This is a genomic window from Mycolicibacterium canariasense, from assembly GCF_002101555.1.
GTDB classification, from domain to species: Bacteria; Actinomycetota; Actinomycetes; order Mycobacteriales; family Mycobacteriaceae; genus Mycobacterium; species Mycobacterium canariasense.
This window is the reverse complement of sequence record NZ_LQOL01000035.1, coordinates 1-47,842: the sequence shown is the minus strand read 5'-3', so window position 1 is coordinate 47,842 and position 47,842 is coordinate 1. Positions and strand designations below refer to the sequence as shown.

The following is a 47,842-nucleotide window of genomic DNA, read 5'->3' as shown; positions in this document are numbered from 1 at the left end:
TAGTCACCCCAAGCCCACCAGCTCAGATGAGGACATTTAGAACCCCGAACTGGTTAGTTATCTCAGAAACGGCGCGATCGACATCTATTGTCGCCGGGCCTGGCCCCGGCGGTTGCGGTTCTGTTGACCCCGTTGTTGTTCCGGGTATTCAAACGCGCGGGCAGGACCAGCCGACTGGCGGCGAGGCCCCGAAAGTCACCAACGCCAACGAGGCACGCCGGCAATGCGTGTGTTGAGCCGACGTGCTCGTTGCGGACCGTCAGCCAAGGCAGGAGAAGCCCGAAGAAATGAAAAGAGTGGTTCGGCTCGGGTCTTCTAGACATGACGTGCTCTGCTGGTAGCGACGGTTGTGGCTGTGGCGACCAGGGCGCCGATCATTGCGAAGATGATCTGGCTGGTCTGGGTGGTCGCGACGACGGCGAATACGAATGGCTGGATGAATCCGATGTAGGTGAAGGAGAAATAGGCGGCGTTCAGACGTGCACGGTCTTTTGAATGGCCGAGCGTTTCGATCTGACGTAGCCCTGCAACGAGGATGACGCCGTATGCCGATCCCAAGATCACCGCCACTGGAAGCAGCAGGGCGCTGATCTGAACGGCGAATGCGGTGGCGGCGAGAAGCATTCCAAACACTGCGAGGCTGAGCCCAGCCGGCATAGCGGCGCCTTGTTTCCATCGCTCGATTCGCTGCGCAAGCGGCTGCACCAGTGCACCGGAGCCCATGGTGATGCCGGTGATGACTCCAGCACTCGCGGTGCTGAAACCTGGCACGTGAATGACGGAGGGCGCGATGGCGAAGCTCATGGTTGCTGCGCCGAACACCCATGGCGCCGTGAATGGGATGGTCCGTATGAACGCTGCAGACCTGACCGTCTCCCAGAACGTTTCTTTCGGGGCGGTGTCTGGTCTGTCAGAAGGCCGCTCTGTCGTGCCCAGATGCTCCGCCACCTTCGTAGGCGCTCCGTGGTCGAAAGAAGGATCGGGCGTTCGCCACAGCAGTGCGGCCGCAACTATCGAGACAAGAAAATGAACCGAGTAAGGCGAGGCCTCAGGCCATGGAGCCCACTGTGCGACGACACCTGCAACGAGCGGCCCCCCTCCGAATCCGACGGAAAGCGCCACCGTGACGCGCTTCGGAGCGGCGGCCCTGTCATCGTCTGAAAGCTCAGTTACCCATGCAGATCCCGGCCCGAGGGCAGCGCCAGCGGCAGCACCAGACATGAGTCGACCGAGCAGCAGCAGCCAGTGTTCCTGCGGACTGAAGCAGAGCACTACCGACGCTGCAGCGGACAACACAACGGCGATTCGGACGAGCCAGCGTCGACCGATGCGGTCCGCGACCTCAGCAGCAATGAAGAGTGCGGGGATGAGACCCACGATGTAGATAGCGAACGCTAACGAGATCTGCGAGGCGGAGAGACCAGTCGTCTCCCGGTAAACCGGAAGTAGTGCAGCGAATTGATTTGCGCCCCAACCCACAACCGCAAGGCCCGCAGCAGCGCGAGACCATCCTGGCAGTCGAGCCGACATCGCACCCGTCCTAAATAACCGGATATGAGGTTACTATTGAAGCATGAACTCGGTGAACCGCACCAGCACCGCCCTGCGGGAACTCCGCTACGACGCCGGTTCCCTCGTGTTGAATCTCGCCGCGACGGTCGGACGGCGTGGTGCAGGCAAGACCCATCGGGTGGAGCGTCTAGCCGATATCGAGGCGCTCGTGCGGTGGTGTGCCGGCGTCGGCATCGACATTGCTGCCGATGTGGATTGGGATAGCTTGCTCACTGAGTTGCGCGATCTTCGCGAGGCCTCGTGGGAGGTGCTGACTGCGTACCTTCATCACAAACCTGTCGGCCTTTCGACAGTTCAGCGGATCGAGGCGTGGGCGCGTGCAGACGTTCCCTTGCCGCGTCTTGTCAGCGGCCGTCATGGGCCGCAAGCGCACATGGCGGCGCTCGACCAGGCTGCCGTTTGTGCCAGCGTTACCCGCGACCTTCTCGCCCTCCTCTCAGACTCTGAGAGAAGGAATCACCTTCGCGAATGCGCGAGTGACGACTGCCGGATGATCTACCTTCTCGCACCCGGCGCACGCCAGCGGCGTTGGTGTTCCATGAGTCGGTGCGGCAATCGCGCGAAGGCGGCAGCGCATCGCGCTCGCCGGTCCGAGACGACAGCGTCACCATAAGCCGATCGCCGAGGGTGCGTATACGTCGTCACACTCACATCGTGTCACGCGCATTTCTGACGGCAGTGAGGGCTCTCAGCCAGTCGTGGCCGGCAGGCAGCGGCGCACGTGTGTGGCAGTAGCGCTGCTGTAGTGCGGTGGCGGCTGCGTGGTCGTCGGGTATGAACCCGTGGTCGGTGAGGGCAGCGTTGATGTCGGTGGTGGTGTACCCGGTGCGGTACGGCTCGCCGTTGGAAGCGACTGTCTTGGCTACTCGCTGTGCGCTTGGTGAGGTGGTGCTGCCGGAGATGACGTCGGGATCGATGTAGTCGAGCACGATGGTGCTGCCCGGTGCGCACACGGTGGCCATGTCGGTCAGTGTGGCGGTGATCGCGTCTTTGCTGAGGAACATCGTGACTCCGATCCAGGCGACCACGCAGCGGCGGGCGGGATCGAACCTACCGGCTTTGAGGCGCTCGGGCAGTCGGTCCTTCTCGAAATCACATGGCACCCAGTTGATCGCGGACTGCTTTTCGCCGACTAGGAGTGTGTCTGTGGTGCAGCGTTTGTCGTGTTGGGTGGAGGGCACGTCAACTTCGAAGAAGGTCGCGCCGGCACGTTGGTGACGCAGACTCGTGGTGTCGAAACCGGCACCGAGCAGGACGATCTGGTCGATTCCGTCAGCGAAGGCCCGGTCGAGCACGTCATCGAGGTAGCGGACTCGGAGCACGACGAAGTCGTTGGGCAGTCCAGCTGGCGCGGTGATCCACACGCCGTCGACCATCAGTGGTCCGGGCGCTCGGCTGGCCGAGTAACCGCAGCGAGCGGGGCAACCTCATATCGCGAGGGTAACCGGACAGGAAATCAAAAGCCGGGATCGGTATACGGAACAGCTCCACAGGGCACCGGTCGACCCGACCCGAAGCGTTCAAACGCGTTGAAAGCAAACGATAGAGCGCGAGCGTGCGACTATCGCCCATCCATGATAGCGATCGCACCGGCCGCGGATGAGGGACGTCCCTCTACACCGATGCTGGGAAGCTCTCGGATGCGTTCTCTATACGGCGGTGCGCCCGCCGTCGACAGGTATGACCGCGCCGTGGACGAAGCTGGCTTGATCGCTGGCCAAATAAGCGACAGCTTCGGCGATCTCGGTTGGAGCTGCCACGCGGCGTGCCGGGGTGTGGCGCATCATCGCCGCCAGCCCGTCCTCCCCGAACTGCATAAGCGCGTTGTCCGTCGCGGTCGGGCCGGGGGCGACCGCATTCACGCGCACACCGCGCGGACCGTACTCGGCCGCCCAGGACTTCGTCAGCAGGTTCAGCGCGGCCTTGCTCGCCGCATACACCGCTGAACCGGCCGTTCCGAAGGAAGCGACCATGGTCGAGACGTTCACGATCACTCCGTGACCGCGTTCGGCCATCTGTGGCGCCAAGGCGCCAACCAAGTAGAACGGTGCCTTGACGTTGACCGCGAAGCACGCATCGAAATCGGCTTCGTCGATCGCAGCGGTGGTGCCGAACACACCGATCGCCGCGTTGTTGACCAGAATGTCGACCCGCCCGGCCACTTCGTTCGCCTCGGCTGCCAAGCGCTGAGCACTGGAGGCGTCGACGAGCGCCGCACCCACGAAATCCGCGGCCCCGCCCGCCGAACGCACCGCATTCACCACCGCCTGACCACTCTCTACGTCGCGGCCACTCACCAGCACGTGAGCACCCCGTGACGCGAGCATCAACGCCGTCGCTTCACCGATACCCCGGGTCGCCCCCGTCACCAACGCGATCCCACTCACTGCAGACATGAACTGAGCTTAGAGATGACCTGAGAATGTTGGTGACCTCGTTGTCGGTGAGGACTCGAACGACCCGTTCAACTCCGGCTCATGGTCCATGGAGCTGATATGAGAACTCCGCTCGACACTGCCCACCGCCCAATCCCCGAACGCGCAGCATGGGTACTCCATTCCTCACTGGCCGAACCCCACTCGGACTCTTCCCGCGGAACAGGTTGCGCGGCATCCGTACCGAGCGCTTGCTGGGTGTCGCTTCGCGGCTTGATGCGCCATCATTGATAAGGGTTTGGGGGTGATGAGATAGGGAAGGACACACCGGTGACTCGGTGGACAGCAACAGCCTCCTGTACGACAGCCCGTTTGACCGAACGCGCGGTTGCAGACCTTGATAGGTCTGTCACCTACGATGCCGAGGCCCAGGTTCTGAGCGCAGTGTTCGAAGTGAAGGCACCGACGCTGCGCCAGGCCACCACATTGGCGCTGCGGCTGGCCCGTCCGCTGCTACGCGAGAAGCCCTCTGCAATTGCGGTGCAACCCACTGAGCAACATCAAGCACTGCTCGCACACCCGCCAGAGATGGATCTTCTGAGTGTCGGTGATGCTGCCCAAGTACTGGGTGTTTCGGCTACCCGAGTCATCCAGTTGCTGCAGAAAACACCCGGTTTCCCTGCGCCCGTCGCCAAGCCGCGCAGCGGACCCATCTGGACAAGGGCCAGCATCGAGGCTTTCAGGACACGACGGGAGAACCATCCGCTTGCTGCTGGCCGCCCTCGCAAACACGCCTGAGAGTGAAGCGACTATCGACACAGACTCTGTCGTCGAGATGTCGATCAGCGGATCTGGCGGCTCAGTGCGTTGACCAGTGCCGTATTCAGGTAAGCGGTGGCCGCGTACCCGGGTACGCGTAGCGCGTCGATCGCCGCGGTGTCATCGACAATGATTGTGGCGCCGCGGAATTTGGTGAACGGGTCGGGCAGCCCGTTGTAGCTGCCGCCACCAGCTGCGGAGTCCGTGCGTGCCACGATCCGTACGTCGGTAGGGATCGTGTTGAGTTGCTCAGGGTCGGCGACGGCAGCGATATCTGATCCGTCCGCGGACGCGGTGATCGCCGGCTTGTCCAGGTATCGGAACCCCAGACCTTGCAGGTACTGCGCCGCAGCTGAATTCGGCGTGGCGACACTGATTCCGTCATCGGCGACGAACACGACCTCGACGCTCTTACCGTCGAACACCGGATGCTCGGTGCGCAGCTTGGCTTGGGATTCTGCAGCCTCGTCGATGAGCTGCTGAGCCTGTTCAGTGCGGTCCAGGATGCGGCCTACCCATTGCAGCTGTGTCTGCCAGCTCCATTCGTTGGCGTTGGGGGCGCGGGTGATGGTGGTCGCGACCTCGGCCAGGGAGCGGTAGGTTGCTGCGTCGATGTCGCCGGTGTCGATGATCAGATCAGGCTTGGCCGCCGCGATTTGGGCAGGGTCAGCACTGGTGAGCACTTGGGTGTCGCCGGTGATGAGGTCTTTCTCCCAGCTGGGCAGGCCGGCGGGGGGTGCGACGATGGCGGCGGGTTGCACGCCCAGCGACAGCACCGCGTCCCCGTCGCCGGGGCCGGCGGCCACAATGGATGTCGGTGGGGCGGTCAGGGTGGCTTCACCGTGGGCGTGGACAAGTGTCTGTGCCGCGTAGGCGGGGGTGTCCTCGCGGGTGAACATCCAGGTTCCGACCCCGCCGCTGACCACGACGGCGGCGGCGACGCCCGCGGCGGCCAGCGCGGTCCTGCGGCTGCGCGGTTTTCGCGTCGAAGAGAGGTGCATCGGGGCGGCGGGTCCGGGGCCGGTGGGCCACCCGGTCGCGGGGGTCGGCCCGGTGGACCATCCCGGCCCGGGCGGATACGGGCCTGTGCCGGTGTGTGGCCCGCTCCAGTGCGGCGGACTGTTCTCCGGACCCCACGGTGGGCGCTGTGCGGGTGAGGGCGCCGGGGTGATGCGTACCTCGGCGGTGGTCTCATCGAGTGCCGCGGCGGCAGCGCGGGCCAGATCCCCGGCGCTCTGGTAGCGGTGGATGGGCTCTTTGGCCATGGCGCGAGCGATCACAGTGTCCATCGTGGCCGGAAGGTTGGCCACCACGTCGGTGGGCCGCGGCGGGGGTGACATCAGGTGCGCGGCAGCCACGGCGGCCATGCCACCGGAGCTGCTGAACGGTGATGTGCCGGTGAGCATCCGGTACAGAGAGCAGCCCAGGGAGTAGACATCGGCGCGGTGGTCGGCGGGTTCGCCGGCCAGTGTCTCGGGTGCCGCGTAGGCGATGGTGGCCATCACGGTGCCGGTCTGGGTGAGGTTGACCGCGTCGTCGAGGGCGCGCGCGATACCGAAGTCGGCTAGAAAGATCCGCTCATCGTCGGTGGAGAGTAGGAAGTTGGCCGGTTTGATGTCGCGGTGCAGCAGGTTTCGGCGGTGCGCGTAGTCCAGGGCTTTGGCGACTTCACCGGTGATGTGCACGGCGCGTTGCGGGGTCATGCGTCCGGCGGCCAGTTCGCGTTCGGCGTCGCTGCCGGCGACGTACTGCATGGCGATCCACAGTTGGCCGTCGGTTTCACCGCGGTTGAGCACGGCGACGATGTTGGGGTGATCCAGGGTGGCGGCCAGTTCGGCTTCGCGTTCGAAACGTGCGCGGAAGTGCTCGTCGCGGGACAGTTCCGCGGAGAGCACTTTGAGGGCATCGCTGCGCGGCAGCACGGGGTGTCGTGCTCGGTAAACGGTGCCCATGCCCCCGGAACCGAGAACGTCCTCGACGATGTAGCCGCCGATGTTTGACCCTGCGGGGAGAACCACTAGTGCATCACCTACTGTCCAGCCAGAATTCGGTATTGAGCGGCCATCTGCTGACGTACATCGACTGCGGTGTCGGAGAACGCGGTGTAGGCGTAGCGATCGACGGTGGCGACGCATTTGTATTGCCAGACCACCCGCTGCCAGGTGCTCGGCGAGGTGCCGGGTAGGCCGCCTTCGGTGCGCTGGAAGCATGTCGCCCCTGGCAGGCCGGGCACCCCATCGACCTCGCGCACCGACGGCAGGTTCTCGATCTCGTCGACGAGGCCATCGACGATGCGTGTGGCACCGTCGGCGTTGGAGGCCTGATACACCGTGGTGAGTCGCTGGCCCACGATGTCCACCCCGGCGGTGTTGAACGTTGCGTTGGCCTGCAGCGGGTCGAGTTCGAAATGTAGCCACCCGCGGGCCTTCCAGACCCCGATGATGAACGGTGCGCGGCCGTCGGGTGCGATGAGGGTCCGGGCAAGCAGTTGCCCGCTGGGATCCAGCGGCAGATCCCGCATCGCGTCAGGTTCGGTGGGGACGAACTCGTCGGTCCGGCGCTTCTGGATGATCAGGGCGCCGTCGACCAGGCTGACCGCGTTGGCGCCCAGGAACTCGTCGGCGGTCTTCGCCTCCTGATACAGCAGGTATCGGCCATGCGCGGTGAAACTGACCACCTTCTGAACCCCACCATCGATTGTCGATGACACAGCGCGTGCCTCCGGTGTGTTGCCGAGGGTGACTGGCTGTGTCGGGGGTTCCCCGGGCCGAGACGCCTCCGCGGTGGCCATCTCCGCGGCGGCGGCCTCGGCGGCAGCAGCGTCGGGGAACATGAGCACGACGTTGTGCAGGCTGCGGGTTTGGCCCGCCTGCTCTGGCAACACGCGCACGGTGGTGAAGCCGGTCATGAAGCGGTGTTCCTCGGCCACTGCGATCAGATCGTCTTTGAAGACACCGTTGACGCGCATGACGTCGATCGAGGGGATCGGCCCGATCAGCCCCAAGCTCAGCGCCCCCGGCATGTTCTTGATCTCCGCGTCCACCTCCCACGGACCGATCACGAAGTCGGCCATGCGGTGGGCTTCGAGCACGTTGGCGGCGTCAACATCGTCGCCGGCGGTGCCGAACGGTTTGCTGGAGGAGGTGTCGTAGGTGCCGGTGTCCATCAGCGCGACATTGGCTCCCGAATCAGGTCCCGCTGTGGGCGTGGTCGGGGTTCCCGTTGTGGTGGGGGAGCATCCGGTGATCAGCGCGGCACATGCACCCGCTGCAGTCGCTACTTTCAGAACGGCGGTGGTAGGTGTCACGGGTGCTTCTCTAGCATTGCCTCGGTCTTTCCCTGATACGTGGGTGGTTCTTTCGGGTGGCTGAACGGCTGCGCATGTTGTCAATTGACGATTCACGGGGGAGTGGTGGTGATGTCCGCGACCACGATCAGCACCGCTGCCACCATCATCAGCAGCTGTCCGCGACGTCGGCCTGACGGAGCCGGGTTGGGCCTGGTCGGCTCCGGCGGCCAGGCGTGTGGGTGCCCGGCGTTCCAGCCGGCCGGCGGCGCGGTCCATGGGTGCGCTTCAGCCGGTGGGGGTGGTTGAGCACCAGTGGTATTGGCGGGTGACGGTTGTGGACGCGCGTACTGCGGCACGGCTTGTGTGGCGGCGTCGGGGTCCCCCAGCCGGGGTTGGGAGGCGGATTGACATGGTTACCAGGCCAGTTCGTCATAGCGGATACCTCCTTTGCTGAATCCTGGTGTGGGCATGGGCGCTTCGGTGGATGGGAGCATCGTGCGGTCGCCGGGCTGGGTCAGAAAGTCAGCTCCGGCGGTGTCTTGGCCACGTCAACGGTGCCGGTGAAAAACTTGTCGATGTTGCCGTCGACGGTATTTCCGTCGCGGAGTTGGATGTTGACCGTCATCACCACCGAGCCGCTCACTCGGACAGTGAGTGTCTGCGCGTCGAACATGCCGGCAGTGACATCGCTGATATCCGTGCGGCCCCAGGTGGCGGTTCCTTCGACGGCATCCTCGCGGGTGATCTCGTAGGGGCATCCCGGCGGGCTCAGTAGTTTCGAACGCTCACAGGCGGCGAATGTTTCTGCCACCGCCTCGTTGACTCCCGCGGCGCCTGACTTGGACAGTTCGAATCTCGTGAAGATGCTGGCGCGGCTGACCTCCAAGTGATTCAGCAGGAAGTTCTCGGTGGTGATGCTGAGGTTCTTATTGGAGCTGGCGAGGTCGTTGAAGCCGGGGAACAGGTAAACCGTCGACGTGTCTTCGAGGGGCTTGCCGAACAGGGTGAGCGTCTTGTCCGCGGCACTGTCGGTGCGAGACCTGCTGATCTCGGCTCTGATGAACGCCTCATCGAGTTTCCATTCGTCATCGACTTTGGACAGGTGCAGGCCGGCATCGGAGGTGGTCCCGCCGAAATCGGCGGCCACCCGCACCATGTTCTTCCCGATCGCCTCAAACTGCGCGCCCTCGCTGTCGTCAAGGATGCGGATATTGGTGATCGGCATCTTGGCGATCTGCTTGCCCAGCACCTCGTCGTTCAAGAAATCAGTGGTCGCGGGGGTGACCTTGGCGTAGGACAGCGCCTCCTCAGCGTTGCCGCTGGCCAGTGCTTCCAGATACGCGGTCACGGTCTCGGCGGCGGAGAGGCCTCCTGCGCCGATACCGCCACCGGTGACTCTCGGAACCACCACGAATGCGGCGATCAGCGCAACTATCGCGGCACCGGCGATGATGAACAGCTTTCGCCGGCCGCGCTTAGGTCCGCCCCGCGGACCACCTGCAGTGTTGGCCCAGCCAGACGGCTGCGGAGCGGAGGCCGGCCAGCCCGCGGCGGGTGCCTGGGGCGGCGGCCCTGCCCACGACTGCCTCTGGGGCTGGGGCGGCGCTGGTGTGGACCACGAGCTGTGCGGGGCAGGCTGCTGCCCCCAACCCGGGTCGGGCGGTGGTTGCGGTGAAGCCGGGCGCTGGAACTTCGGCGTAGCGACGGTGGGGCCCTCGGGATCCGGCCACCCTCCGTGGGGGTTCTGGTTGTTCACGGTGCTCTCCTTGTGCGCTGCCGGTCGGTGCAGCGTCGACGACTGCGCCGAAAGGCGGTATGGCTGCGCGGTGTGCGGGTGCGGGACCTGCGTCGCGTTGGTCAGCGGATCTTGTCGGCGATGGCGCGCGTGATGGAGTATCCGGCGCTGCCGACGGTCGGTGAGCAGACCCGGACATCAACGATGACGTTGCCGCGCAACGCCATACCGCGTTCGCACTGCTGTCCGGCGACCTGCGAGGTGGTGGGCACCAGCATCAGGGTGTCGATATCGCCGATCGGGCGTGGTGTCTTGATGTCGATCTCGGTGGATGCGCCCTGGTAGCTGAACACGGCGTGGGTGTTCTGGCATGCGCTCCAGTCACCGACGAGCTTGTCGTAGATGCGTTGGGCCGCTGCGGGGTCGGGGAATGCCAGCACCGCTTGGGCGATGCGGTGCTCCTGGCCCTGCGCGACACCCTGGATGGCCATCCCGGTGAAACCGGTGCCGTCGTAGGTCGCGGCGTAGGCCGGGCCCCACGCCCCGGTGCAGTGCGGTGGTGCGACGTTGCCGGCTAGCGGTCGGGTTTCCAGCGGCCCGAGTGCTGCCGCGCCGGTGACGTTGAGTTGCGTGCCGACTTCCGCGGCGGGCAACAGAAGCGGGGCCAGCGCGTCCGCGGCGAGCGTGGGTCCTGTCGGCGGAGCCGGTGGTGGCGGGGCCGGCGGCCCAGTGGGGGTCGGGGTCGCCTCGGCGCTGGGCTGCGACGGCACCGTGGTCGTCGGGCTCGCCGGCACCTGCGCGGCGGTGGTGGCCGCGGCGGTGGTGGCCGCGGCGGTGGCGGTGTCCTCGTCTCCGCCTCTGTCACCGGTGGCCGTCACGTAGGCCACCAGAGCGCCGGCGATGACGACGACCCCACCGGCGATCCACCATTGGCGCTGCTGCAGCTGTGCCATCCAACTGTTGCGTGGCGGTTCAGGCGAGGGCTGTGGCGCTGTTGAGGCCGGCGGTGCGCTCGGCGGTGGCGGCGGTGGCGCGTACTGCGGCGCCGGCGGGTAACCGTGCGGGGCCTGCGAATGATGCGGTGGTTGCGGTACCTGGGGTGGCCGTCCGAACACCTGCGCTTGCTGGGTTTCCTGCTGGTCAAACGGCGTGCGGTCCCCGTTCGGCTGACCGCCTGGCACTGGGCGGCGCGGACCGCCTCCGGGCTGCCTGGGATCCTGCGGATTCACGTATTCCCCCCGATGTCTCGCGGTGCGATGAGTTGTCCTGCACCATCCGTCGCATCGATCATCGCATGATCCGTTGCACGCCCATTGCACCAATTATTTGCCGCACGGGCCCCCTCTCACGGTGTGTAAGACTGAAATCGGTAACAGCACAGCTCGCGGGCAGCGATGCCCAGGCGCTCCGTTTTCCCCGGTTAGCCGGGGCGATGGGCTGCGACGATTTGGGCGGTGCCGCTCCGGAAGTTGTGCTAGCGCTATCGGTGCAGCACAGGGGATGTAGTGCAATCAGGAGGGGACGTGACAGTGCAGCAGTGCCAGGAGCCGACGGCGGAGGTCGACCTGCCAGCGCTGGCGATCGAGGTGGCAGGTCGAACGTTCATCGCCGAACCCGGGCAGGGAGCGGTGCTGATCGGCCGGGTACCCCCGGCGCACATCCGCATCACCGCCCCCGCCATCTCGCGAACCCATCTACGCATCGAGCCAATCGGGCGGCAGTGGGTCACCAGCGATGACGACACCCGCAACGGCACCTTCCTCGACGGTGACCGCATCGAGTCGCTGCCACTGCCCTCGCCGCTCACTGAAGCCGTCACCTTGCATATGGGTGCCGCTGACGGCATTGAGGTGCGCATCCGCAGAGCAGCCCCGGATGAGCGTGCCGGCACAGCTGACGGGCTGGCGGCCTGCGCCGATGACGACCTTGACGACATCGCTGATGCCGACGGTGTCCACACCCTGACCGGCGAGGTCGACCTGTCGATCGCGCGGGCAGGAGCAGCGGTGGCGGCTCGCCGCGAGCAGCTGGGACTGTCTCAGCGCAAGCTCGCTGATGAGCGGATCGTCAGCCAGAGCCAGCTGGTGAAGTTTGAACGCGGTGAGCACTGGCCGCGCCAGAGCACGTTGACCAGAATCGAGGGCTATCTGGACTGGTCGCCGGGCACTATTGCCCGGATCCGTGCGGGTGCGCCGGCGCCCGACGCTGAGTCCACCGAGGTGCTGTCGCCGACCGTGCAGGTCGGGGTCCTCATCGACGCCTCCGAGATCGCGTTGCGTCAGCTGCTGGCGCGCGCAGCGGGGCTGCCATCGGCGAGTTCCCCGCAGTTCGGGGCCGAGATTGCGCCGATGTTGGCCGAGTTGCGTCGGCTGGAGCGCGGCATCTCCGGTACGGCGGCCACCAGCCCCGGCCGCCCCGAGGTCGCCCGACTGCTGAGCCAGATCCGTCTGACTACGGAGGACCTGGCCGACATCGCTGCCCGCGCACCGGCGGCCACGCTGGGGCAGCGGCTGACCGCGGTGCGCACCCGCAGCCGCCTGAGCCTCGCCGAGGTGGCCGCCGCATCCGGCACCGATATCGACACTGTCACCGCTGCGGAGGCCGAACGCCCGCTCAGCGCGCAGGCCAGGGTCGCAATCGAGCAGTTCATCGCCGTGGTGGGTGCCCGATGATCATGTGGCAGGCGCGATCACGGATATTGGCGGCGGCGGTGGCCGCAGCTCTGGGGGCCACCCTGATCACCGGGTGCTCCAAGCCGCTTGAAGGCGGCGGACAAGCAAAGTCATCGCTGTACAACCCCAACTCCGTCGGTGGCTTGCCGGTCGTTGACGGTCCCAGCGGTATCCGGCCCGATGCCCCCGAACCCGAAGGCGAGGTCGTCAACGGCGACGGCTCCGAGGCCGATCTGCTCGGCATGCTGTCGGTCAACGATGTCGTGGAGTTCTGGGAGCAGCACTACAGCGACCCGCTGGTCGGCTCGTTCGAACCGGTCGAGAATATCGCCTCCTACGACTCCACCAACCCACTCGGGCCGCGCATCTGCGGCTCGGATTGGTTCCGCAAACCCAACGCGTTCTTCTGCCCGGCGGCCGATCTCATCGCCTGGGACCGAGGCAGTCTGGTACCCACCGGCATCAAATACTTCGGCGATGTCTCGATCGCGGGATTATTGGCCCACGAATACGGCCACGCGGTGCAGAACATGGGCGATCTGGTCGACCGCTCGACCCCGGTGATCGTGCGTGAACAGCAGGCAGACTGCTTCGCCGGCAACTACATCCGCTGGGTCGCCGAAGGCAACTCCAAGCGCTTCGAACTGAATACCAGCGACGGCCTCAACCGCGTACTGGCCGCGGTGATCACCATCCGCGACCCCGTCCTGACCCCCGAAGACCAGGAAATGGTCGAGGAGGGGCACGGCAATGCCCTCGATCGGATCAGTGCCTTTCAGACCGGCTTCATCGACGGTGTACAGGCCTGCGCCGACATCGATCTCGCACAGATCGAAGCCAGCCGCGGCGACATGCCGATGATCCTGGAGGACGAACAGGACCAGGGCGGCCAAGCCCCGATCAACGAGAAGTTGGTGCAGATGGTCACCGAGGTGGTCTCAGGGATCTACGCACTCAACCCGCCGCCCACGGTCACGTTGGACGCGAACGCACCGGCCTGCCCGGATGTGAAAGCCACACCGCCGGTCTCCTATTGCCCGTCGACCAACACCATCGCCGTCGACCTGCCCGGCCTACAGGCACTGGGTAGCGAGGCCGGTTCCCAGGAACGCGTCCTGGTACAGGGCGACAACACCGCCATCTCAGTGCTCATCTCACGGGTGGCGCTGGCGCTGCAGCAGGAACGTGGCGTCAACCTCACCGACCCTGCGGCATCGGTACGCACCGCCTGCCTCACCGGTGTCGCTCAACGCAAGATGGTCGAACCGATCGACGCCCCCAGTGGCGGGAACATCGTGATGACCGCAGGAGACTTCGACGAAGCGGTGGCCGGGCTGCTCAACAACGGGATGGCATCATCGGGAGTCGACGGCAACACTGTCGCAGCGGGTTTCACCAGGATCATGGCCTTCCGGTCCGGGGTGATCACCCCGAGCGTCGACGGCTGCTTCGCGCGGTTCCCGTGACGGCGGTGAAGCCGGCGCGGCGCAACGGCGGTGCCGATACCGCGATCGCGTCTCCGCTGCTCGCGCCACACGTCGCACTGCATTGGTGCGCCGCCGGTCATCGATGTAGGCGGCCTCATCGCCGCACGGAGCATGCGCAAGCCGGCATAGCTGGTGTCGCGGGCGATATGCGGCACTTACGCGACACACGGTCCTGCAAGCGATCCTGCTCACCCAGCAGACCGCCCATGACCACACCGGGTACGGGCATGTTGAGCACCTGGCTCGACCCCGGCACCCGAGGCGAGGAGGGCCCTTTCATGACGAACATGACTGCGACACCGCCGCGGCGCGGAACTGATGCCGCAGTGGCGATCCCGCTGCTGGCCGTTCACATCACGGTGGCGCTCGGCGCCACCATGGTCGTCGGGTTATCGGTGATGGGACTTGACCCGTGTGCCTACCGCGAGTGTGGCGACCCTCGCTGGGCCGACGTCGGTGTGAACACCGCATTGGTGTCGGCGGTGGGGTTGCCGGTGGTCGACCTTGCCTTCATTATCGTGCAGCTGGTCAGGGGCCGGCCCGCGTGGCCGGTCCCGGTGGTGTTCTGCGTCGTGCATGTCATCGTCGCCGTGGTGTGTATGTCTTTCATGGTCCAGGCGGGTCCCCGGTGATCGGGCCGGCACCCGGTGAGGACGCCTCCGCGGAGAGCGTTTTCTCCATCGATCCGCAGGAGATGATCTGGCGGGTGGCGCGCCTGCTGGTCGACGGTCAGCGCACCATCAGCCAGTTCAGCGAGGCCGCCCGGACGCTGAAAGAAGCCAAGACCAACGATCCGGCTGTGCTGCAGGTTCTTTCACAGTTCGAAGAGGCCTCGCGCGAATGGTTTCACGAGGCGCTGCCCAACCATCTGGCTGCCATGCAGGTTGCCATCGAGGCGTACGACACGTTCGGGTCCGGGTTCACTCGTGTGGAGGATCCGATCGACGCCGCGGTGTGGAGCAACAAGCTCTTCGTTTGGCGGGAACGGCTCGGCGGGTCGATCAGCGGCAACAACAACAGCAGCAGGGGCGGGACAACGGGGACGGGGGAGGTTGGATAGCGATGGAGTGGTACTGGTGGGTTCTTACCGCGGGCGGGTATATCGCGGCATTCATTCTGGTAGCCAAACTGACCTCCAAACGCGGCACGCGAATATTCCTGGTCGCCACGCTCTGCGCACTGATTCTGGGCATCCCGTTTTCTGATCCGCCGGCGAGCTACTTCATATCGGTCCTGGTTGTGTTCGATCTACTGGTCCTGGTCTGGCCTCTCCTCGCCCGCGACGCGCCGGCAGAGCGCGCTCAGCATTGAGTAGCAGGGAACAGATTTTCTGATGCCGTTCGGGAATTGAAAGCGAGTGTGCGCGTTGGCATTGACTGCGGCGGCGCTGTGCCCGCATCCGATCGCCCTGGTGCCGGGATTGTCTGCCGATCCTGATGGCCGGTGGGCATCGCTGCGCACCGCGTGTCTGGACGCGGCCGCCCTGTTGGGCATCCCGGTCATCGGTGGTCCGCAAGCACCGGGCCCTGACGCGGCACAGTTGGTGGTCATCGTCGGTGGTGACCACGTGACGCGCAGCTTCGACCCGTCCAGGGCATACAGCAGCCTGTTGGGGGCGGGGGTGTGGTGGACCTCAGGCTGGGGGCAAGCAGCTGAGGATCCGCAGCCGCTGCCACTGTCATTGAGCCTCGGCTATTGGCTGCTCACCGCGTCGCGACCGGGAAACGCCGGCATGATCACCTGCGATATAGCTATCGAAGCGGTCAACTTCGACGCCGCCCCGCAGGAGTGCATAACGCTGGGCGCAGACCTGGCCGCACGCGCAGAGCGGGTCGCGTTCATCGTGATGGGAGAAGGTATTGCGTGCGTGCCGCCGGCGCGCCGCACCGCCGACCTGATGCAGTCCGACAACGCTTTTCGTAGCGACCTCGAACGAGCCGACACCGATTCACTGCGGCAGCAGGGATACACCACGATGACCGGACGTGCGCCATGGCAGGTGCTGGCCGGAGCCGCAGGCGCCGCCGTGTTCGACACCCGCACCCACGAATCCAAGCCGCACAATGCTCCTGTGATCAGTTGGAGGAGGCGGTGATCATCGCCGACGAAACAGGGTTCGGCAACATGTATTCCGACTTGCCGCCACGTATCGACCTATCGCGGACCGTCGGATCGGTCGACGTGACCGGCGCTGATGTCGAACACGGCGGGCGCGGTGACGATAGCAACGGGGCGGACCCATACTTGCGCGTCACCGGTTGGAAACGCCCGTAACACAGTTCGCGTTGCCAGAGGTGGTGCCAGCACCGCGTGTGCCTCAGTGAGATGCGGTGGGCGCGAACACCTGCACTCCATCCAACATGCGGGCGGCATCTCGCTGGTAGTCGGCGTTGTTCGGGTCGGTGGTCTGCACTGTCACCGAAATCAGGTAGGCCTGGCCGCTGTCCCCTCTCGCGAGCACCTGAATAGCCTGCAAGTGGCGCTCCGCGGACTGCGGGCCCATGCCGGGCGACCGGAATGTGATCCTCTCGGCGGGTAGGCCGCACACCGTGACCGGGGCGACCGCCATATCGAGCGCGCCAGCCAAATTGATGAGATTGTGTTGTGCCTGGGTGTAGACGGTTGCGGCATCTTGTGACGGCGATGGCTCGACGGTGATCACGATGTTGGGCGCAAACTTGTTCGCGATCATTGACGGATTGGTCAGCGCGAGGCGGATTATCTCGCTGTCCATCTGGGTGAAGCGAGTCCACCCGGGCGGTTGCGGGACGCGCACTCCCGGCTCACCGGTGGCGAACGCCGGGACGTCCACCGTCGCGGTGTCCGCGGCGGCGCAGGCACTGCTGTCACCGGAAGGTGCAAACGTGCTGCGAGGCGCGGCGGGGCCGGTGATGCCGGGAATCGTTTTGTCCGCGAACAACTCTTCGAAGCTGACCGGTTGCGGTTCATCACTGCATCCGGCCGTCGTGATCGCAACCAGGCCGGCGGCCAGTGCAGCCGCGAAACGGATGCATAGAGGTTTCGTCGACGCCATGCGAGGCGACCTCCCGTATGTGCAGATGTGGACAACGAGTAGTTGGGTCAGAGCGGGTAGGCGACCCGGTGGCGTGATGTCACGTCGCGAGCACGCGCGCGGACGCATCAGCCGGGATCGGAAAGCATCCAGGCGATCCCGGAAATCGCGCCGAGGATCGCAGCGCACACCAGCACAGTGCCCAGGACCGAGCCGAGTGCCGAGAACACCCACCACGAGGTGTTGCCGCGGCGCACAAGCGAAATGAGAGCCAGGATCAGGAATATCGCGGTGGGGCATATCAAGGCGATGAACGCCAGCGTGCCGGTCCACAGCGCACCGGACAGCACCATCACCAGCAGCGCCGACACCGCCGCCAACGGGCCGAGGGTCAACCCGTTCCACAGCCCGGCGGCGTTGAACCACCTTGTGCTGCGGGTACTTGCGTTCATGTTCGGCCCCCGTGACTGGGCGGTAATTCCGCCGATTTCATGCTAAGTCCGCCCGGTCGCCCCTAGCCGCACCAGTTTCTGCGGCCGATCGTTGTCCAAAAATGGTGCGCTGACAGGATCCCCGGCAGCGTTACAGTCGAGCTGCGCACATCTGCGCGTCCGAACTCGAAATGGGGGAGTGCCATGTTCACGGGGAAACGACGACTCGGTCAGGTCGTGGCGACAGCAGCTGCAGCGGGGGCACTACTGGGCCTTGCCGCAACGCCGGCGGGCGCGTGGCCGATCCCGCTGACCGCCGACCAGACCAACTTTCTCAACGCCACCCGCGGCGGCTTCCCTGGCAACGACGACCAACTGCTGCTCGCCGGCAACCAGGCATGCCGAATGCTCTACACCGGTCAGGGGACACAGGCCACCATCGACACCACCGCCGCAACCTACGGAGCGAGCCCACAGCAGGCCGCCGCCCTGGTCGGTGCGGCACGCAGCACCATGTGCACCCAGGCTCCGGGCTGACCCGAACAACCATCGCCGCCCGCCGCACGCCCGACGCGGTCACCACCTCGCCCAACCAGCGATTCATGACCACCGAGCGCTGCGATGCAGCGAGGATGCCGCATACAGTTCATCGAACGCTGGAAGGAGCGGCACGTGAACTCACCTCCATGGGAGCCGCCACGCCCGCCGTCGGGGCCCCAACCGGGATGGCACCAACCGAACCCCTACGGTCCCGCCGGCGGGCAGGGAAACCCGCCGCCGTGGCCGGGACAGCAATGGCAGCCGGCACCACCGCCGCCTGGGTACGGCGTGCCGCCTCCACATCCTTACGGTGGATTCAGCGCACCCCCGCCCCGGAAACGCAGCACCGCCACACGTTGGCTGATCGGCCTCGCGGCCACCGCGGCGCTTGCCCTGGTCGGCTACGCCGTGCTCTCCGCCACCGGGGCGGGCCCACGCGACGACGAGTCCTATCAGGCGGGGCGCGCAGCGGCTGAGAACGGCTCGACGATGGTCAAGTTCGGGGGAGCGGCGCCCGAAGAGTATTGCGAGCAACAGTTCGTCCTGAGCACTCCTGTGGGCAAGCAGAGCGACTTCAACCGAGGCGACTTCATGGACGGGTGCGTCGACGCAATGACCGGAAGTTGAACCCTGTTGCCGCACCGCTGCGTCCGGGTCCCGCAGGGACCGCCGACCGATTGGGTTCCCGGCGGCGCCGAGCGCGGCGAGGCGTCGCGCTAGCGTGACAGGTGTGGCGGGCGTTACGCAGTCGGACTCGGGCTCGGTGCAGTTGATCGTGGATCGCGACTCGGTGGCCATGAGTGATGACACCAAGTCTCATCGCCAAGTGTGGGCACTTCCCGGTGCAACGTCGACGGCCGAACTCCTGTCGCACCTAGCGACGCACCTGCTGCCCTACGTCAGCGGATTCGCCGGCTGGCAGGTAAATCAGGACGTCGGTGACCGCGGGCCCGGATCGACACTTGGGATGATCTACACCCGCGATCACCTCCGCCAAGAGCGATACCTGTGCCTGGGCGTCGGCCATCGGCGCACGGTGGCCGACCTCGCGCGCCGCGCACCGATCCTCGCCGTGCACGCTGCATACCTCACGGGCGAGGCAGCCCAGCCGCGGACGTTCAGCCAGGCAACGCCGGCTTCTACCTGGACCGGGGTCGAGCCAGTTCGATTGAGTGGGGTCGCCCAAAACGATGCCGAGCACGACTGGCGGCTGATGCGCCGGCTCGACAGCCTGATCAACGCCGCCCAGACGCCACGTCGCGCCTGGGTGCGCCAACACATCCACACCGGCACCGCGGTGGTGTCAGCGGAGCTGTTCGCGGCCCGCAGTATGCGACTGGTGGCCGAGGACCTATGTCCGGCCAGCATGATCATCGCCGCGCGGGACCTGCTCGGCATCGAGGGCCGCTACGAGGAGGTCTTCGCCAGCACCACACCCGGTGATGCTGGGCGGGCAATCGCCGCGACGGTCTTCGGAGCCTTCGAGTGGGCCCTGTCGCAGCCGCTGCACCGTCCGGCGTCATCGGAGCGCCGCCGCACCTACCTGGAGTATCTCGGCGACCACGGCTACCGGCTCAGCCCCGTCGACCAGTTCTTGGCCGGCCACCTGGACTTGGCCGCGCTTCGAACCGTGCTTGGCGCTGAAAGCATCTGACGCCCAGGCTATTTGCGGCCCGCGGCGAAGTCGGTTCGTCGGGTCAGGCTGTGGCCGCGGCAACCGCCACGGTGAGGATGTTCAGCTCGACAAGTTCATCTACTCCGTGCGGGGCCATATCGGTGTGGCCTGCGTCTTCGCAAGCATCGCTGTCGACCATGGTGCCTCCCTGCCGGTGGTTCATTGGGTTGCCAGTGTAGGCGCGGGTCCCGCACGCGAGGTCAGCCGCCGTGGAGCCCTTCGGTGTCCGGGATGTGGCTCGTCGTGGCCAGGACGGTCTGGCCACGGGCTGGGTTGCATCATCGGCGGCACGCCGGGTCATGACCCGTTCGATGCGCTCTTCGGGGCGAAGCCCTGATGGCGGCCGGGGCGCTGCGCGCGTAGTCGTCGACGAAACGCCGGTTGCCGCAGCGGGTGTCGCGGTCTCTGGGTACACGATGGCGCGCGGGCGGGCGCCTGTCGTCCGCATCCACTGATGCATGCAGTGCATTAGCATCAGATGCATGCGCACCACGCTGTCACTTGACGACGATATTTTGCTGGCGGTGAAGGAACGCGCACGCCGCGAGAACAGGACTGCAGGTCAGGTCCTGTCCGACCTCGCGCGGCAAGCGCTGACGCAGCAACAGAACACGAATCCAGGTGCTAGCACCGAGGGCTTTTATGGTTTCGAACCGTTCGAGCGTCGGGGTCCCGCCGTATCCAATGCCTACGTCGATCGGCTGCGTGACGAGGAAGCGGTGTGACACGAGCGCTGCTGGACGTCACCGTCCTCATCGCGTTGCGCGATAGCGATCACGTCGACCAGCTGCGTGTTCGAAGCTGCGTGGAAGCCGTGGAAGACCATTAGCGCCGGAAGACGTGCACCTTGCCGGTTTTCATCGGTGCATCGGCCGGGCCCTTGGTGTAGTTGGTGATGTAGAGGGGTTTGCGCTGGGACCACCGCGGTCCGCACGCCTGTTGACGCCAGTGCCCCTCCACCGACCACCGCGAGTGAAACTTGCGCCCGCTGGCACCATTTGAGGGGTCTTTCTGTTCGGCCAGTTTGCGCCGCAACTCCACCATCGACACCGGGCTCGGCTCCGGCGCCGCGGAATCCTGCCCCGCTGCCGGCGGACGTGCTTCCAGCTGCCGAACCTCGGCCACGGTGCGTTGATCCATCAGCAGCCAGGTGGCGCCCAGGATGCTCACCATCTGCGACGCCTCGGGAACACCGTCGACTTCGGCGGTGCGCGGCACGTCGGGATTGAGCACCAGTGTGGCGCCCGCCCACAGCGGCGGGGTGATGCCATAGGGCTCCAGCAGCTCCTGGCGCTGCGTGAGCCGGGAGCCGACCTGGATCTGCAACACCCCGTCCGGGCGTCGCCACCACCACGCCGCGTCCCAGGGCACGTGACCGTGGCTGTGAAACGGCATTTCGCCGGCTGGTTTGGCCCAGCACAGCATCCCGGCCTCAGACGGCAACACCAGGTCTGGAGTCCACTCGGGCAGCGTCTGCGCCGCAGCCATCACCACCGGAACCATGTCGCGCGCCATGCGGTTTTCCGCCGCACTGACCGTGTCCGGTTTTGACAGTGTCCTGATTGCGCATGCTACGCGATCGGTCACGGGAGCTGGCGGGACGAAGGAGGAAATCGGTAGTGGCCCCTCCGCCGCGCGCGCCCATCGCCGACGAGAACGGCACCATCTGCACCGTGAAGGCTCTGCCGGATATCGCTGCCGTGGCGTCGGCATTAGCCGATGTCGCGGAGTTGATAGGTCACCCCGCTTAAGACGCTCGGTCTGCTGCATGCAGCACGTCTCTGTGCCGCGGTAAAAGGCAGAGGTCGATGGGCGAATCCGCTATGCTGGGGCTTCGTCGCACAGTGTCGTCTCAACGGGAGATGGCAGCGACTGTCTCCTAGGAGGACATGATGTTGAGTCGTCTTGCGCGTGAATTTGCCGCCGAGATTTCTTCCCATGACTGGTCGGATGCGCCCTACCGCCTCGATCGGGCCGGTCATCAACGGCAATGGGACTCTCGAGCGACCGACGACCAGCTCACACCGGACGAGACCGAGAATGTGCTCATCAACGTGATGTGGGTGACAGCGCAGGTGCTGCGGAATCTGGATCCGAACCTCGACGTGCACGAATTCGCCGAGGCGTGCGGTGTTCCCAGGTCGCGCCGGCTGAATAGCAACGGCAAACCCAGCGGTGTCATCACCCACGGCCTGCGGTGGAACGACGAACAGCCAGGACTGCCGCTGCCGCCAGGTGCGCCACTGCAACGCGTCGTAATGCACTGCACGGCACCAAATCTGGTCGTCTTCAAGCGGCTTCTCAAGGAAGTAGGGGCCATGAACCCCGGTCTGCCGCCGACGCAGGTCGAGAAGACCGAGGTCGATTCAGCCGGCGGCGCACTGCGCACCGTAACCGTCTACGTCCGTGAATGGGATTCCGATAGAGCCGCGTCCAAGGCGGTGGAGATGGTGCGTCGCGCCAGTGAATCCCTGCAGGGCGGGGGACCGGTGACGCTGATCAGCGCTACCGAAGTGGTCTGCGGGAGCTGAGTCCCCCGCCGCTAGACGTGAATGCGGTCGGTCTTCAGCGGAGCGTCGTCAGAGTCTTGCGAACGGGTCGATCCATCGACCGGTGGTCGGCGTGGTGGTGACCCCCTCGAGCGTGGCCGCGTGCTGCACCTCGGCGTCGGCGAGCGCTGCGAGATCGCATCCATGGCGTGCAAGGGAAGGCCTGCGTCGATGCGGCTCAGGTCCAGCATGTCGGTGACCAGCCGGCCCGCGCGGCGGGATTCTCCTTGTAGCAGGTCTGCGCGGCGCTGCTGGCGCCGCGACTCGGGGTCGTCCCGCTGCTGGGCCGAAGCGGCGACCTGTTCTGCGGCGGCCTGTATGCCCGCGATCGGAGTGCGCAGTTCGTGGGCGGCGTCGGCGAGGAACCGGCGGGTGGCCTTCGCGGGGGTGGTCGGCGGTTCTGGGAAGGCGCTGCCCTGGATACCGGTCAGGGCGAGGACCCAACCGATGAGCGCGACGAGGTTGGGGATCATGAGCGCAAGGCCGAGGAACGCGACTAGCCCCGTGGCGTCAGATCGCGTATCTGGCGGGGTGTGCTGCGAAGCGTTGGGCGCAGCGGTCGGAGCAGAACCAGAGGTCATCGTCGTTGTGGCGCAGATGGTGGGTGGCGGTGCGTGGGTCGATGCGGACACGGCAGACCGGATCGGTGGGGTATTGCGGCGGCGGTAGCTGCACCCTGTACACCGCCACTGGGGCGCTGATATTGCGTAGCTCGGTGGCGCCGAGCGGGTGGGCTGCGACGCCGAGCGCTTCACACGCGGGCAGGATCGGTTCGGTGATGACGGCGTGCCCGGCGCCTGCGAGTGCGGTGATGCGTGCGGCGGTGTTGACGGCATGGCCGAAGTAGTCGTGGTCCCGTTGGACTGCGCTGCCGTGGTGAATTCCGGCGCGTAGTCCAAGGAAGCCGTCCTCGTCGGCGGCGCGGTCGGCGAGGTCGAGGATGGTCGCCATCATGGTGTCGGGGCCGTGGGCGTGGATCATCACGGCATCACCCATGGTCTTCACCACCGTCACATCGAGGGCCAACGAGTCACGGGTCAGTTCGACGAGCCGTCCGGCGAGGTGAGCAGCTTGCTCGTCGCCGCACATTTCGGTCAGGGCGGTGAAACCGGACAAATCGACGAACGCGAAGGTCGCGTCGGTGGAGGCGGCCTCACCCATGCTGTCCAGCGTCTGCTTCGCGATCGTTGCGGTCGACCTCGGTGGTGTCGCGACGGTCGGTGCGGAGGCGCCCCAATCCGGGCAGGAAGCGCCCGACCCTGGCGGCGTAGCGGGCATAGGGCTCGCCGTGGACGCGTTTCAGGTGGGGCTCTTCGATCAGCCGTATCTGCGTCTGGATGCCGGTCAGGGCGAGGACCCAGCCGATGAGCGCGACGAGGTTGGGGACCATGAGCGCCAGGCCGAGGAACGCGATGAGCGCCGCGGTGAAGATGGGGTTGCGCACCCAGCCGAAGGGGCCGGTGGTGACCAGCGCGGTGCGTTCACGGTCGTTGACCCCGATCCGCCAAGATGCTCCCAGCGCCATCTGCGCTCCGAACGCGGCCAGGATGCCTACCACCGTCAGGACGACGCCGAGCACTTGAACGGGCGGGTGCTGCAGCCCGCTCACGGGAGGCAGGCCCAGCCAGTGCGCCAGCGGGCCACCGACACCCACCGTGAGATAGCCGATGTCGGTGGCGGTGAGCGCCGACCACCCCAGCGAGCCGCTTGGTGACAGCGTGCGCCGGTTGCCGCTGTCACCGGTGCGGCGACGCTGAATGAGGGTGCGCAGCGCCCCCAGGGTCAGCATCATGACCACGAACAGGGCCAGTGCCGCGGCGGCCATCACCGCCCACCGGCCGCAGGCAGTGGCTTGGCGGCGACGCCGAGCAGGTAGTCGCCCTGGATGCGGGTGACCGATCCGAGGATGAGCAGGTCGTGGCGGCGCAGTTCCTGAAGGAACTGTTGGGCGGTGAATCGGTCGTCGGTGGGATGGTCGAACAATCTCCGGTAGGTGGGACGGTTGAGGGCGTGGGCGGTGACTTCTTCGAAGTAGAAGCGTCCACCGGGGGTGAGCACCCGGGCGGCTTCGGCCACCGCGGCGCGCCAGTCCGGGATGTGATGGATGATGCCGAAGTCGAACACCGCGTCGTAGCTGCCGTCGTCGGCGTTCAGCGCGGCTCGAAGGTCAGTGGCGCTGCCCTGGACCAGCATTACTCGGTCGCCGTAGGAGGCGAGCCGCTCGCGGGCCCGGTGGATCATCGCCGGGTCCAGGTCGAGGGCGTCGATCCGCTCGGCGCCGAATCGCTGCAACACCAGCTGTGAGCCGTAGCCCGATCCGCAGCCGATTTCGAGGGCTCTGCTGCCCGGCAGGAGCCGGCCCCCGAAGCGCAGCAGTACCGGCACCTCGTAGAGGCGTTGCAGCCACCGCCGAGGCGGCGAGTTGATCAGGGCAGTCTCGGCCCGATTCATCAACACCGCAGACTCCTTTCCCTCAGCAGACCGAATCGCCACTGGTGCCTGACCCATCGGATTACATGGGTGGCATCGTCGTTAGACGATCAATGATGAACGCTATCATCGTTTCGTGGCGATGAATAGGTCTGGCGGTGATCTCACAGTTGGACCGCGCTGGGGTGGGGCGGCGCTGCTGCGTGCGGGGGTGTTGGCCTTCGCCGGGTCGATCGGCGTCACCGATGCCCACGCTCACCACGCCGTTCAGATCATCGCCGCAACAACGGCTTTCACGGTGCTCGATGAGCACGGCGCGCGACTCCGAGGCACGACGGTGGTCGTGCCCGCCGATGCACCACACCGGGTCGAGGTCGGAGCCGAGGAGGGCACGGTGGTGTTCCTCGACCCAGAGTCGGCGCCAGGACGGTCCGCGCACCTGCGTGCGGTCCGCTCCGGGTGGACCGTGACTCCAGTGCCTTCTTTCACCCGTAGACGGGCGCTGGCCATCGCAGTCGACGAGCTGATCGCGCACCTGGCACCCGCCACTGCCGGAGACGGCGTTGCGCCTCGCCACTCGGCGATCGATGACGCGTTGCGGCTGCTGCCCGACCTCGTGGCGGCGGGCCCGGTCAGCGGTACGGAACTGGCTGCGCGAGTGGGGATTTCGGCGAGCCGGTTGACGCATGTGTTCACCGAGCAGGTCGGCATCCCGCTGCGCCGCTACGTGCTGTGGTCACGGTTGCAGGTCGCGATCACCCGGGTGCAGGCCGGTGACGATCTGACCGGGGCTGCGCACGGTGCGGGGTTCGCCGACAGCGCCCACCTCACTCGCACGACCCGCGAGATGTTCGGTCTGCCGCCCTCGGTTCTGAGCCGGCACGTGTCCTGGGATCTCGACGGCACCGGTTAGCCGAATCATTCAAGCTTCGCCACGGGTAGGGCGCCGACCATAGAGGCATGAGCACGACTTTCTCGCCTTTGACCAGAACCCCCGTCCAGGCACTGGCCCGCTACGGCTACGTGCCCTTCATGCTGATCGGGCTCAACGGCGCCGCCATCGCCCTGAGCGCCGCGGGCGCCCCGAAGTACTGGCTGCTGGCCATTCTGGGCGTCGCGATCGCAACGTCGTTCCTGGTCGAGCGGATCATCCCCTATGACCGCGAGTGGAACCATGATCGCGCCGACACCACCCGTGACCGCGTCCACGTCGCGGTCAACGAAACCCTCATCCTGGCCAGCGTCGCCGCCATCCCGCTGCTGGCCGCGATCGTTCCCGCGCCGCAGCTGTGGCCGCACGGTTGGCCGTTCGTGCTGCAGGTGCTCGCCGCGATCCTGATCGCCGATCTCGGCATCACCGTGGTGCACCTGGCCAGCCACAAGATCGGCGTGTTGTGGCGGTTTCACGCCGTGCATCACAGCATCACCCGCTTCTACGGTCTCAACGGCCTGATGAAGCACCCCCTGCACCAGACGGTCGAGATGGCCGCCGGCGTCGCACCCCTGATCCTGATCGGACTACCGGTCAACGTAGCCTCCGTGCTGGCGCTGGCTGTGGCGATCCAGCTGCTGCTGCAGCACTCCAACGCCGACTACCGCATCGGCGTGGCCAAGTACGTCTTGGCCCTCAACGAAGGCCACCGCTTCCACCATCTGAAATGGGCCGGCGTCGGTGACGTCAACTTCGGGCTGTTCACCCTGGTGTGGGATCACCTGATGCGCACCTACTCCTATGACCGGGCCCGCCGCTTCGACTCCACCCAACTCGGCATGGCCGCCAAACCCGACTACCCCAACGGATACTTGCGCCAGATGATCTACCCGTTCACCCACAGCGGCGGCTGCACCCTCAAGTCCACGAGCGAGACAGTCGACGCGCAGGCGTCGGATTCCGACCCCGGCTCGAAATATCGTTGCTGACCGGCTATCATCGCCATATGGCGATGAATGAGTCGGATGCGTGCCTCACTGGCGGCACTTCGGGGACCTGTTCGAATCTGGATGCTGCGGTGGCGCTGTTTCACAGCCTCTCCGACAGCGCTCGGCTGGCGATCGTGCGCCGCCTGGCCGACGGGGAGGCCCGCGTCGTCGACCTGATCGGCGAGCTGGGCCTGGCGCAGTCCACCGTGTCGGCGCACGTGGCGTGCCTGCGGGACTGCGGCCTGGTCACCGGCCGCCCCGAAGGCCGGCAGGTGTTCTACTCGCTGACCCGCCCCGAACTGCTCGACCTGCTCGCCTCGGCCGAAACGCTGCTGGCCGCCACCGGCAACGCCGTCGCGCTGTGCCCCAACTACGGAACCCGCTCCGGCACCGACGCGACGACGGGTACGCAGGAGGCTCACCGATGAGCGATGCATGCGGCTGCGGCACCGACGAACCCCGCGGCGCTGACGAGCAGGAGCGTGAGCCCGAGCGGCTCTGGCAGATCAAGGAACTGCAGTTCGCCGCCCTCTCCGGGGTGTTCCTGCTCGCAGCGGTGATCGCCGGATTCCTCGACGCCACCGAGCCAGTCGTCCGCACACTGGAAGCGGTAGCGCTGCTGGCTGGTGCCTACACCTTCGTGCCGTCCACCCTCACGCGGCTGGCGAAGGGCAAGATCGGGGTCGGCACGCTGATGACCATCGCCGCCGTGGGCGCGGTGATCCTCGGCGAGGTGGGGGAGGCCGCAATGCTGGCCTTCCTGTTCTCCATCAGCGAGGGACTCGAAGAGTACTCGGTGGCGCGCACCCGCCGCGGACTGCGCGCACTGTTGTCGCTGGTGCCCGACGAGGCCACCGTGCTGCGCGATGGCGGCGAAAAGACTGTTGCGCCTGCGGATTTGCGGATCGGCGACCGGATGCTGGTCAAGCCCGGTGAACGGATCGCCACCGACGGCATCATCGAGCTGGGCCGCACCGCGCTCGACGTTTCGGCCATCACCGGCGAGTCGGTTCCCGTGGAAGCCGGGCCTGGTGATGAGGTGTTCGCTGGGTCGATCAATGGCACCGGGGTACTGGAGGTGGAGGTCACCACCACTGCCGAGGACAACTCGCTGGCCCGCATCGTACGCATCGTGGAGGCCGAGCAGTCCCGCAAAGGCGCCTCCCAACGCTTGGCCGACCGCATCGCCAAACCCCTGGTGCCCGGGGTGATGATCGTCTCGGCACTGATTGCGGTGATCGGCAGCCTGCTGGGGGACTCGGCCACCTGGATCGAACGTGCGCTGGTGGTGCTGGTCGCTGCATCGCCGTGCGCGCTGGCGATCTCGGTGCCGGTCACCGTGGTTGCCGCGATCGGCGCGGCCAGCAAGCTGGGTGCGCTGGTCAAGGGCGGCGCGGCGCTGGAAGGGCTGGGCAAGATACGCGGCGTTGCCTTGGACAAGACCGGCACGCTCACCGCGAACCGGCCCGCGGTCATCGACGTGGCCACCACCAACGGTGCGACGCGCGAGCAGGTGCTTCATCTGGCGGCGGCCCTGGAAGCGCGCAGCGAGCACCCGCTCGCCGCGGCAATCCTCGCCGCAACCGATGACGTCATCCCCGCCACCGACGTCGAGGCCGTCACCGGTGCCGGGCTCACCGGACGTCGCGACGGGCACACCCTCCGGCTGGGCCGCCCCGGCTGGCTAGACCCCGGGCCGCTCGCCGGTGAGGTCGCGCGGATGCAGCAGGCAGGGGCCACCGCGGTCCTCGTCGAAGACGACGGGCAGGTGATCGGTGCAATAGCGGTGCGCGACGAGTTGCGGCCCGAGGCCGCCGAAGTCGTCGCGCAGTTGCGCCGTGACGGCTACCACGTGGCGATGCTCACCGGCGACAACCAGGCCACCGCCGCCGCGTTGGCCCGCGACGTCGGAATCGAGGCCGTGCACGCCGAGCTGCGGCCCGAAGACAAGGCGCGGCTGATCGAACAGCTGCGGGCCCAACGCCCCACGGCGATGGTCGGCGACGGCGTCAACGACGCTCCTGCGCTGGCCACCGCCGACGTGGGGATCGCGATGGGCGCGATGGGCACCGACGTGGCCATCGAAACCGCCGACGTCGCCCTGATGGGCGAAGACCTGCGCCACCTGCCCCAAACGTTCCGCCATGCCCGCCGGGCACGGCGGATCATGCTGCAAAACGTCGGCCTGTCCCTGGGCCTGATCATCGCGTTGATGCCGCTGGCGCTGTTCGGCGTGCTCGGGCTGGCCGCCGTAGTGCTGGTCCACGAACTCGCCGAGATCGTGGTCATCGCCAACGGTGTGCGGGCCGGGCGCACCACACCACTGCCCACCGCGGCGATAGAACGGCCAACCAGTCACACCCGCGCGGCAACGGTGGGCACGCGGTCGTGACCGCCGGCCACACAGGCACCGAGGCCAGGACGATTCGGGCGCGGATCATCCTGGCCGTGACGGCGGTCATCGTCGCGGGGCTCGACCTGGGCGTGAAGACGTGGGCCGGCCGCGCGTTGAACGACGGCAGCTCAACAGATCTCGGGCTGCTAAACCTGCGGCTGGCGTTCAACCCCGGTGTGGCATTCAGTCTCGGCGACACCCTGCCCCCAGCGGTCCTGCTCGGCGTCACGGGCGTGATCGTGGTCGCACTGGCGGTGTTCGCCTTCCGTTTCACCCGCCACGCCGCGCTGCCCTTCGTACTGGCACTGGCCGCGATGCTGGGTGGCGCGCTGGCCAATGTGATCGACCGCGCCGCTGACGGGCTGGTCACCGACTACCTGCATACCGGTTGGTTCCCCACCTTCAACCTCGCGGACGTCTTCGTCGTCACCGGCGCAGCCGTCCTCGTTCTGGCCAGTTGGCGCGCGAGCGCCACCGCAGACACGGGGGCAAACGGATGATCCTGTCGTCAGTGCTGCCCGCGATCGGTCTGTTCATCGTCACCAACATCGACGACATCATCGTGCTCTCGCTGTTCTTCGCCCGCGGCGCGGGGCAACGCGGGACGACGGCCCGGATCACCGCAGGCCAGTACCTGGGATTTGCCGGGATTCTGGGCGCGGCTGTGCTCGTGACGTTGGGTGCCGGAGCGTTCCTTCCTCCGGAGATCATCCCGTACTTCGGACTCATACCCCTGACCCTGGGACTGTGGGCGGCATGGCACGCCTGGCGTGACGACGATGGCGATGACGACGATGCGAAGATCGCGGGCAAGAACGTCGGCGTCTTGACCGTCGCGGCAGTCACCTTCGCCAACGGCGGGGACAACATCGGCGTCTACGTCCCAGTCTTCCTCAGCGTCGGACCCGCGGCCGTGCTGGCCTACTGTGTCGTCTTCCTGGTGCTCGTCGCGGTCCTCGTCATCGCCGCCAAATTCGTCGCCACCCGCCAGCCGATCGCCGAAGTCCTCGAACGCTGGGAACACATCCTCTTCCCGATCGTCCTCATCGCCCTAGGCATTTTCATCCTGGTCAGCGGCCTCGCCTTCTAAAGGCTTGGCGGCCCCCGCCGTCCCGCCGATTCAGCGCCAGAAGGCCCTGGCGTCGATCCCTTCGTGTGCGGAGGTTTCTCGGTCGCCTCGCGTTCCCGGCCGGTATAGCAGGGAGAGGCGATCAACACCTTCAACACGTGGGGCGTCAAATCCCTTCGCAGTCTCCCGATCCGCCAACTAGAACCACACGAAGCCGAGTCATGCATCCCTGACGTCAATGCCGCGGCGTCGATTTCGGGAGTGTCAGATTAACGGTGGATCCGACCTTGGCATCTTGGTTAGTTGCCGGTCGGGGTGATCCGGCCTTCGAAGGTGATGGCGAACGCGTTGAGCGCTGGCTTCCACCTCATTGCCCATCGTGCCTTACCGCGGCCGGTGGGGTCTAGGGAGCGGGTGACGAGGTAGAGGCATTTCATCGCGGCCTGCTCGGTCGGGAAGTGCCCGCGGGCTCGGATCGCTCTGCGGTAGCGGGCATTCAGGGATTCGACGGCGTTCGTGGAGCAGATGACGCGTCGGATCTCCACGTCATAGTCCAGGAACGGTACGAACTCGCTCCAGGCGTTCTCCCACAATCGGATGATCGCCGGGTACTGGGCACCCCACGTCGCAGTGAACTCGACGAAGCGTTCCTTGGCCGCAGCCTCGGTCGGCGCGGTGTACACCGGGCGGATGTCCTTGGCGATCTGGTCCCAGTACTTCCGCGATGCGTATCGAAAGGTGTTGCGCAGCAGATGAATTACGCACGTCTGCACGATGGCGCGGTCCCACACCGTGGTGATGGCCTCGGGTAGTCCCTTGAGGCCGTCGCACACCACGATGCACACGTCACCGGTGCCGCGGTTCTTGATCTCGGTGAGCACCGACAGCCAGAATTTGGCGCCCTCGCCGCCGTCGCCGGCCCACAACCCGAGGATGTCGCGTTCCCCGCCGCAGGTGACGCCGATGGCCACGTAGACGGGCCGGTTGGTGACCTGTCCGTCGCGGATCTTGACGTAGATGGCGTCGATGAACACCACGGGATACACCGACTCCAGCGGCCGGTTGCACCACTCGCCCATCTCCTCGATCACCTTGTCGGTGATCCTGGAGATGGTGTCCTTGGAGACGGTGGCACCGTACACGTCTGCGAAGTGGGCGGCGACCTCGCCGGTCGTTAATCCCTTTGCCGTGAGCGATAATACGATCTCATCGATACCCGTCAACCTTCGTTGGCGCTTCTTGACGATCTGCGGCTCGAACGAGCTGTTCACATCGCGCGGCACGTCGATCTCCACCGGTCCGATCTCGGTGAGCACCGTCTTGGCCCGCGTCCCGTTTCGGGAGTTGCCGCTACCTCGGCCGGACGGGTCGTGCTTGTCGTAACCCAGGTGCTCGGTCATCTCGGCATCCAACGCCGTCTCGAGCACGTTCTTGGTCAACTGGTTGAGCAACCCGTTCGGGCCGACCAGTTCGACGCCCTGTTCCTTCGCCTGCGCCAGCAGCTGCTCGGCGAGCTGCCGTTGATCCAGTTCCATCGCCACGGGATCGAGTGTTTCTGACATCGTCAGTCCTTCCCGCCAAGCTCACGCTCGGCGTGTCAGACCAAGATCAGATCCACCGTTGTTCTGACAGCCCCTCGATTTCGACTGGGGTCGGTTATGCGATTATCCGGCGCTCGATTGGAGTTGCTGAGGTTGATCTGTGGGCCCGGCACCTCATCCAACCCAATCCTGCACCACCTATCGCGGCTTCTGCCCTCCTGCGATCAAGCTGAGTGTTGACGACGGTTGAAAACCACCCCGTCGTCATTGGCCTAGGTTTGGACCGTGGTCGACAGCTGAGTCGGCGGGTTGTCGTGTGGAGGTGAGGTGCAGGGTTTCCGCGGTGCTGTACTCATCATCGACGAGCACCACGGCGCCCCCTGCCCGGTCGATGATGGAGGCGGCGATCGACGCTCGGTACCCGGAGCCGCAGTGCACCCAGATCAGCGAGTCAGGCAGTTCGTGAAGGCGGTCGGCGAGTTCGTGCAGGGGGATGTTGACCGCGCCGGGGATGCGGCTGGTGTCGTGCTCTTGGCGTTGCCGCACGTCGAGGACGACGAAATCCTCGCCACTGCGTTGGTTTTCGGCGACATCGGCGAAACTGGCGGTCCGGTAGCAGCGCAGTGCTGATCCGGCGCGTAGATCGTCGATGTCCCCCGTCGCGGCGCCATCGAGGTGGTCGACGCCGATGCGGACCAGTTCGCGGCGGGCCTCAGCGATCTGATCGGGTGTTTCCCCGATAAGGGTCAGTGGTTCGCCCCACCGGTGAAGCCAGCCCAGGTAGGTGACGAAGCTGCCAGACAGTTCGAACCCGAGCGTGCCGCTGAGATGCCCTGCGGCAAAGGCGGTGCGGTTCCGCAGATCGACTACCCACTGGCCTGCGTCGATGCGTCGCCGCAGCTCCTCGGGATCGACCGGTTCGGGTGATGACAGGTCCACCGGGGCCGGTCCGGCCCGATTGATCACTCCCATGTGCGCGTAGTACGCGGGATAGGCCGATAGTCCCTCGAGCAGCTCGGCGACGTACGCCTGCTCGTCTTGGGTGAGCGCCGGATTGCTCAGGCGCTGCTCGGCGATGGTGGAGGAATCACCACTGCCTGGGGTGGCCGAGCAGAAACTGCCGAATCCGTGGGTGGGATACACCGAGGTGGCATCGGGGAGCGCGGCGGCCAGCCGGTGCACCGAATGGTACTGGGCGCGGGTCAACTCGTGCGTGTGTTCGGCACCCAACAGATCGGTGCGCCCGGTGGTGCCGTGCAGCATGGAACCTCCGGTGAACACTGCGGTCGCGGCACCGGTGATGTCGCGCAGCACATAGCTGACGTGGTGGTGGGTGTGACCGGGAGTGTGCATCACCTCCAACTGGATCGGCCCGGCGTCGATGACATCCCCGTCGCACGCCGGGCGGCGTTCGTAGTCCACCTCGTCACCGGCGGGCACCACGTACTCGGCATTCACCGTGCGGGCGAGTTCCAACCCGCCGGTCACGTAGTCGTTGTGGATGTGAGTTTCCAGCACGTGGGTGATTTGCACCCCCAGCTGCTGGGCCTGGCCCAGCACTCGGTCGATGTCACGCTGCGGATCGATCACCACCCCCGTCGAACCGCTGCTGACCAGATAACTACGGTCACCAAGACTGGAGGTGTCGATAATCGTGACGTCCACGAAAGGACTCCCTTCTCATTTCTGGTTGTTGGGTGTGCATACCCCGCGCGGGTATGAATCGAAGCCCTTGGCTGGGGTAACTGATGAAGTTGGACACGTCAGGTCAGGACGAGCGTGTCCAGCAGGACATAGGCCGCCACGGCGAAGACCAGGTAGGCGAACCAGTGCTGCAACCGGCCGGTGTCGAGTCTGGTGCCGTAGTGCCCGGCGACCAGTGAGCCGCCGATCGCAGTCGCAACGAACGCCGCGGTGATCGACCAGTCGATGCTTGCCCCATTGAGGTGGGAGAGCACCCCGGCCGCGGAGTTGGCGACGATGATCAGCAGGGAGGTACCGATCGCAATGGACATCTGCACCCCGAGCAACAGCACCAGGGCGGGAACGATGACGAATCCACCGCCCACACCGAACAGCCCGGTCAGCAGGCCGACCACGAAGCCCGCGGGAATGGACCGCGGTGCGCAGCGACGCCAGTTGATGCCGGCATCGCCGGCGGTGCAGGCAGTGCCGGTCTCGGCGGAATCGGCCAACATTCGGTTGCCGGCGACGATCATGAGCACCGCGAAGCCGATCATCAGAGCCGACTGAGGCAGGCGCTCGCCGATGGCGCTGCCGAGCAGGGTGCCCGGGATGCCGGCCACCGCGAACACGGCGGCCAGGCGCCACTGCACCTGCCCGGCGCGCAACTTGGGCAACACCCCCACCGCCGAGGCCGCCGCGACCACGATGAGCGACATGGGGATCGCCTGCTCGATCCCGAGGCCGAGCGCATAGACCAGCGCCGGGACCGCCAGGATCGACCCGCCGCCGCCGAGCAACCCCAACAGCACCCCGATCACCGCACCCAGCGCCAAGGCGGTGGGCAGAGTCATCGGCGCCACCGCTTCGACGCCCCGCCACCCGCTCTCACCCAGCACGCCAACACGGCAGTCATCGAGGTCTCCGTCGCCGATGTCACTGCAACGCCCGCACTCTTCACGCCAGCGCCAAGAACAGCTTCTCCAACTCGGCCTCGGTCATCGGCGCCGCCGCACCTTCGACCTGCCCTGCCAGGCACTCTCGCAGACCCGTCGCCACGATCTTGAACCCGGCCTTATCCAAGGCCCGTGACACCGCGGCAAGCTGGGTGACCACGTCCTTACAGTCGCGGCCCTGCTCGATCATCGCGATCACGCCCGCGAGCTGACCGTGCGCACGACGCAACCGATTGAGCACCACTGCGATGCTGTCCTGATCGCCGACCATCGCCGACTCCCTTCTCCGTAGCAGTAGTTCCCATCGTATACCCCGCCGGGTATTTACCGGATCGATGCGGTGACCATTCGCGGCGCTCGATACGAATGTGGCGTCATGGCCGGAGAGGTCGGGTCAGTCACCCTTGCATCAACGGATCGGGGCGGACCGTGACTTCGCCACCCATCGACAGAACATACCGGCGGGGGTATACAGAGAGGGGTGAATGAACCCGTGAAGTCACCGTCGACGAGAAAGAGGGACGCACCAATGAAGAAGAAGACCGTACTGATTTTGGGTGCCGGATTTGGCGGCCTGGAATTAGCCGCCCGACTCTCCGACGACCTCGCCGATGAGGTGCACGTAATCCTGATCGACCACAACGACGGATTCACCTTCGGCTTCTCCAAGCTCGACGTGTTGTTCGCGAACCACACCCCCGAGGAGGTCCGCATTCCGTATGCCGAGCTGACCCGGCCAGGCGTGGAATTCCGCCAGGAACACATTACCTCGATCGACCCGGCCACCCGCCGCGTCGCCACCGATCAATCCGACTACCAGACCGACATCCTCGTCATCGCCCTTGGCGCCGACTACGAGCCCGAAGCCACCCCTGGCTTCTCCGAGGACGGTCACGACTTCTACACCGTGGATGGCGCCGCTCGACTGCGTGACCGCCTGACTGAATTCACTGGAGGCACCATCGTGCTGGGCATCCTCAGTGTCCCCTTCAAGTGCCCCCCAGCACCTTATGAGGCACTCCTGCTGCTACATGCCCACTTGGTCGAGCGGGGCATCCGTGACGCCGCCACCATCAAGGTGATCAGCCCCATGCCCTCCCCGATCCCGGTCTCCCCGGAAACGTCCGAATCGCTGATCACCGCCATGGCCGAACGCGGCATCATCTACCGGCCCGACACCAAGATCCGTTCACTGGACCCGAACCAACACCTCGTCCACACCGACACCGACACCGTGCCCTATGACCTGTTCATCGGCATCCCCAAACACCGCGTCCCCGGCGTGATCGACGCCTCCGGGCTGACTGCTGGAGGCAGCGACGGATGGATCGCCGTCGACCCCGCCACACTCGCCACCAAACATGCTGGCGTGTACGCCATCGGTGACTGCGCCGACGCACCCGTACCCCGAGCCGGGGTTTACGCCGAAGACGCTGCCCGCACCGTTGCCGCCCACATCGCCGCACAGCTGCACGGAACGCCCTTCACCGCCAAGTATTCTGGGCGCGGGGTCTGCTACATCGAGTTCGGCGATGGACAGGTTGGCAAGGTCGAGGCCGACTTCCTCTCCGGGCCCAAACCCACCGCCCCCTTCATCGGGCCCTCCACCGACCTGGCCGACGAAAAAGCTGAATTCGCCAACACCCGACGGCACCGCTGGTTCAGCCGATCCGAAGCTGAACGATAGAAACGTCGCCGATGGCTGCCGTGCCGGACATAGCCCATTTGGTATCGCGCAGCCGTGCCGACGCGCCGGTTCGCCTCGGCCTCGTACGGAACCCAATTGTCCTGGGAACCGACCGCAACCGGCGCCCAACGCAGCCGCCGACACCACCAAATACCACCAGCCGACTGCCTATCGACCTCCTATCGCTCGCGACGAGGAGAGCCCCATGCTGACGAGCCTTACGTGACATAAACACCAAGGGACTGACCAAAATGCGGACAACGCGCCAGGCCAGAACGCATTTTCTTTCATTAGTACGGCGTTTCAAGGGTAGATGACGGTGGTGCCGGCCTCGTACTAGTCGATACCCTCCGAAGCTGACCGCGCCCCCCGCCGACTTCAGGTTCGCCTCAGGCTCGACCGCTAGCGTCGATGTCGACCGCACCAAACCGAAAGGACAACCACTGATGGCACTCACCATCGGCGACACCGCCCCCGATTTCCACGCCCAAACCACCCAGGGTCCGATCAACTTCCATGAGTGGATCGGCGACAGCTGGGCAGTTCTGTTCTCCCACCCCCGCGATTTCACCCCGGTGTGCACGACCGAACTCGGCTACATGGCCAAGATCAAACCCGAATTCGACCAACGCAACACCAAAATCATCGGGTTGTCGGTCGACCCACTCGACAACCACACCGCATGGGCCGACGACATCGCCGAAACACAAGGTACCGCACCCAACTATCCGATGATCTCCGACAGCGACTACACCATTTCGAAGGCCTACGGGATGCTACCCGCCGAAATCGCCGGTGACCCGACCAGTCACACTCCGGCCGAGATGGCGACGCTGCGCAATGTCTTCGTCATCGGCCCCGACAAGACGATCAAGTTGGTGCTCGTTTACCCGATGACCACCGGCCGCAACTTCGACGAGGTGCTGCGTGTACTCGACTCGCTACAACTCACTGCCGCGCACAAGGTGGCCACCCCCGCCCAGTGGAACAGAGGTGGCGACGTGATCATCGCCGGCTCGGTTAGCGACGAGGAGGCCAAAATGATCTATCCGGACGGCTGGACTGCCCCTCGTCCCTACCTGCGCATCGTTGCCGACCCCACCCAAGGCTGAGGGCGCCGACGGGCGTGCACCCGTTCACTGCGCAACGGCAATGAGGTTGCTGCGCAGGAAGGCGATTTGGTCGGCGCACACTCGGTTCAACCACTCCCCGGCGAACAGGTCAAAATGCCCTATGGGGTAACGGCTTAACTCGCCCCGAGGAGCTTCTTCGGCGACGCGAATCGCGGGATCCGGTGGCGTGATCGCGTCGTGGTCGCACACATTGACCAGCAGAGGGCAGGTCACCTGGTCGGCTTTGGTGGCGGGCCGATCCGATCGCAAGTGCAACGCGATACGGGCAGCAACGGCGGGCTCCCAACCGATCGGGTCGGGTGGCAGAATCGCCTCGAATCCAGCTCTCGCATCGGGTGTGGTCATCATCGCCACCGTGCCGGGTTCGCCAACCAGATCGACGTAGATGGGGTCGCGGCCGCGGCGGGCGCGCAGCGCGTCGCGAAGAGCCCGCACAGCCAGCCGGTAGGTGGCGACACGACCGGCCGAGCGCATCGCCGCCGCCGCCGCCGCGCGACCGTCGACGAAGGGGTTTTGGATGATAGCCGCGCCAATACGTGGGTTGGCGGCGGCGGTGGCCAGTACATGCCCCCCGCCGAAAGAGGTCCCCCACAGCGCCATTCGGTCCGGATCGACGCTATCCAGGCCGCGCGCGTAGTCCAGTGCCGCGCGCAAGTCTGCTCGCTGTCGGCGGATGTCGATCAGACCGCGCGGTACGCCCCCGCTGGTGCCGGAATGGCGGTAGTCGAAGGTGAGCGCGGCGATCCCCGCGGCGGCGAACCGCGTCGCGAACTCGGGCAGCGCGGCGCTGCGGATGCCACCGATGCCGTGAGCCATCACGACGCACGGGTGAGTGGCGTCTGTTCGTGGCCGGTACAGCCAGCCGTCGCAGCGATCGCTGCCGGAACTGAAGGCGAGGTCTTCGCGTACCACCTCGAAATGCGGGTGGGCGGGGTGGATCGGACTATCGGGTGTGGACATGGCAGCGATGCTGGGCCTTAATGTCGACATGAAGTCAAGCGATGAAGATGGCGACGTGTCGATCAGCGAGCTGGCGAAGCATTTCGGCGTCGCTACCCATGTGCTGCGCCACTGGGAATCCGTGGAACTGCTGGTTCCGCACCGCTCCTCAGTGGGCCATCGTGTCTACGGGCGCGCGGATCGGTTTCGGGTTGCGGCGATCCTGCAAGCCAAGCGTGCCGGGATGGGTCTGGAGGACATTCGGGAGATCCTCACCGCGGCCACCCCGGCGAAGCGCAACGCGGTGTTGCACCGGCAGCGCGATCAGCTGATCGCGCGCATCGCTGATGCGCAGTCAGCGCTGGCCCTGGTGGATTCCGGGTTGAATTGCGAACACGGCGACGTGGCCATGTGCCCCCGGTTTCAGTCGGTCCTTGCCGAACGGGTCGACAACCGATCAGCCGCCGGCGATGTGGCCGGCGATTGATAGGTCATGTTTGCCGCGGGCCAGCGCCACATGTTCAGCCACGCCACCGGGGCAAGCGGGAGGACCGCCCACATTCCGGGAACGTAGCTGTAGCCCGGTTGGTCGAGGAACGAGAAGCACAACGAAATGAGCGAGTTCGGTGATGCCCAGCGACGCGGAGAACGCCCAAGCCAGGTAGCAGCCGAATGCCGGAGCCCTCATCATCAGGACCGGGATGAGCAGCCACATGCCCACCGACACCAGAAGCAACAGGAGGACAGACTCCGAGGTGACGGCTGGTGACGGCAGCGCGGTCACTTCGGCGGTGGGCGAAGAAGCCCATCTGCTCTTCCTCGACCCGACCCGATGCGCCAGGAACAGGGCCAGGGCGATGAAGTACGGGATCCGGATGTCGGCCCAGCTGCCGCGGTTGGGCAGCAGCAGCCCGCCGGCGAATCCCGCAGGTGAACACGTGCATAGTGACCCGCCCGCAAGCCAGATGACCCAAAATCAACGTTGACATCGTGGTCGCTATTGCCAGCGCGATCGATGTCGGGGGCTTACGGTGCTGTCTGTTTGGGCGCATCGCCTAGGCGTCTTTTCGTCTGAACTTCGCAGCGGCGTGGCCGTATTCGGCTGTCACAGGAAATGGGCGGGCGTGTCTACAACCACGCGGATAGTTGGGTGCGGCATCGCCGTGGTGACACAGCATGCGCATCGACCGGCGCGGCGAGAGCGTCCATCGACGCCACGGTCAGCAGGGCCGTCATAGCGACGCGTCCCGGCCGTCACGGTCTGCCGCGGGTGTTCGTCGTGGTCTTCCCCGGTGGTTGCTCCGACGCTTCTGACAGCAGGCGGATCACCAGACGGTCGAATTCTTCACCCCACCCGGCGTTGTCGGTGCGTGCCAGCCCGCCGACCTCGACCGTCAGAGCACCGCCGCCTTCGTCTCTGCTGATCTTCACCCAGATCCGTCGCCGACGAATGATCAGCGAGACCAGCAGGCCGGCCATCATCGTCATGGCGAACACCAGCACCCAGATCTGCGCCGGATCATGTGACACCTGCAGACTCACGAAGTCGGTGACCGCGTCGAAACGGACCACCGTGCCGTCGTCAAGGCGTGTCTCCTCGCCCAGACGCAGGTTCACCCTGGCCATCCGATTGAGACGACCCTGCCCGATCATGCGCCTGTCCAACGCGAAAATCGATTGCGGGCGACCGGAATCCAAGCCGGTATCACCCTTGTAGATGTCGATCGCCACGGCGGGATCATTGAGGGCGGGGAACGCCGACGACAACAGTGTGCCGTCGAATTGCGCCGTCGGCGCCAGCAACCCTGCCAGCGCGATCTGATTCTTGCGGCGCTCATCGGGGTCGGGGTAGCTGCCCGCCGGCGGGTCGAAACGCACAGCGCCCGAAGACAGCAACGTCTGCAGGTCCTCGGGCTGCCACTGCAGGGTCTGGGTGCGCGTCTGCCCGTCCGGGAAGGTGACCGTGAACGTCGGTGCGTAGCCGTGCCCGAGCAGATACACTCGGTTGCCGCCGACCCGCAGTGGTTCGTTGACTCTCAGCTGATAAGCGTTCCAGGTATCGTTTACCAGGTCGTCCCCGGCCTGATAGACGGTGTCCGCGGCGAACGACACCGCTTGTCCGCTCGGCAGGAAACTAACCTCGAAATCATTGACGCGCAGGCAGATTGGGTATAGCGCGGTACCGTCAACGGTTGTGCCCGCACGAAAGGCATCAAACGCCGCGGGCGAAGCCGAACAGAATCCTGGTCCCCCGTCGGCAATCACGATGACGTTTCCCTCGTAACCGAACAGTTTCCCGGCCGCGATGGAAACGAGCAGTCCAATGAGCGAGAAGTGGAAAACCAGGTTGCCCGCCTCCCTCAAATAGCCCTTCTCCGCGGAGACTTCGACGAAGCCGTCGTTGCTGCGGGTGGTCCTGCGCCATCGGCGCAAGCTGTCGGAGACTGCGACGCCGAGGGCGTCAGGGTCCCCCTCGATGACCATTACACGGTGCTTCGGGAGCCGGCTGAGATTGCGCGGCGCCGGCACCGGTATTGCCGCAAGGCTGCGGGCATGCTCGATCAACCGCGGTGTCAGACACCCGATCAGCGAGACGAACAGCAAGACGTAGATCGAGGTGAACCAGACGCTGGAGAACACGTCGAACACCTGTAACCGGTCCAGCCACGGACCGAGTCGCGGATTGTCGGCGAGATAGCCGGCTACGGTCGTCGGGTTGACCGTGCGTTGCGGCCACAACGCGCCCGGTATCGCCGCAAATGCCAGCAAGAACAACAAGACGAGCGCGGTGCCCATCGAGGTGAGGGCACGCCAGGTGTTGCGGACATAGGCCAACGCTCGTCTCATATCGGCAACGTGGTGTTGGTGACGAACGCGTCACGGATCCAGGTGACGAACTCGTTCCACAAGCCGGTCACCAAAGCCAATCCCACGGCGACGAGCAGGACACCCCCGAAAATCTGAATCGTCCTGGTGTGCCGGCGAAGCCACCCCAGCGCATGTACCGCACGTACTGAACCCAATGCGAGTAGGAGGAACGGAATACCCAGACCCAGACAGTAGGCAATGACCAGCACCACACCGCGGGCGATGTTCGATCCCTCGGTGGCCGAGGCGACCGCGATGACACCGGTGAGCGTAGGTCCCAGACACGGCGTCCAGCCGAGCCCGAAGACCGCCCCGAGTAGCGGGGCACCGCCGACGGTGGACACCGCCTTCGGCGTGAACCGGGCCTGGCGCTGCAGTGCCGGGATGAAGCCCATGAACACCAGGCCCATCACGATCGTGAGGACACCGCCAATCCGCTGCAGCAGCAACTGGTTGCTGATGACTGTGGAGGTAAGGCCCAAAATCGCGATGGTGCCCATCAGGAATACCACGGTGAAACCAAGGATGAACAGCCCTGCGGCACCGGCGACCCGTAAACGCACCCCACGTGATCTAAATCGGCTGTCCTCGTCGACGCCAACCACGGCAGCGAGATAGGACAGATACCCCGGCACCAGGGGCACCACGCACGGAGACGCGAACGACACAATCCCAGCCAGCACCGACACCAGCAGTGCCGGCACAATATTGCCTGACATTGCGATCTCGGTGAAACCGTTCATCGGCGCCAATGCATGTCGAACCACATCCTCAAGAAATCTACGTACTTACTACATAGAGTAGTAAGTTAGAACCATAACTGCCCCGCACGTTCTCATGGCCCGAGCCCGCGAGGACCATCTCAACGTCCGTTAGTATGTTGCCATGACTGATCCGCCTGTCGACAGCTGCGATCTGTTGTGTCTTGATCTGCCGCACGCCGAAGCCATCCGTGCCTCGCTGCCGGCACCGAGCAAGGTGGAGTCGGCGGCCTCAGCCGCCAAGGCGCTGAGCGATCCCACCCGCCTGATGATCGCGACGGCGTTGAGCAACGGTGATGAGTTGTGTGTCTGCGATATGGCCTGGGTGGTCGGCTCGGCGCAGAACCTGGTGTCACATCATCTGCGGCAGTTGAAGAACGCCGCTTTGGTCGCTTCTCGCCGCGACGGCAAGCTGGTGATGTATCGGCTCACCCCGCTCGGCGTCCACTTGACTGCCGCCGTACTCGCTTCGGTTCGCGTTGAGGGGGTCAATCGTGTCTGATGCGTGCTGCGGACCGCAGCCTGAGGGTCAGCAGTCCGGCGAACCCGAGTCCGGACCTGAAAAGCTTTGGCAGGTACATGAATTGCAGGCCGTGGCGTGGCCAAGGATGAACCCGCCTCGGTCGAGTCCGATGTTCGTGGGGGGTGAGTGGCCGGAACATAGCCGGTGAACCCGCCGAGCAGCCAAATATGGACACCCTCCCCACCGCTGTCGCGGCGCCAGGCACCGGTTCACCGGGCGCTCGATGCGATCCTCGTCGGCTGATCCCTCGTGGGCTGATCGCCGTTGTCGCCGGCGGCGGGTTGCTGTGGAGCAGCTTTCCACCGACAGACTGGTGGCCCGCCGCTTTCGCCGGACTCGCTCTGCTGGGCTGGGTCCTGGCCCACCGCAACACCACAGTGCTCGGCGGCCTGGGCTTTGGCTTCGTCTTCGGCGTGGCGTTTTACCTGCCTCTGTTGCCGTGGACCGGTGCTCTGGTCGGCATGGTTCCGTGGTTGGCTTTGAGCACTCTGTGCGCGGCGTTTACTGCACTGTTCGGTGCCGCCGCCGTGGCACTGCGCGATCAACCGGGTTGGCCGATGTGGTGGGCCACCTGGTGGGTCGCTGTGGAACTGTTGAAGAGTGCCGTGCCCTTCGGCGGATTCCCTTGGGGTGTACTGGCTTTCGGCCAATCCAGCGGGCCGCTGGCGCAACTGGCACCCTGGGGAGGACCTTCCCTGATCTCGTTCACCACGACGCTGATCGGTTTCACCGTCACGGCGGTGCTCGTTGGTCCGGGTCCACACCGACGGCGCAGCGCGGTAGTCGCGCTGTCAACGGCACTGTGTCTGGCGGCCCTCACCGGACTCGCCTGGGAGCCCTGGCGTTCGGATCGTGAGAAACAGACTCTGGTGGTTGCGGCGGTGCAGGGCAACGTGCCGCGCCTCGGCCTGGACTTCAACGCACAGCGGCGCGCCGTGCTGGACAACCACGTTCAGCAGACTCTGCGTCTCGCCGACGACGTTCGCGCCAGTAGCGCGCCCCAACCCGATCTGGTGGTGTGGCCGGAAAACTCCTCCGACATCGACCCATTGATCAACAACGATGCAGCGCAACAAATCGACACTGCTGCACGGGCGATCAACGCACCCATTCTGATCGGCGCGGTCCTGAGCAACCCACCACAAAGCACCGACCCCAGATCCACCTCGAACACCATGATTCTCTGGTCACCCGAGGACGGACCCGGCGCCCGCCACGACAAGAAGATCCTGCAACCGTTCGGTGAATATCTACCGTGGAGAGGGTTCTTCCGGCTCTTCTCCGATTATGCGGAGCGCGCCGGCTTCTTCGTTCCCGGTGCCGGCTCCGGTGTCGTCGAAGCCGCCGATGTCTCCGTCGGAGTCGCTACCTGTTGGGAGGCGGTTTTCGACCGTGCTCCTCGTGAATCAGTTCGTAACGGCGCCCAGGTGTTGGTCATCCCGACCAACAACGCCACCTTCAACGAAACTATGAGTCGGCAGTTTCTCGCGTTCGCGAAGATTCGCGCCTTCGAGCACCGACGGCCGGTCGTGGTGGCAGGCACCACCGGCGTCAGCGCCATCATCACGCCGGACGGCCGGGTTGTCGATGAGACAGCCTTCTTCACCGCCGACTATCTGATCAGCCGCATTGAACTCAACGACGAACTCACCCCGGCCACGCGGTGGACCCCGATCATTCACGGGGTTGTCACCGCTTTGGCAATCGCTGCGCTCTTGTTAGCGGCGATCCAGCGCTACACGCCGTCGTGGCGCAAATCGTCAAGCGGATGATGCGAGCAAGTCCGTCGGCCCGACCACGAGTATCTACTATTCGAGATAGTAGGTACGTGAATCCCGATGATGCAGAGGAAAGATGGCCAGAAAGCAAAGGAACGAACGTATGAGCACCGTGCGACTGGCGGTCCTCATGGTCGCGATCCTGACACTACTGTCTGCCTGCTCGAACGCGGGAACTGGTGCGCAAGCTGGGAACTTCGACTTCGTATCGCCCGGCGGCAAGACAGTCATCTACTACGACCCAGCGGACTCGCGAAGCACTATCGGAGCGTTGAGCGGTCCGGATCTGATGACAGACGAAACCGTCAGCCTGTCCGACTTCACCGGCAAGATCGTCGTCATCAACGTTTGGGGATCATGGTGTGCCCCGTGCCGCACCGAGACTCCCGAACTCGAACTGGCCTTTAATGAATACCGTTCCCGCGGCGTCGAGTTCCTTGGCATCGACGTTCGCGACGATCTCCAGGCAGCACGTGACTTCAAGACCGACCGCAACGTCAGCTACCCATCCATCTTCGACCCCGAGATGCGCACCCTCATCGCCCTGGGCCGCAACTATCCCACCAGTGTGGTTCCCACCACCATGGTGCTTGATCGCCAACACCGAGTGGCAGCGGTCTACCTGATGGCTTTACTCGCCGACGACCTAAGACCGCTGCTGAATCGCCTTCTGTCGGAATCCTAGTGTTGGCGAGGTTCTTTAGCTCTGAAGTTGCCGGGCTGGGATGCGGCACAGACCAACCGAAGAGCGTACCTGCCCAGTGCCGACCAGATGTTTCCGCAGTTGACGATGTCTCACTTTCTGTCATGTCGGGCGACATCATGGGTTGACTCGACAGCTGTCGACTGGGCGAGTGAACTGGCTGAGGCTTGGGCAGCGGAGTCGGGCCGGTCGGCGCTCACGGGCCTGATGACCAACTGATGCCCTCGGTCGCGGATCAGCGCTCGTACGGGCAGGCGGCGTGCCAGGCCGCGCGTCAGGGCCTCGGAGGTCACCGCTCGCTCCAGAGTCGGCGCATTCTCTCGATGGCAGTTGATCGTGACCCCAGACGGCAGACCCGCCAGGGGAAGCGCGGAGGCGAGCTGCGTTGCACTGCCAAGGGCGAGAACGCGCTCACCAGACGTGGCCAGGGCTCCTCGCCAACGCGCGGCGTGGAGTCCATCACGAACCGCATCGAGCGTCGTGCGCGGTTGCAGCGTGGCCTAAAGGGCGCGGGTCGGCGAACTCAGGATCGGCAGCGCATTCATACGCAAGATCGGGAAGTCGCCGGCCTCGATGGCTGGGAGGGCGGCGTCCACGACGCGCGCAGTCGTACGCAGCTGATCGACGTGCGAGCGCAGAGCCGGTTTGAGGGTGGCTGTCCTGCCGAGACTTGCGAACGTCTCATCGAAGTTCTCGATGGTGACCAAGCGAGCCGTCACTCCGGCCGCATCGGCCCGTTCCATCAACTCGGCGACCGCTGGCAGTGCACTGCTCGGGTCGCGCGTCAGCCACCACAGCCCGCCGGGAAGCGCGTCAGCGATTGCGACGGCGTCGTTGAGCATCGTCATCACGCTGGCGTCCCGGCCGCTGTACCCGATGACGGCCAGGCCGAACCGACGGCTGCTGTCGAGGAACGCCTGACGCAGCTTGGCGTCTTGTGATTGAAGCTCACTTTCGAGGTTCTTCAGTGCGTGCTCGCGAAAGTCGCCGTGCAGCTTGACTAGCAGGGGGAAGTCATCGTCACTCAGCGCGAGACTGGCCCGCGCAGGATCACCAAGCGCTGCGATCCCCAGGCGCGGACGCGACGAGGTTGTGAGCGCCGCTCGCGCACTCTCGGCCGCCTGCTCGACGAGGTCGTCGAAGTTTGTCGTCAGCCCGAGGTCGACGAACCCCTCGGCGATCAGGGCGCCGAGCACGCGTTGCCCATACGAGGGCAAACGGTCCTGGAACAGGCCACGGAGGTACTGACGTCGGGGCCCATCGTCGGGCAGAGCCAGGGAGAAGGCGGTGCTGTAGTCGCTGGGATCACCGATGGGAGGCATGCCGTTTATGCCGTCGTAGTAGGCGAGGATCGACCGCCGCGTATCTTCGTCGCCAAGGTTCAGGTCCTGGTGGACGAGGTGATGTGCGTCGGCGTACAACCGCGACAGGAGATCAAGGACGACCCGGCCAGCGGTCGGGACTTGAGCCGAGGCACTTGCGCCCGCACCGAACAGCCATGCGATCCGCCGACCCTCTACGGCCCACTGGCGAGAGAAGGTGCCAAGGTCGACGACCGCAACGCTCAAACCCGGAGCCTTCCTGCTCGTACGGACCGTTGGCGGTCACATATCGACTGTCTCATTGAGTGCAGACAGCGCAGCAGTGAGACACGCGGTGTTCTCTATACCCCTAGGAGTTTCGGGCAGTTGTGGGACAGTCACGCTGGCTCCGTGTCGGCAAAAATTGGTGGTCAGGCTCGGCCGCCAGCAGTACCGTCGGCCTAATCTATTGATTGGCGGAGGTGTGGTGATGGCGGAGCGGACACCCAAGAAGGTGGTCGTATCCGCAGCGGCCGCCAAGAAGGCCGGCGCCCGAGCTACAAAAGCTTCCGCCAAGCTGGAGGGCAGGGTGATTCCGGCGGATCATCGACGTTCTGCGGCGGTCAAGGCGTACCTCGCGAAGCAGCAGTCGCCGAAGCGCTGAGGTGGAACCACCTCAACGGGCTGTCCTTGCCCTCTCGGGTACCTTCGCCTCACATGGATTCTGGGGGCCAAAGGCATCTGAGGAGACGTGCATGGCTGATCAGCTACGCCTGGGCAGACCACGGACGTTGTCGTTGTCGGCTAGGGCGTCGCGTAACCGGACGATCTCGTCGTGTTGGGCGGCCAGTCGAGAGATTGCGCTTTTGCGGAATTGCTCGTGGGTGGCGATGTCGGCATCGCGGTCAGCCAACCATTGGCGCAGCTTGACGACCTCGTCCTTCAACCGCCGAATTTGTTTTTCCCGTTGGTCGTTGTCGATGTTGAGGGCGCGCTGGCGTTCGCGCCGCGCTTCGAATTCTTCCTTGAGGTGCAGATAGGTGCTGTAGAGAGCGGCGCGAGTGACTCCAGACTCTGCAGCGAGCGTCTTTACGTCGCAACCACCTCCTGCGGGTATGTCTCCGCGCAGCAGCCTGTCGGAGGCGGCCCTGATGCGCGATTCGATTTGTTCGCGCTGCTGTTGGCTAACTCGGCCCATGTGTCGGCGTCTCTAGGGATCCTGCTGGCCGCCGGTGCTGGCAGCATCGATGCCGTCGATCACCCGTTGAGCGCGGCTCAGTTCGGACTGCAGGCGTTGACGTTCGGTTTTCTGGGTCTTGCTCAATGAGCCCAGGAAAGTCGTTGTCGATTTCACGGCTTCCGACCACGTGTCGCGGTGACGAGCGTGGTGGGTTGCCTGTGGGCAGCGAGCTGCGTCGCACATACCGATCAGGGGCTTCTCGGCGGTTGGTGTCCCTGCAATCTTCAGGCACAGGGCACGGGCGGGGTCGCTGAACCAGCAGTAGTTCGCCACAGCTAGATGCAGCGTCTTGGCGCGTCGTGAAAGCAGGTTACGAAGCTGTTGATCGTTGGGGAGGACCTTCGGGGATGCCTGCTCGCGGTCGAGTCGGGCGTCGATGCTGCCGAAGTAGTCGATGAGTTCGCGGGCGCCGGGCCCCGCGGGCATGACCCCCCGCTCGAAGTCGGCGAAGGCCTCCAGTGTCAGCTCAATGTTTCGGCTCTGTTCGTGCTGGCTGATCTCGGCCCACAGCTTGGCTTGAGCCCCGCCGGGGCGGGCCGCGTAACCCTCGGTGGTCACCACGGAGACGTGTTTGAGTTGCACCTTGGCCGCCAGAAGCCCCGCTGGCCGGTAAGCAAGTTCGATGGCAAGCCGGCGGCGCAGCATCCGCAGGGTGAACGTCTCATCAGGAATCGGTTGCAGTGAGGGGGACCCGTTTGGTGGTCCAGTCGCTATGCGACTTGGGGTTGGTGGGTCGTGGTCCACTGTAGAGCGAACTC

50 protein-coding genes and 1 pseudogene are annotated in these 47,842 nt (G+C 65.5%); 27 read left to right on the top strand and 24 right to left on the bottom strand.

The window, feature by feature from the left end; translation table 11 throughout:
• Window positions 1–315: 315 nt before the first annotated feature.
• A complete protein-coding gene (locus AWB94_RS06910; RefSeq protein WP_064961216.1) occupies window positions 316–1,530 on the bottom strand; it encodes an MFS transporter in 1,215 nt (404 codons plus the stop codon).
• 43 nt (window positions 1,531–1,573) lie between these two features.
• On the opposite strand from AWB94_RS06910, the gene AWB94_RS06905 reads away from it, so the two are divergent.
• A complete protein-coding gene (locus AWB94_RS06905; RefSeq protein ID WP_046190081.1) occupies window positions 1,574–2,185 on the top strand; it encodes a CGNR zinc finger domain-containing protein in 612 nt (203 codons plus the stop codon).
• A 34-nt stretch (window positions 2,186–2,219) separates the two neighbouring features.
• Here AWB94_RS06905 and AWB94_RS06900 read toward each other — a convergent pair whose 3' ends face one another.
• On the bottom strand, window positions 2,220–2,948 hold the full coding sequence (locus tag AWB94_RS06900; protein ID WP_046190080.1) for a class I SAM-dependent methyltransferase: 729 nt from the start codon (window positions 2,946–2,948) through the stop codon (window positions 2,220–2,222).
• A 273-nt stretch (window positions 2,949–3,221) separates the two neighbouring features.
• Window positions 3,222–3,968, bottom strand: coding sequence for an SDR family NAD(P)-dependent oxidoreductase (locus AWB94_RS06895; RefSeq protein WP_107529121.1), 747 nt, complete (start codon window positions 3,966–3,968; stop codon window positions 3,222–3,224).
• A 351-nt stretch (window positions 3,969–4,319) separates the two neighbouring features.
• On the opposite strand from AWB94_RS06895, the gene AWB94_RS34540 reads away from it, so the two are divergent.
• A complete protein-coding gene (locus AWB94_RS34540; RefSeq protein ID WP_057969518.1) occupies window positions 4,320–4,745 on the top strand; it encodes a hypothetical protein in 426 nt (141 codons plus the stop codon).
• Window positions 4,746–4,789: 44 nt separating this feature from the next.
• On the opposite strand, the gene AWB94_RS06890 is transcribed toward AWB94_RS34540, so the two are convergent.
• From AWB94_RS06890 to AWB94_RS06875, 4 genes are all read right to left on the bottom strand, one after another.
• Window positions 4,790–6,784, bottom strand: a complete 1,995-nt coding sequence (locus tag AWB94_RS06890) for a serine/threonine-protein kinase (protein WP_046189491.1) — start codon at window positions 6,782–6,784, stop codon at window positions 4,790–4,792.
• Between the two features lie 11 nt (window positions 6,785–6,795).
• Entirely contained in the window at window positions 6,796–8,073 is a 1,278-nt protein-coding gene (locus tag AWB94_RS06885; protein ID WP_131805182.1) for a DUF7373 family lipoprotein, read from the bottom strand.
• A gap of 496 nt (window positions 8,074–8,569) precedes the next feature.
• Window positions 8,570–9,811, bottom strand: a complete 1,242-nt coding sequence (locus AWB94_RS06880) for a DUF4878 domain-containing protein (RefSeq protein WP_165605253.1) — start codon at window positions 9,809–9,811, stop codon at window positions 8,570–8,572.
• A 101-nt stretch (window positions 9,812–9,912) separates the two neighbouring features.
• A complete protein-coding gene (locus AWB94_RS06875) occupies window positions 9,913–10,743 on the bottom strand; it encodes a sensor domain-containing protein (RefSeq protein ID WP_062654566.1) in 831 nt (276 codons plus the stop codon).
• Between the two features lie 570 nt (window positions 10,744–11,313).
• Here AWB94_RS06875 and AWB94_RS06865 point away from each other — a divergent pair.
• The 6 genes from AWB94_RS06865 to AWB94_RS06840 all read left to right on the top strand — a co-directional run bounded on the left by AWB94_RS06865 (window position 11,314) and on the right by AWB94_RS06840 (window position 16,044).
• A complete protein-coding gene (locus AWB94_RS06865) occupies window positions 11,314–12,462 on the top strand; it encodes a helix-turn-helix domain-containing protein (RefSeq protein WP_165605252.1) in 1,149 nt (382 codons plus the stop codon).
• Window positions 12,459–13,928: a neutral zinc metallopeptidase gene (locus tag AWB94_RS06860; protein WP_064961215.1), complete on the top strand. Its 1,470-nt coding sequence runs from the start codon at window positions 12,459–12,461 to the stop codon at window positions 13,926–13,928. The genes AWB94_RS06865 and AWB94_RS06860 overlap by 4 nt, the downstream gene beginning before the upstream one ends.
• Before the next feature lie 227 nt (window positions 13,929–14,155).
• Window positions 14,156–14,581 (top strand): hypothetical protein, encoded by a 426-nt coding sequence (locus AWB94_RS06855; RefSeq protein WP_207626218.1) that lies wholly within the window; start codon window positions 14,156–14,158, stop codon window positions 14,579–14,581.
• A gap of 74 nt (window positions 14,582–14,655) precedes the next feature.
• Window positions 14,656–15,009 carry a hypothetical protein gene (locus AWB94_RS06850; protein WP_131805180.1) on the top strand — a complete coding sequence of 118 codons (354 nt, stop codon included), beginning with the start codon at window positions 14,656–14,658 and terminating at the stop codon, window positions 15,007–15,009.
• Window positions 15,010–15,011: 2 nt separating this feature from the next.
• Entirely contained in the window at window positions 15,012–15,260 is a 249-nt protein-coding gene (locus tag AWB94_RS06845) for a hypothetical protein (RefSeq protein ID WP_062654561.1), read from the top strand.
• A gap of 55 nt (window positions 15,261–15,315) precedes the next feature.
• Window positions 15,316–16,044 (top strand): hypothetical protein, encoded by a 729-nt coding sequence (locus AWB94_RS06840; protein ID WP_131805179.1) that lies wholly within the window; start codon window positions 15,316–15,318, stop codon window positions 16,042–16,044.
• A 222-nt stretch (window positions 16,045–16,266) separates the two neighbouring features.
• Here the strand turns inward: AWB94_RS06840 and AWB94_RS06830 are convergent, their stop codons facing one another.
• Window positions 16,267–16,983, bottom strand: a complete 717-nt coding sequence (locus AWB94_RS06830; RefSeq protein WP_062654558.1) for an LpqN/LpqT family lipoprotein — start codon at window positions 16,981–16,983, stop codon at window positions 16,267–16,269.
• Window positions 16,984–17,090: 107 nt separating this feature from the next.
• The gene (locus AWB94_RS35030) at window positions 17,091–17,414 is read right to left on the bottom strand and encodes a hypothetical protein (protein ID WP_062654557.1); all 324 of its coding nucleotides are present in this window, start codon (window positions 17,412–17,414) and stop codon (window positions 17,091–17,093) included.
• Between the two features lie 216 nt (window positions 17,415–17,630).
• Between AWB94_RS35030 and AWB94_RS06820 the strand changes: the two genes are divergently transcribed.
• The 4 genes from AWB94_RS06820 to AWB94_RS06805 all read left to right on the top strand — a co-directional run bounded on the left by AWB94_RS06820 (window position 17,631) and on the right by AWB94_RS06805 (window position 20,333).
• Window positions 17,631–17,930, top strand: a complete 300-nt coding sequence (locus tag AWB94_RS06820) for a DUF732 domain-containing protein (RefSeq protein WP_234811646.1) — start codon at window positions 17,631–17,633, stop codon at window positions 17,928–17,930.
• A 135-nt stretch (window positions 17,931–18,065) separates the two neighbouring features.
• The gene (locus tag AWB94_RS34535) at window positions 18,066–18,560 is read left to right on the top strand and encodes a hypothetical protein (protein ID WP_131805177.1); all 495 of its coding nucleotides are present in this window, start codon (window positions 18,066–18,068) and stop codon (window positions 18,558–18,560) included.
• Between the two features lie 103 nt (window positions 18,561–18,663).
• The gene (locus tag AWB94_RS06810) at window positions 18,664–19,587 is read left to right on the top strand and encodes a hypothetical protein (RefSeq protein WP_131805176.1); all 924 of its coding nucleotides are present in this window, start codon (window positions 18,664–18,666) and stop codon (window positions 19,585–19,587) included.
• Between the two features lie 503 nt (window positions 19,588–20,090).
• Window positions 20,091–20,333, top strand: coding sequence for a ribbon-helix-helix domain-containing protein (locus AWB94_RS06805; RefSeq protein ID WP_062654553.1), 243 nt, complete (start codon window positions 20,091–20,093; stop codon window positions 20,331–20,333).
• Window positions 20,334–20,433: 100 nt separating this feature from the next.
• Here AWB94_RS06805 and AWB94_RS06800 read toward each other — a convergent pair whose 3' ends face one another.
• Window positions 20,434–21,123, bottom strand: a complete 690-nt coding sequence (locus AWB94_RS06800) for a hypothetical protein (RefSeq protein ID WP_062654552.1) — start codon at window positions 21,121–21,123, stop codon at window positions 20,434–20,436.
• A gap of 104 nt (window positions 21,124–21,227) precedes the next feature.
• Between AWB94_RS06800 and AWB94_RS36075 the strand changes: the two genes are divergently transcribed.
• Entirely contained in the window at window positions 21,228–21,359 is a 132-nt protein-coding gene (locus AWB94_RS36075; RefSeq protein WP_272937609.1) for a hypothetical protein, read from the top strand.
• 141 nt (window positions 21,360–21,500) lie between these two features.
• Complete coding sequence (locus tag AWB94_RS06795; RefSeq protein WP_131805175.1) at window positions 21,501–22,139, top strand: hypothetical protein; 639 nt, start codon at window positions 21,501–21,503, stop codon at window positions 22,137–22,139.
• 78 nt (window positions 22,140–22,217) lie between these two features.
• Here the strand turns inward: AWB94_RS06795 and AWB94_RS35705 are convergent.
• From AWB94_RS35705 to AWB94_RS06775, 4 genes and pseudogenes are all read right to left on the bottom strand, one after another.
• Window positions 22,218–22,534 (bottom strand): annotated as a pseudogene (locus AWB94_RS35705) (histidine kinase dimerization/phospho-acceptor domain-containing protein); the annotation flags it as partial.
• Window positions 22,535–22,667: 133 nt separating this feature from the next.
• Window positions 22,668–23,318, bottom strand: coding sequence for an adenylate/guanylate cyclase domain-containing protein (locus AWB94_RS06785; protein ID WP_048471345.1), 651 nt, complete (start codon window positions 23,316–23,318; stop codon window positions 22,668–22,670).
• Window positions 23,311–23,982, bottom strand: a complete 672-nt coding sequence (locus AWB94_RS06780) for a methyltransferase family protein (RefSeq protein WP_082168962.1) — start codon at window positions 23,980–23,982, stop codon at window positions 23,311–23,313. The genes AWB94_RS06785 and AWB94_RS06780 overlap by 8 nt, the downstream gene beginning before the upstream one ends.
• A complete protein-coding gene (locus AWB94_RS06775; protein WP_048471388.1) occupies window positions 23,982–24,608 on the bottom strand; it encodes a class I SAM-dependent methyltransferase in 627 nt (208 codons plus the stop codon). Before AWB94_RS06775 ends, AWB94_RS06780 begins: the two co-directional genes overlap by 1 nt.
• A gap of 121 nt (window positions 24,609–24,729) precedes the next feature.
• Between AWB94_RS06775 and AWB94_RS06770 the strand changes: the two genes are divergently transcribed.
• The 6 genes from AWB94_RS06770 to AWB94_RS06745 are packed head-to-tail and all read left to right on the top strand — an operon-like array spanning window position 24,730 to window position 29,992.
• A complete protein-coding gene (locus AWB94_RS06770; RefSeq protein ID WP_048471387.1) occupies window positions 24,730–25,500 on the top strand; it encodes a helix-turn-helix domain-containing protein in 771 nt (256 codons plus the stop codon).
• A 47-nt stretch (window positions 25,501–25,547) separates the two neighbouring features.
• A complete protein-coding gene (locus AWB94_RS06765) occupies window positions 25,548–26,507 on the top strand; it encodes a sterol desaturase family protein (RefSeq protein ID WP_048471344.1) in 960 nt (319 codons plus the stop codon).
• A gap of 17 nt (window positions 26,508–26,524) precedes the next feature.
• Window positions 26,525–26,935 (top strand): ArsR/SmtB family transcription factor, encoded by a 411-nt coding sequence (locus AWB94_RS06760; RefSeq protein ID WP_174545952.1) that lies wholly within the window; start codon window positions 26,525–26,527, stop codon window positions 26,933–26,935.
• Window positions 26,932–28,899: a heavy metal translocating P-type ATPase gene (locus AWB94_RS06755; protein ID WP_048471343.1), complete on the top strand. Its 1,968-nt coding sequence runs from the start codon at window positions 26,932–26,934 to the stop codon at window positions 28,897–28,899. The genes AWB94_RS06760 and AWB94_RS06755 overlap by 4 nt, the downstream gene beginning before the upstream one ends.
• Entirely contained in the window at window positions 28,896–29,402 is a 507-nt protein-coding gene (gene lspA, locus AWB94_RS06750; RefSeq protein ID WP_048471342.1) for a signal peptidase II, read from the top strand. Before AWB94_RS06755 ends, lspA begins: the two co-directional genes overlap by 4 nt.
• Complete coding sequence (locus AWB94_RS06745; RefSeq protein WP_048471341.1) at window positions 29,399–29,992, top strand: cadmium resistance transporter; 594 nt, start codon at window positions 29,399–29,401, stop codon at window positions 29,990–29,992. The genes lspA and AWB94_RS06745 overlap by 4 nt, the downstream gene beginning before the upstream one ends.
• Window positions 29,993–30,270: 278 nt before the next feature.
• On the opposite strand, the gene AWB94_RS06740 is transcribed toward AWB94_RS06745, so the two are convergent.
• From AWB94_RS06740 to AWB94_RS06725, 4 genes are all read right to left on the bottom strand, one after another.
• Window positions 30,271–31,533 (bottom strand): IS256 family transposase, encoded by a 1,263-nt coding sequence (locus tag AWB94_RS06740; RefSeq protein ID WP_062654550.1) that lies wholly within the window; start codon window positions 31,531–31,533, stop codon window positions 30,271–30,273.
• A gap of 243 nt (window positions 31,534–31,776) precedes the next feature.
• Entirely contained in the window at window positions 31,777–33,177 is a 1,401-nt protein-coding gene (locus AWB94_RS06735; protein ID WP_048471340.1) for an MBL fold metallo-hydrolase, read from the bottom strand.
• Window positions 33,178–33,275: 98 nt separating this feature from the next.
• On the bottom strand, window positions 33,276–34,049 hold the full coding sequence (locus tag AWB94_RS06730) for a sulfite exporter TauE/SafE family protein (protein WP_062654569.1): 774 nt from the start codon (window positions 34,047–34,049) through the stop codon (window positions 33,276–33,278).
• Window positions 34,050–34,152: 103 nt separating this feature from the next.
• Window positions 34,153–34,422 carry a metal-sensitive transcriptional regulator gene (locus AWB94_RS06725; protein ID WP_046364097.1) on the bottom strand — a complete coding sequence of 90 codons (270 nt, stop codon included), beginning with the start codon at window positions 34,420–34,422 and terminating at the stop codon, window positions 34,153–34,155.
• A 258-nt stretch (window positions 34,423–34,680) separates the two neighbouring features.
• Here AWB94_RS06725 and AWB94_RS06720 point away from each other — a divergent pair, with 258 nt between their 5' ends.
• Entirely contained in the window at window positions 34,681–35,838 is a 1,158-nt protein-coding gene (locus AWB94_RS06720; RefSeq protein ID WP_048471339.1) for an NAD(P)/FAD-dependent oxidoreductase, read from the top strand.
• A gap of 446 nt (window positions 35,839–36,284) precedes the next feature.
• Window positions 36,285–36,950, top strand: a complete 666-nt coding sequence (locus AWB94_RS06715) for a peroxiredoxin (protein WP_036439543.1) — start codon at window positions 36,285–36,287, stop codon at window positions 36,948–36,950.
• A gap of 24 nt (window positions 36,951–36,974) precedes the next feature.
• Here AWB94_RS06715 and AWB94_RS06710 read toward each other — a convergent pair whose 3' ends face one another.
• A complete protein-coding gene (locus AWB94_RS06710; RefSeq protein ID WP_063835184.1) occupies window positions 36,975–37,931 on the bottom strand; it encodes an alpha/beta hydrolase in 957 nt (318 codons plus the stop codon).
• Between AWB94_RS06710 and AWB94_RS06705 the strand changes: the two genes are divergently transcribed.
• On the top strand, window positions 37,930–38,397 hold the full coding sequence (locus AWB94_RS06705; protein ID WP_230023371.1) for a helix-turn-helix domain-containing protein: 468 nt from the start codon (window positions 37,930–37,932) through the stop codon (window positions 38,395–38,397). The two genes, AWB94_RS06710 and AWB94_RS06705, sit on opposite strands and share 2 nt — an antisense overlap.
• Before the next feature lie 767 nt (window positions 38,398–39,164).
• Here the strand turns inward: AWB94_RS06705 and resB are convergent.
• Together resB and AWB94_RS06690 are read right to left on the bottom strand one after the other, a co-directional pair.
• A complete protein-coding gene (gene resB, locus AWB94_RS06695; protein WP_036439547.1) occupies window positions 39,165–40,757 on the bottom strand; it encodes a cytochrome c biogenesis protein ResB in 1,593 nt (530 codons plus the stop codon).
• On the bottom strand, window positions 40,754–41,521 hold the full coding sequence (locus AWB94_RS06690; protein WP_036439549.1) for a cytochrome c biogenesis CcdA family protein: 768 nt from the start codon (window positions 41,519–41,521) through the stop codon (window positions 40,754–40,756). Before AWB94_RS06690 ends, resB begins: the two co-directional genes overlap by 4 nt.
• A gap of 142 nt (window positions 41,522–41,663) precedes the next feature.
• Here AWB94_RS06690 and AWB94_RS06685 point away from each other — a divergent pair, with 142 nt between their 5' ends.
• The 3 genes from AWB94_RS06685 to AWB94_RS06675 all read left to right on the top strand — a co-directional run bounded on the left by AWB94_RS06685 (window position 41,664) and on the right by AWB94_RS06675 (window position 44,525).
• The gene (locus AWB94_RS06685; RefSeq protein ID WP_036439551.1) at window positions 41,664–42,041 is read left to right on the top strand and encodes an ArsR/SmtB family transcription factor; all 378 of its coding nucleotides are present in this window, start codon (window positions 41,664–41,666) and stop codon (window positions 42,039–42,041) included.
• A 302-nt stretch (window positions 42,042–42,343) separates the two neighbouring features.
• On the top strand, window positions 42,344–43,834 hold the full coding sequence (gene lnt / locus AWB94_RS06680; RefSeq protein WP_063840631.1) for an apolipoprotein N-acyltransferase: 1,491 nt from the start codon (window positions 42,344–42,346) through the stop codon (window positions 43,832–43,834).
• Between the two features lie 109 nt (window positions 43,835–43,943).
• Window positions 43,944–44,525, top strand: coding sequence for a TlpA family protein disulfide reductase (locus AWB94_RS06675; protein WP_036439553.1), 582 nt, complete (start codon window positions 43,944–43,946; stop codon window positions 44,523–44,525).
• Between the two features lie 518 nt (window positions 44,526–45,043).
• Here AWB94_RS06675 and AWB94_RS06670 read toward each other — a convergent pair.
• Window positions 45,044–46,111, bottom strand: a complete 1,068-nt coding sequence (locus tag AWB94_RS06670; RefSeq protein WP_048470744.1) for an SIR2 family protein — start codon at window positions 46,109–46,111, stop codon at window positions 45,044–45,046.
• Window positions 46,112–46,334: 223 nt separating this feature from the next.
• On the opposite strand from AWB94_RS06670, the gene AWB94_RS35025 reads away from it, so the two are divergent.
• A complete protein-coding gene (locus AWB94_RS35025) occupies window positions 46,335–46,508 on the top strand; it encodes a hypothetical protein (protein WP_165572186.1) in 174 nt (57 codons plus the stop codon).
• A 99-nt stretch (window positions 46,509–46,607) separates the two neighbouring features.
• Here AWB94_RS35025 and AWB94_RS06660 read toward each other — a convergent pair whose 3' ends face one another.
• Window positions 46,608–47,042, bottom strand: a complete 435-nt coding sequence (locus tag AWB94_RS06660) for a hypothetical protein (protein ID WP_036439559.1) — start codon at window positions 47,040–47,042, stop codon at window positions 46,608–46,610.
• Window positions 47,043–47,054: 12 nt separating this feature from the next.
• Complete coding sequence (locus AWB94_RS06655; RefSeq protein ID WP_036439561.1) at window positions 47,055–47,729, bottom strand: hypothetical protein; 675 nt, start codon at window positions 47,727–47,729, stop codon at window positions 47,055–47,057.
• Window positions 47,730–47,842 lie beyond the last annotated feature (113 nt).

Bases quoted from the DNA above. Each gene is read 5' to 3' on its own strand.
- AWB94_RS06770 (WP_048471387.1), top strand. From the start codon at position 24,730: ATGAATAGGTCTGGCGGTGATCTCACAGTTGGACCGCGCTGGGGTGGG.
- AWB94_RS06845 (WP_062654561.1), top strand. From the start codon at position 15,012: ATGGAGTGGTACTGGTGGGTTCTTACCGCGGGCGGGTATATCGCGGCA.
- AWB94_RS06860 (WP_064961215.1), top strand. From the start codon at position 12,459: ATGATCATGTGGCAGGCGCGATCACGGATATTGGCGGCGGCGGTGGCC.
- AWB94_RS06900 (WP_046190080.1), bottom strand. From the start codon at position 2,948: ATGGTCGACGGCGTGTGGATCACCGCGCCAGCTGGACTGCCCAACGAC.
- AWB94_RS06740 (WP_062654550.1), bottom strand. From the start codon at position 31,533: ATGTCAGAAACACTCGATCCCGTGGCGATGGAACTGGATCAACGGCAG.
- AWB94_RS06780 (WP_082168962.1), bottom strand. From the start codon at position 23,982: ATGGCCGCCGCGGCACTGGCCCTGTTCGTGGTCATGATGCTGACCCTG.
- AWB94_RS35030 (WP_062654557.1), bottom strand. From the start codon at position 17,414: ATGAACGCAAGTACCCGCAGCACAAGGTGGTTCAACGCCGCCGGGCTG.
- AWB94_RS06800 (WP_062654552.1), bottom strand. From the start codon at position 21,123: ATGGCGCGCGACATGGTTCCGGTGGTGATGGCTGCGGCGCAGACGCTG.
- AWB94_RS06830 (WP_062654558.1), bottom strand. From the start codon at position 16,983: ATGGCGTCGACGAAACCTCTATGCATCCGTTTCGCGGCTGCACTGGCC.
- AWB94_RS06765 (WP_048471344.1), top strand. From the start codon at position 25,548: ATGAGCACGACTTTCTCGCCTTTGACCAGAACCCCCGTCCAGGCACTG.
- AWB94_RS06755 (WP_048471343.1), top strand. From the start codon at position 26,932: ATGAGCGATGCATGCGGCTGCGGCACCGACGAACCCCGCGGCGCTGAC.
- AWB94_RS06795 (WP_131805175.1), top strand. From the start codon at position 21,501: ATGTTGAGTCGTCTTGCGCGTGAATTTGCCGCCGAGATTTCTTCCCAT.
- AWB94_RS06805 (WP_062654553.1), top strand. From the start codon at position 20,091: ATGCGCACCACGCTGTCACTTGACGACGATATTTTGCTGGCGGTGAAG.
- AWB94_RS06785 (WP_048471345.1), bottom strand. From the start codon at position 23,318: ATGGGTGAGGCCGCCTCCACCGACGCGACCTTCGCGTTCGTCGATTTG.
- AWB94_RS06730 (WP_062654569.1), bottom strand. From the start codon at position 34,049: ATGACTCTGCCCACCGCCTTGGCGCTGGGTGCGGTGATCGGGGTGCTG.
- AWB94_RS06910 (WP_064961216.1), bottom strand. From the start codon at position 1,530: ATGTCGGCTCGACTGCCAGGATGGTCTCGCGCTGCTGCGGGCCTTGCG.
- AWB94_RS06875 (WP_062654566.1), bottom strand. From the start codon at position 10,743: ATGGCACAGCTGCAGCAGCGCCAATGGTGGATCGCCGGTGGGGTCGTC.
- AWB94_RS06690 (WP_036439549.1), bottom strand. From the start codon at position 41,521: ATGAACGGTTTCACCGAGATCGCAATGTCAGGCAATATTGTGCCGGCA.
- AWB94_RS06855 (WP_207626218.1), top strand. From the start codon at position 14,156: ATGACCACACCGGGTACGGGCATGTTGAGCACCTGGCTCGACCCCGGC.
- AWB94_RS06895 (WP_107529121.1), bottom strand. From the start codon at position 3,968: ATGTCTGCAGTGAGTGGGATCGCGTTGGTGACGGGGGCGACCCGGGGT.
- AWB94_RS06725 (WP_046364097.1), bottom strand. From the start codon at position 34,422: ATGGTCGGCGATCAGGACAGCATCGCAGTGGTGCTCAATCGGTTGCGT.
- AWB94_RS35025 (WP_165572186.1), top strand. From the start codon at position 46,335: ATGGCGGAGCGGACACCCAAGAAGGTGGTCGTATCCGCAGCGGCCGCC.
- AWB94_RS06675 (WP_036439553.1), top strand. From the start codon at position 43,944: ATGAGCACCGTGCGACTGGCGGTCCTCATGGTCGCGATCCTGACACTA.
- AWB94_RS06760 (WP_174545952.1), top strand. From the start codon at position 26,525: ATGGCGATGAATGAGTCGGATGCGTGCCTCACTGGCGGCACTTCGGGG.
- AWB94_RS06745 (WP_048471341.1), top strand. From the start codon at position 29,399: ATGATCCTGTCGTCAGTGCTGCCCGCGATCGGTCTGTTCATCGTCACC.
- AWB94_RS06655 (WP_036439561.1), bottom strand. From the start codon at position 47,729: ATGCTGCGCCGCCGGCTTGCCATCGAACTTGCTTACCGGCCAGCGGGG.
- AWB94_RS06715 (WP_036439543.1), top strand. From the start codon at position 36,285: ATGGCACTCACCATCGGCGACACCGCCCCCGATTTCCACGCCCAAACC.
- AWB94_RS06710 (WP_063835184.1), bottom strand. From the start codon at position 37,931: ATGTCCACACCCGATAGTCCGATCCACCCCGCCCACCCGCATTTCGAG.
- AWB94_RS06720 (WP_048471339.1), top strand. From the start codon at position 34,681: ATGAAGAAGAAGACCGTACTGATTTTGGGTGCCGGATTTGGCGGCCTG.
- AWB94_RS06775 (WP_048471388.1), bottom strand. From the start codon at position 24,608: ATGAATCGGGCCGAGACTGCCCTGATCAACTCGCCGCCTCGGCGGTGG.
- AWB94_RS06685 (WP_036439551.1), top strand. From the start codon at position 41,664: ATGACTGATCCGCCTGTCGACAGCTGCGATCTGTTGTGTCTTGATCTG.
- AWB94_RS06660 (WP_036439559.1), bottom strand. From the start codon at position 47,042: ATGGGCCGAGTTAGCCAACAGCAGCGCGAACAAATCGAATCGCGCATC.
- AWB94_RS06705 (WP_230023371.1), top strand. From the start codon at position 37,930: ATGGCAGCGATGCTGGGCCTTAATGTCGACATGAAGTCAAGCGATGAA.
- AWB94_RS06905 (WP_046190081.1), top strand. From the start codon at position 1,574: ATGAACTCGGTGAACCGCACCAGCACCGCCCTGCGGGAACTCCGCTAC.
- resB (WP_036439547.1), bottom strand. From the start codon at position 40,757: ATGAGACGAGCGTTGGCCTATGTCCGCAACACCTGGCGTGCCCTCACC.